54 protein-coding genes and 1 tRNA gene (1 of these 55 running past the window's edge) are annotated in these 57,671 nt (G+C 44.8%); 30 read left to right on the top strand and 25 right to left on the bottom strand.

The genetic code is table 11. The features are described 5' to 3' along the window. Positions 1–1,317 carry the 5' portion of a PHP domain-containing protein gene (locus tag ABIO93_RS03760; RefSeq protein ID WP_348064583.1) on the bottom strand. It extends 396 nt beyond the left edge of the window, so only the first 1,317 of its 1,713 coding nucleotides appear in the window; the start codon lies at positions 1,315–1,317; its stop codon lies beyond the left edge, outside the window. Positions 1,318–1,449: 132 nt separating this feature from the next. On the opposite strand from ABIO93_RS03760, the gene ABIO93_RS03755 reads away from it, so the two are divergent. The 6 genes from ABIO93_RS03755 to ABIO93_RS03730 all read left to right on the top strand — a co-directional run bounded on the left by ABIO93_RS03755 (position 1,450) and on the right by ABIO93_RS03730 (position 7,844). Further along, positions 1,450–2,550 (top strand): Gfo/Idh/MocA family oxidoreductase, encoded by a 1,101-nt coding sequence (locus tag ABIO93_RS03755; protein ID WP_348064581.1) that lies wholly within the window; start codon positions 1,450–1,452, stop codon positions 2,548–2,550. A gap of 41 nt (positions 2,551–2,591) precedes the next feature. Next, complete coding sequence (locus ABIO93_RS03750; RefSeq protein WP_348064579.1) at positions 2,592–3,863, top strand: AGE family epimerase/isomerase; 1,272 nt, start codon at positions 2,592–2,594, stop codon at positions 3,861–3,863. Positions 3,864–4,026: 163 nt separating this feature from the next. Then, entirely contained in the window at positions 4,027–4,224 is a 198-nt protein-coding gene (locus ABIO93_RS03745; RefSeq protein WP_233845775.1) for a CsbD family protein, read from the top strand. A gap of 124 nt (positions 4,225–4,348) precedes the next feature. Continuing rightward, positions 4,349–5,338: a 3-hydroxyacyl-CoA dehydrogenase family protein gene (locus tag ABIO93_RS03740; RefSeq protein ID WP_348064577.1), complete on the top strand. Its 990-nt coding sequence runs from the start codon at positions 4,349–4,351 to the stop codon at positions 5,336–5,338. Positions 5,339–5,473: 135 nt separating this feature from the next. After that, complete coding sequence (locus ABIO93_RS03735) at positions 5,474–6,784, top strand: cytochrome ubiquinol oxidase subunit I (RefSeq protein ID WP_348064575.1); 1,311 nt, start codon at positions 5,474–5,476, stop codon at positions 6,782–6,784. A gap of 34 nt (positions 6,785–6,818) precedes the next feature. Continuing rightward, positions 6,819–7,844, top strand: coding sequence for a cytochrome d ubiquinol oxidase subunit II (locus ABIO93_RS03730; protein WP_348064573.1), 1,026 nt, complete (start codon positions 6,819–6,821; stop codon positions 7,842–7,844). A 32-nt stretch (positions 7,845–7,876) separates the two neighbouring features. On the opposite strand, the gene ABIO93_RS03725 is transcribed toward ABIO93_RS03730, so the two are convergent. Together ABIO93_RS03725 and ABIO93_RS03720 are read right to left on the bottom strand one after the other, a co-directional pair. Next, positions 7,877–8,173 (bottom strand): hypothetical protein, encoded by a 297-nt coding sequence (locus ABIO93_RS03725; protein WP_348064571.1) that lies wholly within the window; start codon positions 8,171–8,173, stop codon positions 7,877–7,879. 47 nt (positions 8,174–8,220) lie between these two features. After that, positions 8,221–8,505 carry a hypothetical protein gene (locus ABIO93_RS03720; RefSeq protein WP_348064569.1) on the bottom strand — a complete coding sequence of 95 codons (285 nt, stop codon included), beginning with the start codon at positions 8,503–8,505 and terminating at the stop codon, positions 8,221–8,223. A 298-nt stretch (positions 8,506–8,803) separates the two neighbouring features. Between ABIO93_RS03720 and ABIO93_RS03715 the strand changes: the two genes are divergently transcribed. Further along, positions 8,804–9,553, top strand: a complete 750-nt coding sequence (locus ABIO93_RS03715; RefSeq protein WP_348064567.1) for a LytTR family DNA-binding domain-containing protein — start codon at positions 8,804–8,806, stop codon at positions 9,551–9,553. 6 nt (positions 9,554–9,559) lie between these two features. Here the strand turns inward: ABIO93_RS03715 and ABIO93_RS03710 are convergent, their stop codons facing one another. Then, on the bottom strand, positions 9,560–10,423 hold the full coding sequence (locus ABIO93_RS03710; protein ID WP_348064565.1) for an AraC family transcriptional regulator: 864 nt from the start codon (positions 10,421–10,423) through the stop codon (positions 9,560–9,562). Positions 10,424–10,586: 163 nt separating this feature from the next. Between ABIO93_RS03710 and fucP the strand changes: the two genes are divergently transcribed. The 3 genes from fucP to ABIO93_RS03695 are packed head-to-tail and all read left to right on the top strand — an operon-like array spanning position 10,587 to position 13,698. Beyond that, entirely contained in the window at positions 10,587–11,840 is a 1,254-nt protein-coding gene (fucP, locus tag ABIO93_RS03705) for an L-fucose:H+ symporter permease (protein ID WP_348064563.1), read from the top strand. 43 nt (positions 11,841–11,883) lie between these two features. Next, positions 11,884–12,672, top strand: coding sequence for an SDR family oxidoreductase (locus ABIO93_RS03700; protein WP_348064561.1), 789 nt, complete (start codon positions 11,884–11,886; stop codon positions 12,670–12,672). Between the two features lie 9 nt (positions 12,673–12,681). Beyond that, the gene (locus ABIO93_RS03695) at positions 12,682–13,698 is read left to right on the top strand and encodes a zinc-binding alcohol dehydrogenase family protein (protein ID WP_348064559.1); all 1,017 of its coding nucleotides are present in this window, start codon (positions 12,682–12,684) and stop codon (positions 13,696–13,698) included. Positions 13,699–13,701: 3 nt separating this feature from the next. Here ABIO93_RS03695 and ABIO93_RS03690 read toward each other — a convergent pair whose 3' ends face one another. Genes ABIO93_RS03690 through ABIO93_RS03660 form a run of 7 tightly spaced genes read right to left on the bottom strand, consistent with a single transcriptional unit; the run spans position 13,702 to position 20,541 of the window. Next, a complete protein-coding gene (locus tag ABIO93_RS03690; protein ID WP_348064557.1) occupies positions 13,702–14,820 on the bottom strand; it encodes an ABC transporter permease in 1,119 nt (372 codons plus the stop codon). Then, positions 14,817–15,923 carry an ABC transporter permease gene (locus ABIO93_RS03685; protein ID WP_348064555.1) on the bottom strand — a complete coding sequence of 369 codons (1,107 nt, stop codon included), beginning with the start codon at positions 15,921–15,923 and terminating at the stop codon, positions 14,817–14,819. The genes ABIO93_RS03690 and ABIO93_RS03685 overlap by 4 nt, the downstream gene beginning before the upstream one ends. Before the next feature lie 4 nt (positions 15,924–15,927). Then, positions 15,928–16,686: an ABC transporter ATP-binding protein gene (locus tag ABIO93_RS03680; RefSeq protein ID WP_348064553.1), complete on the bottom strand. Its 759-nt coding sequence runs from the start codon at positions 16,684–16,686 to the stop codon at positions 15,928–15,930. 6 nt (positions 16,687–16,692) lie between these two features. Continuing rightward, positions 16,693–17,601, bottom strand: coding sequence for an ABC transporter ATP-binding protein (locus ABIO93_RS03675; protein WP_348064551.1), 909 nt, complete (start codon positions 17,599–17,601; stop codon positions 16,693–16,695). A 2-nt stretch (positions 17,602–17,603) separates the two neighbouring features. Continuing rightward, positions 17,604–18,536 carry an HlyD family efflux transporter periplasmic adaptor subunit gene (locus ABIO93_RS03670; RefSeq protein ID WP_348064549.1) on the bottom strand — a complete coding sequence of 311 codons (933 nt, stop codon included), beginning with the start codon at positions 18,534–18,536 and terminating at the stop codon, positions 17,604–17,606. A 58-nt stretch (positions 18,537–18,594) separates the two neighbouring features. Then, entirely contained in the window at positions 18,595–19,878 is a 1,284-nt protein-coding gene (locus ABIO93_RS03665; RefSeq protein ID WP_348064547.1) for a TolC family protein, read from the bottom strand. Between the two features lie 51 nt (positions 19,879–19,929). Further along, positions 19,930–20,541 carry a TetR/AcrR family transcriptional regulator gene (locus tag ABIO93_RS03660; RefSeq protein ID WP_348064545.1) on the bottom strand — a complete coding sequence of 204 codons (612 nt, stop codon included), beginning with the start codon at positions 20,539–20,541 and terminating at the stop codon, positions 19,930–19,932. Positions 20,542–20,847: 306 nt separating this feature from the next. Between ABIO93_RS03660 and ABIO93_RS03655 the strand changes: the two genes are divergently transcribed. From ABIO93_RS03655 to hslV, 12 genes are all read left to right on the top strand, one after another. Continuing rightward, positions 20,848–21,243, top strand: a complete 396-nt coding sequence (locus tag ABIO93_RS03655; protein ID WP_348064543.1) for a hypothetical protein — start codon at positions 20,848–20,850, stop codon at positions 21,241–21,243. After that, entirely contained in the window at positions 21,209–22,270 is a 1,062-nt protein-coding gene (locus ABIO93_RS03650; RefSeq protein ID WP_348064541.1) for a hypothetical protein, read from the top strand. Before ABIO93_RS03655 ends, ABIO93_RS03650 begins: the two co-directional genes overlap by 35 nt. A 125-nt stretch (positions 22,271–22,395) precedes the next feature. Continuing rightward, positions 22,396–24,183, top strand: a complete 1,788-nt coding sequence (gene lepA / locus ABIO93_RS03645; RefSeq protein WP_348064539.1) for a translation elongation factor 4 — start codon at positions 22,396–22,398, stop codon at positions 24,181–24,183. Between the two features lie 12 nt (positions 24,184–24,195). Next, positions 24,196–25,890: a DUF6044 family protein gene (locus tag ABIO93_RS03640; protein WP_348064537.1), complete on the top strand. Its 1,695-nt coding sequence runs from the start codon at positions 24,196–24,198 to the stop codon at positions 25,888–25,890. A 120-nt stretch (positions 25,891–26,010) separates the two neighbouring features. Then, positions 26,011–26,742, top strand: a complete 732-nt coding sequence (locus ABIO93_RS03635; protein WP_348064535.1) for a class I SAM-dependent methyltransferase — start codon at positions 26,011–26,013, stop codon at positions 26,740–26,742. Next, positions 26,742–27,533, top strand: coding sequence for a class I SAM-dependent methyltransferase (locus tag ABIO93_RS03630; protein ID WP_348064533.1), 792 nt, complete (start codon positions 26,742–26,744; stop codon positions 27,531–27,533). The genes ABIO93_RS03635 and ABIO93_RS03630 overlap by 1 nt, the downstream gene beginning before the upstream one ends. Beyond that, complete coding sequence (locus tag ABIO93_RS03625) at positions 27,530–28,354, top strand: aldolase/citrate lyase family protein (RefSeq protein WP_348064531.1); 825 nt, start codon at positions 27,530–27,532, stop codon at positions 28,352–28,354. The genes ABIO93_RS03630 and ABIO93_RS03625 overlap by 4 nt, the downstream gene beginning before the upstream one ends. Beyond that, positions 28,351–29,295 carry a D-2-hydroxyacid dehydrogenase gene (locus ABIO93_RS03620; RefSeq protein ID WP_348064529.1) on the top strand — a complete coding sequence of 315 codons (945 nt, stop codon included), beginning with the start codon at positions 28,351–28,353 and terminating at the stop codon, positions 29,293–29,295. Before ABIO93_RS03625 ends, ABIO93_RS03620 begins: the two co-directional genes overlap by 4 nt. Then, positions 29,295–30,020: a glycosyltransferase gene (locus ABIO93_RS03615; RefSeq protein ID WP_348064527.1), complete on the top strand. Its 726-nt coding sequence runs from the start codon at positions 29,295–29,297 to the stop codon at positions 30,018–30,020. The genes ABIO93_RS03620 and ABIO93_RS03615 overlap by 1 nt, the downstream gene beginning before the upstream one ends. Before the next feature lie 251 nt (positions 30,021–30,271). Beyond that, positions 30,272–31,975 carry a pyruvate dehydrogenase complex dihydrolipoamide acetyltransferase gene (locus ABIO93_RS03610; RefSeq protein WP_348064525.1) on the top strand — a complete coding sequence of 568 codons (1,704 nt, stop codon included), beginning with the start codon at positions 30,272–30,274 and terminating at the stop codon, positions 31,973–31,975. Between the two features lie 114 nt (positions 31,976–32,089). Further along, on the top strand, positions 32,090–32,581 hold the full coding sequence (locus ABIO93_RS03605) for a GNAT family N-acetyltransferase (protein WP_348064523.1): 492 nt from the start codon (positions 32,090–32,092) through the stop codon (positions 32,579–32,581). A gap of 38 nt (positions 32,582–32,619) precedes the next feature. Then, positions 32,620–33,162 carry an ATP-dependent protease subunit HslV gene (gene hslV, locus ABIO93_RS03600; RefSeq protein ID WP_348064521.1) on the top strand — a complete coding sequence of 181 codons (543 nt, stop codon included), beginning with the start codon at positions 32,620–32,622 and terminating at the stop codon, positions 33,160–33,162. A 3-nt stretch (positions 33,163–33,165) separates the two neighbouring features. On the opposite strand, the gene dacB is transcribed toward hslV, so the two are convergent. Beyond that, positions 33,166–34,638, bottom strand: coding sequence for a D-alanyl-D-alanine carboxypeptidase/D-alanyl-D-alanine-endopeptidase (dacB, locus tag ABIO93_RS03595; protein WP_348064519.1), 1,473 nt, complete (start codon positions 34,636–34,638; stop codon positions 33,166–33,168). 211 nt (positions 34,639–34,849) lie between these two features. Between dacB and ABIO93_RS03590 the strand changes: the two genes are divergently transcribed. From ABIO93_RS03590 to ABIO93_RS03565, 6 genes are read left to right on the top strand one after another with little or no spacing between them, the layout of a single operon-like run. Continuing rightward, complete coding sequence (locus tag ABIO93_RS03590) at positions 34,850–36,274, top strand: MBL fold metallo-hydrolase (protein ID WP_348064517.1); 1,425 nt, start codon at positions 34,850–34,852, stop codon at positions 36,272–36,274. A gap of 32 nt (positions 36,275–36,306) precedes the next feature. Further along, positions 36,307–37,263: an acetyl-CoA carboxylase carboxyltransferase subunit alpha gene (locus ABIO93_RS03585; RefSeq protein ID WP_348064515.1), complete on the top strand. Its 957-nt coding sequence runs from the start codon at positions 36,307–36,309 to the stop codon at positions 37,261–37,263. A 52-nt stretch (positions 37,264–37,315) separates the two neighbouring features. Beyond that, the gene (locus tag ABIO93_RS03580; RefSeq protein ID WP_348064513.1) at positions 37,316–37,951 is read left to right on the top strand and encodes an HAD family phosphatase; all 636 of its coding nucleotides are present in this window, start codon (positions 37,316–37,318) and stop codon (positions 37,949–37,951) included. Beyond that, the gene (locus ABIO93_RS03575; protein ID WP_348064511.1) at positions 37,941–39,143 is read left to right on the top strand and encodes a site-2 protease family protein; all 1,203 of its coding nucleotides are present in this window, start codon (positions 37,941–37,943) and stop codon (positions 39,141–39,143) included. Before ABIO93_RS03580 ends, ABIO93_RS03575 begins: the two co-directional genes overlap by 11 nt. Positions 39,144–39,177: 34 nt before the next feature. Beyond that, positions 39,178–39,360, top strand: coding sequence for a hypothetical protein (locus tag ABIO93_RS03570; RefSeq protein ID WP_348064509.1), 183 nt, complete (start codon positions 39,178–39,180; stop codon positions 39,358–39,360). A gap of 45 nt (positions 39,361–39,405) precedes the next feature. Beyond that, a complete protein-coding gene (locus ABIO93_RS03565) occupies positions 39,406–40,389 on the top strand; it encodes a phosphotriesterase (RefSeq protein WP_348064507.1) in 984 nt (327 codons plus the stop codon). On the opposite strand, the gene ABIO93_RS03560 is transcribed toward ABIO93_RS03565, so the two are convergent. The 8 genes from ABIO93_RS03560 to ABIO93_RS03525 form a co-directional block, all read right to left on the bottom strand. After that, positions 40,390–41,685: an ATP-binding protein gene (locus tag ABIO93_RS03560; protein WP_348064505.1), complete on the bottom strand. Its 1,296-nt coding sequence runs from the start codon at positions 41,683–41,685 to the stop codon at positions 40,390–40,392. Continuing rightward, complete coding sequence (locus ABIO93_RS03555) at positions 41,682–43,055, bottom strand: sigma-54 dependent transcriptional regulator (RefSeq protein ID WP_348064503.1); 1,374 nt, start codon at positions 43,053–43,055, stop codon at positions 41,682–41,684. Before ABIO93_RS03555 ends, ABIO93_RS03560 begins: the two co-directional genes overlap by 4 nt. Positions 43,056–43,132: 77 nt before the next feature. Continuing rightward, positions 43,133–44,299 carry an FtsX-like permease family protein gene (locus ABIO93_RS03550; protein WP_348064501.1) on the bottom strand — a complete coding sequence of 389 codons (1,167 nt, stop codon included), beginning with the start codon at positions 44,297–44,299 and terminating at the stop codon, positions 43,133–43,135. Positions 44,300–44,364: 65 nt separating this feature from the next. Next, complete coding sequence (locus tag ABIO93_RS03545) at positions 44,365–45,609, bottom strand: ABC transporter permease (protein ID WP_348064499.1); 1,245 nt, start codon at positions 45,607–45,609, stop codon at positions 44,365–44,367. Positions 45,610–45,771: 162 nt separating this feature from the next. Next, positions 45,772–46,434 (bottom strand): ABC transporter ATP-binding protein, encoded by a 663-nt coding sequence (locus tag ABIO93_RS03540; RefSeq protein ID WP_348064497.1) that lies wholly within the window; start codon positions 46,432–46,434, stop codon positions 45,772–45,774. A gap of 87 nt (positions 46,435–46,521) precedes the next feature. Next, positions 46,522–47,976, bottom strand: coding sequence for a TolC family protein (locus ABIO93_RS03535; RefSeq protein WP_348064495.1), 1,455 nt, complete (start codon positions 47,974–47,976; stop codon positions 46,522–46,524). Then, a complete protein-coding gene (locus ABIO93_RS03530) occupies positions 47,977–49,221 on the bottom strand; it encodes an efflux RND transporter periplasmic adaptor subunit (RefSeq protein WP_348064493.1) in 1,245 nt (414 codons plus the stop codon). It lies immediately after the preceding gene. Positions 49,222–49,399: 178 nt separating this feature from the next. Beyond that, positions 49,400–50,662 (bottom strand): asparagine synthetase B, encoded by a 1,263-nt coding sequence (locus ABIO93_RS03525; protein ID WP_348064624.1) that lies wholly within the window; start codon positions 50,660–50,662, stop codon positions 49,400–49,402. 126 nt (positions 50,663–50,788) lie between these two features. On the opposite strand from ABIO93_RS03525, the gene ABIO93_RS03520 reads away from it, so the two are divergent. Beyond that, positions 50,789–52,033, top strand: coding sequence for an ABC transporter permease (locus tag ABIO93_RS03520; protein WP_348064491.1), 1,245 nt, complete (start codon positions 50,789–50,791; stop codon positions 52,031–52,033). Positions 52,034–52,149: 116 nt separating this feature from the next. After that, positions 52,150–52,233, top strand: a tRNA-Leu gene (locus tag ABIO93_RS03515). Positions 52,234–52,304: 71 nt separating this feature from the next. Here the strand turns inward: ABIO93_RS03515 and qatD are convergent. From qatD to ABIO93_RS03490, 5 genes are all read right to left on the bottom strand, one after another. Next, complete coding sequence (gene qatD, locus ABIO93_RS03510; RefSeq protein WP_348064489.1) at positions 52,305–53,036, bottom strand: Qat anti-phage system TatD family nuclease QatD; 732 nt, start codon at positions 53,034–53,036, stop codon at positions 52,305–52,307. Further along, complete coding sequence (gene qatC / locus ABIO93_RS03505; protein WP_348064487.1) at positions 53,037–54,371, bottom strand: Qat anti-phage system QueC-like protein QatC; 1,335 nt, start codon at positions 54,369–54,371, stop codon at positions 53,037–53,039. Further along, a complete protein-coding gene (locus ABIO93_RS03500) occupies positions 54,358–55,179 on the bottom strand; it encodes a hypothetical protein (protein ID WP_348064485.1) in 822 nt (273 codons plus the stop codon). The genes qatC and ABIO93_RS03500 overlap by 14 nt, the downstream gene beginning before the upstream one ends. Beyond that, positions 55,179–57,059 (bottom strand): P-loop NTPase fold protein, encoded by a 1,881-nt coding sequence (locus ABIO93_RS03495; protein ID WP_348064483.1) that lies wholly within the window; start codon positions 57,057–57,059, stop codon positions 55,179–55,181. Before ABIO93_RS03495 ends, ABIO93_RS03500 begins: the two co-directional genes overlap by 1 nt. A 50-nt stretch (positions 57,060–57,109) precedes the next feature. Further along, positions 57,110–57,671, bottom strand: a 562-nt coding sequence (locus ABIO93_RS03490) for a DUF3387 domain-containing protein (protein WP_348064481.1), incomplete at its 5' end; no start/stop codon positions are given.

The following is a 57,671-nucleotide window of genomic DNA, read 5'->3' as shown; positions in this document are numbered from 1 at the left end:
CGTCAGATTACTGTGAACGGAAGCGACGATGTAATCGAACGATGCCAGAATTTCTGTCGGGTAATCGAGCGAGCCGTCTCCGAGAATGTCTGATTCAATGCCTTTGAGGATTTTGAATGGTTTTTCAGGATTTTCAGTCGCGAAACGTGCATTCAGCTTTGCGATTTCTTCATGCTGCCGCATTACTTCATCAATGCTCAGCCCTTGCGCGTAAACAGCCGTTTGTGAGTGATCGGCAATCCCCAGATATTCAAAACCCAGGTCCCGGCAGCGGACGGCCATTTGTTCCAATGTGTGTTGCCCATCGGAGTAGGTACTGTGATTATGTAAAATGCCTTTCAGATCTTCCCAGGTAATGAGCTGATCGGGGGTATGGGTTTCGGACCAGGTGAACTCCCCCGCTCCTTCCCGCATTTCAGGGACAATGTACGGCAGCCCTGCTTTTTCATAAATAGCCTCTTCACTTTCAGCCGTCTGGTAGTATGCCTGCTGCCATATTGTCGAGCCGGATTCCGTCGAATACCCCAAATGCTCCACATCTGCCGTTTCCAAAAACAGCTCATTCACCAATCTCTCGGGCTTCACAGCGACGATCTCGATCGCTACCGCCACCTCCTGCACATTTCCCCGCCAGACAAACGGCGACGACTGTTTTTCGTCTTGTATTAAAAATTCTATTTCACCGATGCTATTCTGCAAAAGTGCCGGAGAGTCCGTTCCAACCACAATTCTGATCGTATCCACGGTTTCTGATTTCCTTCTGACGTCACCAGCTGCCTCTACTTGTTCAAAACTCTTTTTAAGCTCCGTAATGATCAGATCCGCTACTACATCAGCTTTATCCATTCTCAATTTACCGGCCTGATCTTTCAGAAATGCTAGCGAATCAATGATCTTTTGCTGGATACTGCCTCCAAAACCTTTCAGCTTGGCGACGGCCCCATTTAGGCAGGCGAGTTCAAGTTCATGCAGGTTGTCAATGCCCAGCTCCTGCCACAATACCGCAATCTTTTTAGGCCCTATCCCTTTGATATTAAACATTTCCATCACACCCAGTGGGGTATTGCTGAGCAGTTCTTCGAGTTCCGGGAAAGTCCCTGTTTTCGCAATTTGAACGATCTTTCCGGCAGTACTTTTACCGATCCCTTGCAGCTTGGTAAGTTCCTGCTCGGTCATATATTGAAGTTCACCATCCTTGTACTTGTCCAGATAGAACGCCGCAATGGAATAACCTTTGATTTTGAAAGGATCAGCGTTATGTAGTTCCAATAATTTGGCGGTTAATTCCAGGATCTCGACAATTTCAGGATTGCTCATATTGACTCGTGTTAAAAGATATCTGCGAATTACGAAGTATGTCTTAGCATTTGCAAATGTTCACCGTCCCATCTGCTCTCAAAGGTCAAGTAGTTATGATATTTGATTGACTTACCTAAAAAAACCAACATCATGGATACTAAAATCATCACTCCTTTCTCACGCCGTGACTTTCTGCTGGGCGGTGCCGGACTACTTACCGCTTCGATCTTTTCGCCCCATATTTTTGCATTTCGAAAACCAAAGGACAGGCTGGGTGTAGCCCTGGTCGGATTGGGATATTATAGTACTGACCTGTTGGCTCCTGCACTTCAAAAAACCAAAAATTGTTATCTCGCAGGCATTGTAACCGGTTCGCCGGAAAAGGCGGAAGCGTGGAAGACAAAGTATAATATTCCTGATAAAAATATTTATAATTATAAAAACTTCGATCAGATAGCCAATAATCCGGATATAGACGTAGTATATGTGGTGCTGCCGCCATCGATGCACAAAGAGTTTACATTGCGGGCGGCGAAGGCTGGCAAACATGTATTTTGTGAAAAACCAATGGCATTGAATGTTCAGGAATGTGAGGAAATGATCAAGGCTTGTAGTGCAAACAAACGCAGCTTGTCCATAGGCTACCGTTGCCAGCACGATCCTAATACACAGGAATTTATGCGCATTGCAAAACAGCAGACTTTGGGTAAAGTACAGTTGATTTCCTGTGCCGCAGGTTACAAGGAAAGTCGCGCCGGAAACTGGAAAGTTCAGCGCGCCATGGGAGGTGGTGCCATGTACGACATGGGCGTGTATGCATTACAGGGCGCGCGCCTGGCCGCAGGAGAAGAACCTGTTTCACTCACGGCACAACATGTGGTGAACCGACCGGAGATATTTAAAGACGCTGACGAGATCACTCATTTCCAGCTGCATTTCGCCAGCGGCGCGGTAGCAAATTGCACCGGGAGCCATGGTATCAATACCAATTTCCTGAAAGTGAATTACGACAAAGGTTCGCTACACATGGATAATTTTTCGGCATATACCAATAACAAAGGCCAAAGTACATTGGGAGAAATCAATTTTCCGGTGGATAATCAACAGGCGAAACAGATGGACGAAGATGCATTGGCCATTATGCAAAACAAACCGCAGCTCGTTCCGGGAGAAGAAGGAATGCGTGATATCAGAATTGTAGAAGCGATTTATCAGGCCGCAAAGACGGGCAAAACCGTGAAATTGGCATGATCAAACATTGATTTAAACCTAAATCCATTTTAATACAAACCATGAATATTGAACAATTAAAAAATTACCGCAGCGAAATCCACAATCACCTTACAACCGAACTGTTGCCATTCTGGGAAACGCGTTGTGTCGATAAAGAAAACGGCGGCTTTATTACCCATTGGGACAATGCAGGAAATGATTCGGGTGAAGACGAAAAGTCGTTAATCGCCCAAACCAGGACAGTATACACGTTTTCATCCGCGCATCGTGCGGGCTACGGTGACGGACGCTATGCTGAGGTTGCCAAACATGGCGTTGATTTTCTGATCAATAAAATGTGGGACCATGAAAATGGTGGCTTTTACTGGCTCATGGACCGTAAAGGCAATGTTACGATAGACGAAAAGATCGTTTACGGCCACAGTTTCGCGATTTACAGTCTGGCAGAATATACTTTGGCAACCGGTGATCCGATAGGCCTTGAATATGCTGAGAAGGTTTTTGACCTGCTCCAAAAACATGGCGCAGATACCTATTATGGAGGTTATTTCGAAATGTTTCACAAAAACTGGGAGTTGAAAGGCCCGGGATCGGCAGGTGGTGACCGCAAAACTTTGGATGCGCACATGCATTTGATGGAAGCCTTCACGACATTATATGAAGCAAGCCAGAAACAGGCCCATAAGCGGAAGTTGTTAGAGATCATTCAGTTGCTGATCAACAAAATCATGCACCCGGTGTACAAAACCGGCATTCCGCAGTTCTGGGCTGACTGGTCGGTGGCCCCGCAGATCAAATTCGATATTATATGGGGCTGGGACCGGTTTTCTGAGGATGGCATGAAAAGCTCGGCCGAGGATAATACCAGTTACGGACATAATGTAGAGTTTGCCTGGCTGCTCATGCACGCACTGGACATTGCCGGTGTGGCTTATGATGATTATGAGGGACAACTCCTGGCGTCTTATGACCACGCGGTGGAATACGGAATTGACTGGGAATATGGTGGCGTATATGTAGAAGGCTCGCATGCAGGTGAGGTATATGATCGTGAAAAGGAATTCTGGCAGCAGGCGGAAGTGATTATCGGGATGCTGGATGCATACCGGGTTTACGGCGACGAAAAATATTTGAAAGCCTATCACGCAACGCACCGTTTTGTATTTGATCACATGATCCATTCAGCAGTGGGGGAATGGTTGCCGCTGCTGACGCGCCAGGGAGAACCGATATGGAAGCACATGAGCCATTCCTGGAAGGTCAATTACCACTCCGTGCGATCGATGGTACAGGGAATTGTGCGTTTGGACAAGCTGATTGCACTCGCTTGATGTTATAAGAGGATGGAATTGGACAGTTTCGGGAAAAATTTTACTCAAAGATGTCGTCTCACAGTTACTGCCGCGTCGTGAGACAAATGGTATGATTGTTGATCAATGGTACTTAATGGTATGCTTTTAAAAGCATGTTTTTTTAAATTAAATAGCAAATATCATGAGTGCTTTCACGCAACAAGTAAAAGGAAACTGGAACGAATTGAAAGGAAAATTTAAGCAACAATACGCAGATTTGACTGACGATGACCTGTTATATGAAGATGGAAAAGAAGACGAGCTTCTTGGAAAACTTCAAAAGAAACTAGGTAAGACCCGTGAAGAAGTGGAGAGTGAAGTAGATAGCTGGTCGAGGTAGTTTTTTAATTAGCAGGCAATATGAGGCCTCGGAATCAATCGATTTCGGGGCTTTTTTTGTAGTAAGAAAGTTCGAGTACCTCCTTTTTAAAGTTATATTCCTTCAATCCAAATCCTTTCATAAAATGAATACAAACGAAATACCGGTCGGAATCGTAGGCCTCGGGCTGATGGGTTGCAGCATTGTAACCTGCTTATTGATCGCCGGACATCCGGTGGTGGCAGTGGCTCCGATCAGCGTCGATATGCTGCATGCAGAAAAACGCATCCGGGAGCATCTTGAAAATTCATTTGAAAAAGGGCTTATCGTTCACAAACCCGAATTTTATTTAAAGCATCTGATCATTACCGAAGACTACGGCCAGCTGAAACCGTGCAGGCTCGTGAATGAATGCACCATTGAGAATATCGAAATCAAGGAATCGGTTTACCAAAAAGTAGAAGCGGTGATCGACGCGGACGCACTGTTGTCAAGTAATACTTCCGCGATACCGATCAGTACTTTGCAAAAACTGACATTGCACCCTGAAAGGTTTCTGGGCTTACATTGGACCGAACCGGCGCATACTACCCGGTTTCTGGAAGTGATCTGCGGGGATGATACAGACATTCAAAACGGCGAGTACCTCTATGAACTTTCGCATAAATGGGGCAAGGAACCCATTCTGGTAAGGAAAGACATTGCCGGATTTATCACCAACAGGCTCATGTACGCGATGTACCGCGAGGCGATCAGCCTGGTGGAGAATGGTTACGCGACCATTGAAGATGTGGATCGCTCGTGCCGTAACAATGCAGGATATTTCATGACATTGGTCGGTGTATTTCGCTGGATGGACCTCACTGGTGTACCGGCCTATCATACGGTAATGAAAAATTTGCTACCAACATTGAACAACAGCACCGAAGTGCCCGAACTGATAGACAAAGTCGTGCGCGAGGGTGGCAAAGGCGTGCTCAATTCACACGGATTTTACGCCTACGAACCCGGAGAAGCCGCAGTTTGGGAAGAAACATTCAAAGAATTCACTTACGAAATAAGAGAGCTGGCATTGAAGTATCCTGCTGACATTGTCAAAAAAAGATTGGCAGAAAAGAATGAAGATATTGGCTAAATCAGGGTCGGTTTGCTGGCACAAATATCCCTGAAAAATGGTTCTTATGACAAGACTTCATTAGCTTTGAACCACCTGCTTTCCGGTTCCTGAATGTCTTGGGAAGCATCCTATTTTTCAGTAAAATAATTCCAAATGAATGACTTCATAGCCGCAAGATCGCAAATGGCCCTTTCGCTGGGATTCCATATTGTATTTTCTTGTATAGGCATGGTTATGCCTTTTTTTATGGCCGTTGCGCACTACTATTGGCTCAAAACGGATCAGATTGTTTATAAAAATGTGACCAAGGCATGGAGCAAAGGTGTGGCTATTTTTTTCGCCACCGGCGCGGTTTCGGGAACCGTACTCTCATTCGAATTGGGCTTGCTTTGGCCAGGATTTATGAAGCACGCGGGGCCGATTTTCGGGATGCCTTTTTCGCTCGAAGGAACTGCCTTTTTTATCGAAGCGATTGCACTTGGATTTTTCCTGTACGGTTGGGACAGGTTCAACAAATGGTTTCACTGGTTTACCGGCGTGATCGTAGGAGTAAGCGGGCTGGCGTCGGGGATACTGGTCGTAGCAGCCAATGCGTGGATGAACAGCCCCGCCGGATTTGATCATGTCAATGGCCAGTACCTCAACATTGACCCGATCAAGGCTATGTTCAACGATGCTTGGTTTTCACAGGCGTTGCACATGACCATTGCTGCATTCGTAGCGACCGGTTTTGCTGTGACCGGTGTGCACGCGCTGATGATCCTGAAAGGCAAAAATGTCCTTTTTCATACCAAATCATTCACCATTGCCGCAGGGTTCGGCTGTGTGGCCGCCCTTCTCCAACCATTGAGCGGCGACATTTCAGCCAAGGATGTGGCGATTCGCCAACCTGCGAAACTAGCTGCGATGGAAGCACATTTTCACACCGAAAAATCTGCATCACTGCTCGTAGGCGGTATTCCTGATGAAGAAAAAAAGGAAGTAAACTACGCCATCAAATTACCAGGCTTTTTAAGCTTTCTGGCGCACGGCGACTTCGAATCGGAAGTTACCGGACTGGATAAAATCGCACCGGAAAACCATCCTCCGGTCGCTATCACACATTATGCTTTCCAAATTATGGTTGGAATGGGCATGGCGATGATGCTGTTATCTGTGCTATATTTTCTGGCATTATGGAAGCAGAAGCACTGGCTCACCAGTCCGTGGCTTTTAAAATTGTTCGTAGCCGCTACGCCCCTGGGCTTCATTGCCGTAGAAGCTGGCTGGACGGTGACAGAAGTGGGCCGGCAGCCCTGGGTTATTTACGGCATCATGCGTACAGCCGACGCCGTTACACCTATGCCTGGCATTGCTTATTCATTCTACCTTTTTACGGCTGTGTATGCATCCCTGGCAGTGATCGTGATTTTTATGCTTTATCGTCAGATCAAAATGGTAGGACAACTTTACGACAAAGCCTAGCCGGATTTTCGCACTATTTTACTCGTCACTGATTATGTTATACGTTGTCATTATATTTCTCTGGACTTCTATTTTGCTGTACCTGTTACTGGGAGGAGCCGATTATGGCGCTGGGATCATTGAGCTTTTTACATCCAGAGGAAACAAAGAGATTACTCGCAAAACCCTCTATTCCGCGATCGGGCCGATATGGGAGGCTAATCATATGTGGCTGATCATTGCCATTGTGATCCTGTTTGTCGGGTTTCCCGTGATCTATTCCACAATGTCTGTCAATCTCCACATTCCATTGACAGTGATGCTATTGGGCATCATTGCGAGAGGAACTGCATTCACATTCCGGCATTACGACGCCGTGGTCGATGATATGCAGCACGTTTACAATTCGATTTTCGCGATTTCGAGCTTCATCACCCCACTATTCTTGGGGATTATCGCTGGGAGTGCAGTATCAGGTCACATTGATCCTCAGGCTGACACCTTTCTTTCCGCCTATATTTTCAGCTGGCTGCATTGGTTTTCGGTGAGCGTTGGCCTTTTTACAGTGGCCATCTGCGGCTTTCTGGCGTCGGTATACCTGATTGGTGAAACAAAAAATGAGCACGACCGGCTTCGTTTTGCTCATAAGGCGCAGTTTTTCAACATTGCAGCGGTCATTTGCGGGATTCTGGTGTTCACAGCGGCTTACATTGAACACATCCCACTGATAGAATGGGTTTTCGGAAACTGGGTGGGAAGGATCGCCATTGTGTCGGCGACCTTGTCATTGATTTGGATGTGGTCACTCTTGTATCAGGGTAAAATAGCACTGCTCCGGCCCCTTGCAGGTTTTCAGGTTACGATGATCCTGCTGACTACTACTTATCGTCATTTCCCCAATATTGTCGTGCTGAAAGGCGGAGGCTATTTGTCGCTTCTGGAACACAGCGGGCAAGAAAAAACAATGCAGGCATTGGGGCTTGCATTGCTTCTGGGCAGTGTTTTTATATTACCTGCCTTGGTTTACCTGATTTACAGCTTCCAGAAAAACCCATTGGAAACAGATTCGGTCAGCCACTGACCGGGAATTGTTACTTTCAGCAGCATTACTCACTATTTCCAATCCGGCTTGGTCACGATAATAACGACCATATAGATCAGGAAAAAGGCAAACATCAGGAACAACGGAGCGCCGGGTATCCATAGCAACACATTGGCTGTGGATATTTTACCGCTGTTTTTCAGACTAAAAGCGATAAATACAACTACTCCCAGCACAAGGCCGATGAGGTTAACGGATGCATTGTGACCCGTGCCGTGCTTCAAAGTAAATGCGTCGTAAACCGCATTACCGATCACACCCAAAATGGCGATACTATTGATACATACGCCAGCAATAAACCAGAACATAGCTATAATTTTTAAGTTGAATATGAAAATATATCACTGACAAGCCATCAGGAGTTTGTACGGAAAATAATGATGGCTACTATAAAGAAGACAACTCCAAGACAGATAGGAGTTGCGGGGATCCACAGAAGCCTTGTCGCCAGGTTGATGTTTCCGGAAGACTTTAAACTCTGGGCTGCGAAAATGGCAATAACCACCAGCAAACCGGAAACATTCAGCCAGATATTATGCCCGGTCGGATACTTGGTCATGAAAGACTGATAAAAGAAATTGCCAATCACAAACAACACGGCCATGATATCAATATATAAAGCAACGGTAAACCAAAGCATAGCCACGATTTTAAGTTTAAAACAAATCGAATCAAAGGATGACGTCGTAAAATTACAAGTTGCTGGACGAATGGCTTAGATAATTTATTATTAGGTAGTTAGCATTTACTTTTAGGCAAATCGCCCTGACAGCTTGACGTTCATTTCCTTCCAACGGCATATATATACCGTTAAATAATCAGTGAGCACCACTGGTTCACTCATAACAAATCCTCTCCCGCCGCCTTGTACTTTTAGCCCAATCCTTAGCCGGTATCAGCCCAATGCAACCCTCCACATAACTAATCTTCAACACTTTATGATCAAAGTTTTAATCGTTGATGATGAACCGAAGGCCAGAACAGTCCTGGCTCATTTTATCCGGGATTACGTGCCGGAAATTTCACAGGTTAGGCATGTTTCTTCGGTGATGGAGGCGGAAAGTCTGCTGCGGTATTACAGACCAGGCATCGTATTTCTGGATGTTGAAATGCCTCATCAGTCAGGTTTTGAACTGCTAATCAAAAATGGAAATCCGCCTTACGACATCATTTTTACAACCGCCTACAACCAATACGCCATTCAGGCTATCCGCTTTTCAGCACTGGATTACCTCCTCAAACCCGTTGACCCCGAGGAGCTACGTGCGGCAGTACTAAGGCACATGGAAAGGCAGGAATTTGCCAGACATAAAAAGCAGCTGTACCATAATCTGGTCAGCAACATTGAAAAGAAAGACATCAAGGATTTCAGATTGGCGGTGCCGTCCAGTGAAGGCATTTATTTTTTTACGATTTATGAAATTCTAAGGCTGGAAGCGGACAGGAACTACACCGTGATACATCTGGAAGGTAAAAGGCCCTTTGTCGCCAGCAAGACGTTGAAGCATTTCGAGGAAATGCTGGAACCGTTTAAATTCATCAGAACACACAAGTCGCACCTCGTCAATGCTGACCACATTGTGCGGATCAGCAATAACAACGAATTCATTGTCCTTTCCGACGGCTCGAAGGTAGAAGTTTCCCGCAGGAAGAAAGACGAAGTGCAACAACATCTTAACATACGCTGACATACACTATTTACCGGCATGTATAAAAGCATGCCGGTAACTTTGCGGACTTTGGCCCGTCACCGACTTGAAGCGCTTATGAAAGCAACTGAAATTCATAAAACCACTTTCGAAACACAACTGCTTGATGCTCATATCGCTTTCCATCAGCATCCTGCATGAATGTCCCACCCTGATCTCTGTTAAAAACTGAGAATAGGTCTTGCCCGTCCGCGATTTGAAATAACGGCAAAATGCATTAGGAACCATTCCCGACACACCTGCTATCTCACTTAATGTGATCTTTTGGTTAAAATGACTTAACGTGTAGTTGTATATCGCATTGATCCGGTCGCTGTCAGATTCCGAAAGGTCTTTCTGATAACCCAGTGATGATAGCTCCGCGTAATCTTCCGATCGGGAGACAGATAATAGTATTTCCAGCAGCACAATGATGCGGTCGGTTCCCTCCACCCGCAGGATTTTGTCCATTAGCAACGCTACCTTCTGATGCAAATCTCCCGAGAGCAACAAACCTCTTTGTGCCTTTTCCAACATTTGCTTGATCGGCTTATTTTCAGCCAGTTCCAGGAACCGCTCACCCCAAAAATCAGGTGAAAAATGGATGACCGTGGAATACGGTGACTTGTTCAGATCTTGCTCATCGTCGCGCCAGTAATGAGGCAGGTTGCTACCCACCAAAACGATGTCCCCTTTCGTGAAACGCTTAATGCTGTCCCCGATAAACTGGGTACCTGCTCCCCAATGGAAGTGGATCAGTTCGATTTCCGGGTGATAATGCCAGCGATTGTTATGGTTGGCAACCTTGTCCTGGCGTACACTGAAAGAGTAAGCCGGGGCCGTGGTAACCTTTAACAATTGTGGCTTCATGGAGAAATTTATACCGTAAAAACTAAATAGAGAGAATAAACATGTTAATATATCTTATTACTTGGATAAATACTTCGCCTATCTTCATAAAAAAATATAATTCCTTTGCATTGTATAATTCGTAATGTATTTATTCCGAAAAACTCTTAATTCCTGAACCTCTATGACCGATCGTAAAACGCGGCTGGCTATCATTCTGATCACTTCTTTGTTCTTTCTCTGGGGCTTCGCCCTGAACCTTAACCCGATCCTCATTCCACACCTGAAAAAAGCTTGTCAGCTCAGTGACTTTCAGTCGGCATTGATCGATTCTGCCTCTTACATTGCCTATTTCCTCGTCGCATTACCGGCGGGACTTTTCATGAAAAAATATGGCTACAAGGCTGGAATCACACTTGGCCTAATCCTTTTCGCATCTGGCACCTTCCTGTTTTTCCCAGCCGCCGAAATGCGGCACTTTGGCTTTTTTCTTGTTGCATTGTTCATTATCGCCAGCGGACTTACCATGCTGGAAACAGCTGCCAACCCGTACATTACGGTTCTCGGCGATGCCGATTCGGCCACTCAGCGGCTCAATTTCGCGCAGTCTTTCAATGGTCTAGCTGCATTTCTGGCACCATTAATGGGCGGGACATTTATTCTTTCGGGAAAAACACTCACGGAGCAGCAGCAGCAGGCCATGTCCGGCGAGCAGCTCAATAGCTACCTCAATGCGGAAGCAGCTTCTGTCCAAAAGCCATTTATTGTCATCGGGGTGGTGGTGCTATTTGTTGCCATCATGATCTGGCGGACGGCGCTTCCGGAAATCAAGGACGAAAATGAAACGGGTAAAAAAGTGAGCGGCTCCATTTGGGATGAGAAAAACCTGATCCTTGGCATCGCAGCGCAGTTTTTTTATGTCGGCGCCCAGGTATGTATCAGCAGTTTTTTCATTCGTTTTTCGGACAAAGTGGCCGGTATTGACGAAAAAACGGCAGCATACTTGTTGTCCGGAGCATTTCTGAGCTTTATGATAGGCCGCTTTATCGGCACCTATCTGATGCGCTTTGTCGCCCCACCCCGCTTACTTGCGCTTTATAGCATCGTTTGTGTTGGTTTGCTCATCATTGCAGTGCTTACCAAAGGTATGGTGTCGGTATATGCGTTGGTGGGCGTACAATTTTTCATGTCCATCATGTTCCCTACCATTTTTGCATTGAGCATCAGAGGATTGGGCGAAAAAACCAAAATTGGCTCGTCATTGGTCATTATGGCGATAGTCGGCGGGGCCATTTTTCCAGTAATCATGGGACAGGTTTCAGACATTTCGTCGATACAAACAGCTTACATTGTTCCTGCTGTGTGTTTCTTGGTCGTTTTGTATTTTGCAGTAAAAAACAATTCTATCAAGAATGTGACGCTGGGTACTGCCCATTAATGTGGCATCAATCATTTAAGAAGCTCTTTCAATTTCAAACAACATGGATTTACAACTTCAGAATAAAATAATCATCGTTACCGGCGGCGCCAAAGGCATAGGAGAAGGAATCGTGCAGGTACTGGCCGCAGAAGGCGCGATACCTGTGATCGTGGGACGTAATGCAGCCGATAATCAAAAAGTAGTGGACGACTTGGCCGGAAAAGGTTTCGAATCTTTTCAGATAGCCGCCGAATTGACCCAACCGGAAGAGTCTGAAAAAGCCGTGGCAGCGGTCCTGGAAAAGTTCGGGCGTATCGACGGGCTGGTCAATAATGCAGGTGTGAATGACGGTGTAGGACTCGAAAGTGGCGATTATGAGCGCTTTATGGCCTCGCTTCACAAGAATGTCGTGCATTATTACCTCATGGTACATTATGCATTGCCTGCATTGAAAGCCTCCAAAGGTGCTATCGTCAATATCAGTTCCAAAACCGCCGATACAGGCCAGGGAGGCACTTCTGCCTATGCTGCTTCAAACGGAGGCCGCAATGCGCTAACCCGCGAATGGGCCGTTGAACTGCTGAAATATGGTATCCGGGTCAATTCGGTGATCGTTGCCGAGTGCTGGACCCCGCTCTACGAACGCTGGATCGAAACTTTGCCAAATCCTCAGGAAAAACTGGCTTCTATTACCGCCCACATTCCTTTTGAAAACCGCATGACCACTGCGGAAGAGATCGCGAACATGACTGTTTTTCTTTTATCTCAACGTTCAAGCCACACGACCGGCCAGCTGATTTATGTCGACGGCGGTTATGTCCATTTGGACAGGGCACTTGCTAATTCTTAATTTTACGCAATGGAAATCCTAGTTTGCACCACGCCAGGGACGCTTTCTTATGAAACAGCAGCAAAACCTGTGCTGGAAAAAGACCATACGATCATTAAAATAAAGCGCATCGGCATTTGCGGCACCGATCTGCATGCTTTTGAAGGTACCCAGCCGTTTTTCAATTATCCGAGGATTCTCGGTCACGAACTTTCCGGAGAAATCGTGGAAACGGACGGTGCTCCTGGTTTTTCAGTGGGCGAGGCGGTCACATTTATTCCTTATTTCAACTGCGGAACTTGCATTGCCTGCCGGAGCGAAAAACCCAACTGCTGTACAACTCTCAAAGTTTCAGGCGTACATATAGATGGAGGCATGGTTGAGTATCTGTCCGTGCCCTCCTACTCGCTCGTACATGGTGACGGGCTCACGTATGATGAGCTTGCGCTTGTGGAACCGCTCGCGATAGGCGCACACGGGATCCGCCGCGCAGACATCCGTAAGAATGAAATGGTGCTGGTCGTGGGTGCCGGACCTATCGGGTTGGGCACGATGGAATTTGCAAGAATTGCAGGAGGCCGCGTTATTGCGCTGGATATCAATGATTCAAGACTGGCGTTTGCCCGTGAAAAGATCGGCGTAGAATTCGCTGTCAATGCATTAACAGACAATGTTGCCGAAAAACTTGCCGAGATCACCGATGGCGATATGCCCACGGTGATTGTGGATGCTACTGGTAACCTGCGGGCGATCAATACGGCATTCAGCTACCTGGCGCATGGCGGGCGATATGTGCTTGTTGGGCTGCAAAAGGGAGAAATCAGTGTTAGCCACCCCGATTTTCACAAGCGGGAAGCTACATTAATGAGTAGCAGAAATGCGACCCGCGCTGATTTTGAACATGTCATTCAAAGTATGAAAAACAGCTTGATTGATCCAAAAACATATATCACCCACCGCGTCACATTTCCTGAGGTGAAAGACCAGTTTCAAAGCTGGCTTGATCCTGCAAATGGCGTGATCAAAGCCATGGTAACGGTTGAATAAGGGTCAGTTTGTTTTTTTATAATTCAAAATCGCCCAACCATTTAAGATAACGGCCATGGCTGAAACCGCTGCCAAATTAGGCAGTACGTCCATAAAGCCGCTGCCTTTGAGGATCACCATCCGCATGACCTCGATCATGTATCGCACTGGATTGAACCTGGTAATGAGCTTGGCCCAGTCCGGCATACTGTCGATGGACGTAAAAAGTCCACCCAGCAGAATGAAAAGCATCATGAAAAAGAACATAATGAACATGGCCTGCTGCTGAGTATCACAATAGGTCGATACTAGCAACCCGAAACCAAGCACGGTCAGCAGGTAAATAGCAATAAAAACATACAACACGAGCAGACTGCCGATGGGGACAATCCCATAAATAAAGCGGGCCAGAATCAACCCGACGGTAAAAACGATATTGGCCAGTACCCAGAACGGGATCAGCTTGCCAAGGATAAAAATATGCTTCTTGATCGGCGTCACATTGATCTGCTCAATGGTACCAATCTCTTTTTCCTTCACAATGTTAAGAGCTGCCAAAAACCCTCCCACCATTGTCACCAAAATGGCCAAAATGCCCGGTACAATGAATATTTTATAGTTCAAAACCGGATTAAACCAGTTGGAAGCCACCACTTCGATTACCGGAAACTGGCTAAATCTCGGCTGCTGCACCAATTGCATACGAATATCCGCATTGAAACTGCCAATGATGCTGCTCAGATACGAACCGCCCAGATTGGCCTTCGTACCATTGATCGCATTCACCGCCACAAACAATTTCTGCTTGTTATCACGGATCAGGTTTCTTTCAAATCCATGTGGAATTTCCAGGATCAGGTCTGCTTTATCTGACTCAATGAGGGTGAATGCTTCATTGAAAGAATCGTTATAACCCTGCAAACGAAAGTAACCGGAGGCGATCACTTTGGAAATCAGTTTCTGGGAATAGGACGATTTATCATTGTCGACCACCGCTAAGTTAATGTTACGAACCTCATAATCAGCAGCCAGCGGCATGACGATCAGTTGAATGACCGGCATAAGGAAGATTAATGCCACGATGGATTTGTCACGAAAAATCTGCCGGAATTCTTTGCGCAATAGAAATTTCAATGTCCTCATTGCAAACGGATTTTAAAACTTTTTAAACTGATCGTCAATAAAAACAATGTCATACCCAGCAGAATGGCCGTTTCTTTCCAAAGCGACTGAATGCCTAAACCTTTGATCATAATGGACTTGACGATCATGTAAAACCATTTGGAAGGAACAATATTGGAAATGATCTGCAACGGATAAGGCATATTTTCGATCGGAAAAAGAAAGCCGCTGAACATCATGGTCGGCAGCAGCATTCCCATCAGAGAGATCAGCATGGCGATTTGCTGCGAGTCGGTTTTGATGGAAATAAAGATCCCCAGCGCCAGGCAGGTAATGATAAACAATGTACTTTCCGCGAATAGCAGCAGCAGGCTACCTTTTACCGGAAGTTCCAACGCGAAAACACTTAGAAACAAAATCGCCGACACATTGATCAGTGACAAAAACAGGTAAGGTAATGCTTTGGCAAAAATCACCAGAACCGGCTTGAATGGCGAAACAAGTAAGATTTCCATGGTGCCCGTCTCTTTTTCACGGACAATCGAAATCGCAGTCATCATCACGGAAACCAACATTAAAACCAGCGCCATAACCCCGGGCACAAACCCGTGCGCTCCTTTGAGTTGAGGGTTATAAAGCATCCGCGTTTCGGCCGTGATCTGGTAGGGTAGCTCCAAATTGACATTGATCTGATTCTGATAATCCTGTACGATCGCGGAGAGGTAATTGGTGATCATATTGGCGGTATTAATGTCGCTCGCGTCGGTAATGACCTGTATCTGAGCCTTGTTGTTATGCAGGAGCTCGTCATTGAAATTAACCGGAAACACCACTACCGCTTTGATTTTGCCCTTTTGAAATGTTGAAAGAATCTCGTTATGGGTCAATGCAGCTTTGCGGATCTTAAAGTACCGGCTCGCACCGATTTTTGTGGTAATCTCCTGCGAAGCATTGTCCTTTGCATAATCCACAATCAATATCTCCGAATCTTTGACCTCATTGGTCAATGCAAAACCGAAGACCAGTATTTGGGCAATGGGCATTCCAAAAAGGATCAGTAACGTCCTTTTGTCGCGTAAAACGTGATAAAATTCCTTCGTGACAAATGCGATGAACTGTTTCATAATGTTAATCTCCCCTCTTGGCACTTCTGGCCAGCTGATAAAAAACTTCATCCATGGATTGCACGCCAAATCTACTTTTGAGATTAAACGGAGAATCCAAAACCTCGATTCTGCCATCCACCATGATGGATATACGATTGCAATATTCCGCCTCGTCCATGTAATGTGTCGTTACAAAAACCGTAATGCCGCGGTCGGCTGCTTCGTAGATCAAATTCCAGAACTGGCGCCTTGTCACCGGGTCTACCCCACCCGTCGGTTCGTCGAGAAAGACTATTTTCGGTTCATGCAACACCGCTACTGAAAAGGACAACTTCTGTTTCCAGCCCAGTGGCAGGGATGCTACCAGCTTTTTGCTTTCGCTTTTCATCCCAAGCCGGTCCAGCAGCTCATTGGTTTTGGTCTCAATCTGCTGGTCTGACAATCCGTAGATACCTCCAAAAAATTCGATATTTTCGAGTACCGTCAGGTTTTCATACAATGAGAATTTCTGGCTCATGTAGCCGATGTTCCGCTTAATGTCCTCTGTTTGCGTGTACACGTCGTAGCCTGCAATGCTCGCCTTACCCGAGGTAGGCGCTGACAATCCGCAAAGCATCCGCATCGCCGTGGTCTTTCCCGCACCATTAGCGCCCAAAAAGCCAAATATCTCTCCTTTATATACCTCAAATGAAATCTCGTCGGTAGCCGTAAAGTCGCCAAAACGCTTGGTCAGTTTTTCGCTAATGATCACTTTTTCGGTCTGTGAATGCGGTTCGGCCATCTGATTTCAGTTTAATAATTTGATAAAAGAATCTTCGATCGTTGCCTCAATGGACTTGATTTCGATTCCTGAAAGTTTTTGTGATGCCAGATATTTTTCCAATTCCGGTACAGCCTCCACGCTACCTAAACTAATGTGTGCGTATTCGCCAAATGCGTAGCTGTTGATACGAGCAGGAAAACTTTCCAGCGTTTTCAGCAGCGGATACATTTCATTCGCTTTCACCGCAAATAGTTGATCAGGAAATGCCCTAACAATGTTTTGAGGCGTATCGATCGACAGAATTTTGCCACCCTGGATCAATGCAATGCGGTCGCAGAGCGAAGCTTCGTCCATATACGGTGTGGAGACGACAATCGTGATATCCTGCTCTTTGAGCCTGCGCAGCATTTCCCAAAATTCCTTTCTGGAAACCGGATCCACGCCGGTAGTCGGTTCGTCGAGAAACAATGTGGTCGGTTTATGGATCAAAGCGCAGCATAATGCCAGTTTCTGCTTCATTCCACCGGAAAGCTTCCCTGCCCGGCGTTTTTTAAATGGTTCGATCTGTACATAAATGTCTTTGATCAAATGGTAATTCTCTTCGATGGTAGTCCCGAAAACCGTGGCAAAAAATTGCAGATTTTCTTCAATGGTCAAATCCTGGTACAATGAGAACTTGCCGGGCATATAACCAACTGTATTCCTGATTTTTTTGAAATCTTGAACAATGTCGAAACCATCGACAGACGCCGCGCCGGAATCAGGCAACAGCAATGTCGTCAGTATCCTGAAAATGCTCGATTTCCCTGCGCCGTCCGGCCCTATCAATCCGAAAAGCTCCCCTTTTTGCACCGAAAACGAAACGTTATCGACCGCAAGTGTCTTTTCCTTACCGTAGGTTTTGGTGAGATTTTTAACAATAACAGCTTCCATACTTACAGAATTACCTCACCATACATCCCAATTTTCAAAAACCCGTCATTCTTCAACCTGATCTTGACAGCATATACCAGATTAGCCCGCTCGTCTTTGGTCTGAATGGTCTTGGGGGTAAATTCAGCTTTACTGCTGAGCCATTCTATCTTCCCTTGCAACTCACGGTATTTTCCGTCCGCCGAATCCACCAAAACCTTCACATGCTGGTTCAGTTTAACATTAGGTAACTGGTCGCCAGTAATGTAAGCTCGCAAAACAATGGTCGACAAGTCGGCGACTTTGTAAAGTGGCTTTCCGGCAACGGCCATTTCGTTGATCCCGGCATATTTGGTCAGCACGCTGCCATTGACCTCATTGATAATCCTGGATTTCGTCAGCTGATCATTAATCTGCTCAATCTGTACGTAAAGCGGTAGTACGTCCGCCCGAATACCTGAGGTTTGCGTTTTTAGTACCGAGACCTGCGCGGCATCCTGTTTACGGATTACTTCCATTTGCTTTTGCAGCTCTGCGATCAGTGCGTTAATGTCATCCCGCTGTTTTGGCGTAGCTGCGTCTGCTTTTAGCAGGTTTTGGATACGTTTTTGCTCGTGGAGTAAATTATCGAGCCGTACCTGCGACACCGCCAGCTGCTGTCTGTATACATTTGTTTGCGCAGTAATATCTGGCAATTTGCTGCCTGTGGCTTTGATCTGCGCTTCCAGTTGCTTTTTTTTCAGATACAATTGCAGGCTGTCAATGTGCCCTACTATTTGCCCGGCTTTTAACTCCTGGCCTTCTTCCAGATCCAGTTGCGTGATCCGGCCGGTAACCTCTGCGGATACGATTGTTTCAACCGCTTCAAATGTACCGGAGGCATCGTATGGGTTTTCTTTCCCTTTGCAACCGACTAGTAATGTGACGATTATCAAGCTTAATACGGATGTTTTCATGCTTTCTGATTGTTGTTCCTGATCATTGATTCTTTTAAATTGTGGAGGGAGGGTTCAGTTATTCCAGTTCCCTGCCCAATGTGGTTTGCAGATTGTAACGCGACATTAACAGCTGAATCTCGTGCAAGATCTTGTTCAGCCTCGCCTGATCTTCTGCGTTCACTTCCCGGAGGTAATCATTGGTATTAATGACGCCATTTTCAAGCTGGGCCGCGGATGTAGTTTTAATGCTTTCTCGCAATGCAATGATCTCATCGTCAGAGCCTAGCAATTGTTCCAGTTTGGCCAAATCCGCGTTTTGTTGCTTCAATGTCAGATTGGTGTTGTATAAGAATTTCTCCTTTTGAAGTTGTATCGCCTGGCGATTGTTTCCGATCAGCAGGCGGTCATTCTTTCGGGTGTACAGTCCCGACAATGACCAGTTCAAACGCACACCCGTAATGTAGTACGGGTCAAAGCTATTATTCAAGATATTGAGGGCGGGACGACCGACACCTCCCTGGAAAAAGAAATTGAACTTCGGTCGGTTCTTCACATTCAGTAACTGATCCTGAATGTCCAGACTGCGACTCTGCGAATCATACATTCGCAGCTCCGGACGGTTGATCTGGGTTGACAATGTGAATGGCTGAGGTTTAACGAGTTGCACATCATCCATAGTTTGATTCACCAGCATTCCCAGCATATCCACGTAAGCTTTTCGGTTCGCATGGAGCTCGGTACTACGCTGATCGGCTTTCAGCTGCTCGGCCCGCAAAGTGTAACCATTACTTTTGAATGCGGTACCATTGGCAATCAATGCCTTTACCTTGTTGATTCCCAGCTGAATGTCTTTTTTTAAGAGTTCATTCTGCCTGATCTGCTCGTCCAGCATCAGTATGCCGAAGAAAATCTGGTTTACTCTTTCATTCAGCTTGTAAAGCTCTACTTCCAGCTTTTGCTCTTCCACCAATGCATTGGCTTCGTACGATTTGACCTGCGTACGAACGGCCCCACCGTCATAAATCGTCTGCGTCACTTCGCCATACACTTTGTACTGGTCCTTGCTGATACTCGGGAATTCAACTCCCGGCACAGCCACCGGCAGCGTAAATTCCGTTACCGCCGACTGGTACGTAGCCTGCCCCAAAATATTCAGTTGTGGCAAATAACCCTTTGCCGCATTCCCGACCGAAAAATCCTTCGTCCTGATAATCAATTCACGCTGACGGATCATCGGATAATTTTTCCGCGCCAGTCCGTAGCATTCATCGATCGTCAATAGTTTGCTTTGCGCATGAACCTGCGAAATCAGCATCCAAAAGCAGAGGACTAAAATCAGGTTATGAAATAACTTAATCATTTTTTTTATTCGTTTTATTTAATCATTTGATTAATTAGTAGTCAAAAAAATTTACGCCGTTTCCAGCATCATTTTAATCCAGCCGGGGATCAGTTTTTTACGCTGCTCCATGATCATCCGATAATTATCTTCGCCTCCAATGATAGGCTCCAAAACCGGTTTCGCAATAAAGGGGAATAAGGTCATTCCCAGCAAATTCATCAAAAAATGAAACGGATGAATATCGCTTCGTTTGGCTTTGAGCTGTTTGATAAAAACCGATTCCGCCAATTGCTGCCTGGCCTGTAAGCGGCTAGCCAGCTGCTCCGGATTTGATCTGATCTCGCTCAACACAAAAATCGGCAGATCGGGATGTTCCAGGAGCATTGTAATGTAGTTCCCGGTAATTTGTTCCAGCTTTTCCTCCAATGTCGTCGATTCGTCATTCAATACCGGTACCAGTACACCGAAAAGTTTGTCAATCCGCTCAGCCATCACAATGTTGAACAGCTTCTCCTTACTTCTGAAATAGTAATTCAGTAAAGCGAGATTAATCCCTGCCTCCTCCGCTATATCTCTCGTGCGCGCATTCCCGTATCCTTTTTTAGTAAATACAATTCCCGCCGCTTCCTTTATTTTCTCCTCGGTCGTGAGATCCAACTCCGCTTTCGCAATCTTAGCCATTCCAGTCATATTCTTTGAACGAGACAAATGTAAAATCCATTTTTGATTTATACAAATTATTTAATCAAATGATTAATTTATTTGTAAACTCATACAAAAGCTGTCCTATTGGTTCAATTGCAGGAATTTCCGGGGAATAACGGCGGTATAGTATTTAAAATCTTTGATGAAATGGCCTGTCAGGCGTTCATCGATTTCTTTCCTGTAACCGGTTTCCATTTTCAGTAAATCATTAAAATTTTCTGCTTCTTTGATAAAGTTAAGGTAATCAGAAATTTAGAAAGGACATTATTTCCTACCAGCCTCATGACAAGTTCAGCGATAAGGAAGTGGATACCAGGACTGATTTTTCTCTTTGCCCAAATTGCCAATAATATTTACGAGCTAGGCAGGGACACCCGCACGCTTTCGTGGTCGCCGCACACTACACAGGTACATTACCATATTTCCGCGTACAAGAACGGACTTGCATTACCCAAAGAAGCAGTCGAAGCCCGCTACGGCATTCATGCTACGGAGTGGGAGGTGCATGCCGCAGGAAATCTTAAAAGACTGGTGGACACAGCGGAAGCCAGGCATCATAACCACCCTGATAGTGTGCTTATCCGCTATTCCATTAATAATCACCCTACTCAAACATACCTCTGGCTACAAAATATCAACAAGAATGAAGGATCTCAATCCTTTTTACCTACTCTATAAGCGTATCATTCCCGAACTTGTATTAATGGTGAGACTGCTCGCCATTTATCTCATCATTTCCAATGAATCTCCGTTTTTGGGAAATCAGGGAGGAGGCAGGTTCCTCCCCATTATTGGCTTCCTGGAAGATTTAGGCACCGACTGGCAGTACAATATGGCAGTCCACATTATGTATTATGTCGGAATTCTGATCCTGCTCTTCTCTTCTTTTGTACGTACTGGCTGCCTGCTGGCAGGGTTATCCTTCATTATTGGGACGATCTCCTGCCAAACCTGTATTTCCGTCGCGCACCTTTTTGTCGCCTGTGTGTTTGTCTGTACAGCGCTGAGCAATCGCGAAACGGGAAGCGCACTGATCCGTTACCAGCTCATTGTATTATATCTCGGCGCTGATCTGAACAAAGCTTTTGACATGGATTGGTGGAATGGTGCCAGTATGGAAACGCTACTGGCTGTGAAACATCAAATACCTGCATATCTGACACTTGCAGGTATTTTTCCGCCCATGTTACTTTCCCAAATGGTGGGTATCAGTGTCATAGTTTTGCAGTTCGGTATTGCTATTGCTTTACTAAAAAGAAATTGGCTTGTTTACGCCATGATCATGGGCGCAATGCTTCATTTACCTATGGTATTGCTGATGCACATGACTTTTGGGCCTTTCGTGATGGCTTTGGTGCTCGCATATAGCTCCCTGCTTCATTGGCCGAAACAGCTGCGATATCAGGCTGACATCCATAGCAGCTTCCTGGTCAAGCTCCTTAAAATTTTGGATTTCAATGATCAGGTGATGATTTTAAATTCGGAAACTTCACCCGGATCTTTTAAAAGGTGGTTCAGGACATTTATTGATTTCTTAACGCATCCGGCTATTTTACTGTCCATCGTAGTATTATCAGCGGGGCTGATCAGATATGGGTTTTATGTTTTGCTGGTGATAGTTGTCCTTTTTATTTTCTATATCAAAGTGTGGAAAAACCGTTCGCGAATCGAACAATCGGGACCGGGACCTCTTCTTTTTCAATGAGGTATTCCCTATTATGTTCCAACTTCCAAAAGAAAACCTGTTGAAATATTAATTACCCTTGTAATTTTGTGGATGCTTTGGTCTGAACTTATAAAATTCAAAGCATTCGAATAGTAATTACATTCATGAAGAAAATCCGTAATTTTTGCATTATTGCCCATATTGACCACGGGAAGAGCACATTAGCAGACCGACTGCTGGAATTTACCAAAACGGTGTCTCACCGGGACATGCAGGCACAGCTCCTGGACAATATGGATCTGGAACGCGAACGAGGTATCACTATTAAGAGCCACGCGATCCAGATGAACTATGTGTACGAGGGAGAAGAATATATATTGAACCTGATCGATACACCGGGACACGTGGATTTTTCCTACGAAGTTTCAAGGTCTATCGCAGCTTGCGAAGGAGCTCTTTTATTAGTAGATGCATCGCAAGGTACTGAGGCACAAACGATTTCAAATCTATACCTGGCGATCAACCACGACTTGGTGATCATTCCGGTACTTAATAAAATTGACTTACCAGGCGCAAGGCCTGAGGAGATCAAAGACGAAATGGTGGAACTGCTGGACTGCAAGCGGGAAGACATTATCCCTGCCAGCGGAAAAGAAGGAATTGGTATCGAAGCCATTCTGAGTGCCATTATCGAACGTATCCCTGCACCCGTCGGCGAACCTGACGGTCCGTTGCAGGCATTGATATTTGATTCTGTTTTCAATTCTTATCGCGGTATTGAAGTAATATTCCGGGTAAAAAACGGAAGTATCAAAAAAGGTGACCGTGTGAAGTTCATGGCTACCGGCAAGGAATATATCGCTGACGAGATCGGAACATTGGGCCTGGTCCAAATTCCGAAACAAATCGTGGAATGCGGTGATGTAGGTTACCTGATTTCCGGTATCAAAGTCGCCAAGGAAGTTAAAGTAGGTGATACTTTCACACACATCGACAGACCGGCTACCACGGCCATCCAAGGCTTTTCAGAAGTAAAACCAATGGTTTTCGCGGGTATTTATCCAGTTGATACCACCGAATTTGAGGAGCTTCGCGAGGCAATGGAAAAATTGCAATTGAATGATGCTGCATTGGTTTGGGAACCTGAAACTTCCGCTGCATTGGGCTTTGGTTTCCGTTGCGGCTTCCTGGGCATGCTGCACATGGAGATCGTGCAGGAAAGGCTCGAACGCGAATTTGACATGACCGTGATCACGACGGTACCATCGGTACAGTTCAGGGTTTTGAATACGAAAGATAAGTTGATGAATATCAGTGCGCCGTCAGAAATGCCGGACCCTACTGTTATCAAAACCATTGAAGAACCTTACATTAATGCACAGATCATTACCAAGGCCGATTACATCGGACCGATCCTGAACTTGTGTATGGATAAACGTGGAATCCTTAAAAACCAGATCTACCTGACCTCAGAGCGCGTAGAGCTGCAATTCCTGATCCCGCTTGCCGAAGTTGTTTTTGACTTTTTTGATAAGCTCAAAACCATCTCACGAGGTTACGCATCATTGGATTACGAACTGGCAGGATACCAGGAGTCGGATATGGTGAAACTGGACGTCATGCTCAATGGGGAGCCTGTAGATGCGCTTTCGGCAATCGTTCACCGTTCCAAATCTTACGAATGGGGTAAAAAGCTTTGCGAAAAATTGCGCGAGCTGATCCCGCGGCAAATGTTCGAAATTGCGATCCAGGCAGCTATTGGTCAGAAGATTATCGCGAGAGAAACTGTGAAGGCAATGCGGAAAGATGTATTAGCGAAATGTTATGGGGGTGATATTTCCCGTAAACGCAAGCTTCTTGAAAAGCAGAAAAAAGGTAAAAAGAGAATGCGTCAGGTAGGAAATGTAGAAATTCCGCAGGAAGCATTTATGGCTGTTTTAAAGATCAATTAAAGCATATACTTTATGAAGGCAAGATATCAGCAATTCCACAGCATCGGGGTTGTTTTGATATTTTGCCTTTATCATTTACCAGGCCTGCTGCTCGGCACCAAAGCATATTTCAATGCTTTCGATTCACTGGATTCTTATGTAGTCTGGTACCGGACGGTAGTTCAGCAAGGTTATGCCTGGTCGCCTGCCTACACCATTGTCGAGCCATTCATGAGTGGCGTTCCCAAGTTCACGCTCGTCAGCACTTACAATTTTTATTATTGGCTAAATCTCCTCTTTCCTACATTTGAAGCGTACCAGATCCTGATCGTTTTTATTAGTGCGATTGGCGTATTGGGAATGTGGCTTTTGTCGCGTTACCATCTGGGAATGGACACATTATCTGCCGCATTTCTGTCGCTATCCTTTGGTCTGATGCCTTTTCTGCCTACCTGGGGGCTTAGTATCGCTGGCCAGCCATTGCTACTATATGCCATTCTGAATATCCGGAAAAAGCAAAATGGCTTTTGGAACTGGCTGATTTTGGGCACATTCCCTTTCTTTTCCAATTTTCAGTCGGCAGGTGTTTTCATGCTTTTGGGGTTGGCATTGTTGATCATTTATGACTTCTCGAAAAAGCGGTCCGTACTTACATTGATCAGTGCTTTTGCATTACTACTGTTGCTGTACTCAGTGACAAAGTTGGATTTGCTGGCCAATATGCTGGGTGGAAAGGGCTTTGTTTCGCACAGAATGGACATGCTGCGGTTTTCTACCTCGCCGCTTATTTGTGCCAAAGTAATGGTGCGCTACTTCCTGCTGGGCAACATTGACGTCGCATTGTCGCTGCATACCTTCGTAATGCTGCCATTTGTGCTTGCTACTTTTGGCTACCACGCGCTCAAAACCAGGTCCATTCCAACCGGCCTTACGGTTACGCTGGCCATCATTGCATTGATCTGCATATACATAGGAGCGTTACAATGGGATCCCGTGGTGAATCTGCGAAATGAGTCAGATTTGTTGAGAATGTACAGTATGGAGCGATTTCACATCTTTCTGCAACTATTGTGGCATGTGGCAATGGCACAAGCCATTCTGTTACTGCCGGTTATCCGTAAAAAACTGATCGTTTCTATACTCCTCGTTGCACAGCTTGTTATTTGCTTTGCTTACCAACCTACCTACTACGCGCGATTTTTCAGTAAATGGGTCAAAATACAAGCATACCACTACATTTTCACCTACGACGACTATTACTCAGTTGATATGTTTGAAAAAATCAAAACGACGATCGGGAAGCCTGTGGGGACTTATCGCGTGGCCAGCATTGGGATTCCGCCGGGGATCGCGCAATACAATGGTTTATGGACCATTGACGGTTATTCGAGTAATTACCCATTGGCTTATAAAAAGGCTTTCCGCCCCATTATTGAAAAGGAACTGGCTAAAAATGAGATCAATGCAGGCTTTTTTGACTACTGGGGAAGTCAGTGCCTCATTGTGTATGACCAGGGTACCGGTTATTTCAACACACACATCACCAAAGGATTAGCCCCAAAAGAAAGGGATATCGAACTATCCGGCCCGGCATTGCGACAAATGCAATGCGACTACATGATTTCAACCGAAACCATAGCCCATCCCGAAAAATCCGGTCTGAAAAAAATTGCCTTCTTTGACTCTCCTATCTGGCATATTAACCTATATTCGCTGGAAGTAAAATAGCACTACATTATCTTTTTTTATTTCAATTTAGGATTGCGCTTGATAATTGAAGCCGCTTAATGTTGCTTGGAGTAACAATTTCTCATATCTTAATAGCACCTTACACTCAATCCATTGTTTATGAGCATTGTAGTTTCTAACATCAAGTTCCATAACAATCAGCAGCTTGATTACTTTGGACACAAGATCAAGAAAACCATGATTCCGGTTTACTCGCCCTATGTGCTAAGGCATGTGCGCGAGGTGATCGGGTTCGCTGATATCAAAAGGACCGACCGGATCATCGACGTTGCGTGCGGAATGGGGAAGTATACGCTCAATTTCCTTGCGCAGGGTTACAAGGTGGAAGGCCTGGATCTTTCTCCGTTTTTATTACAACAGCTTTTGGTACACAATGACAACAAATTTCCTGTAAAACTCCACGCTGCTGATATTCTTGACGCGCCGGAAGAATTGGATGAGCAATTTGATGTAGTCATGGGTTTTATGGCTTTGCACCATTTCCATAACCTGCACGCGTGCTTCCAGGCGATGTATCGCATTGCCAAGCCAGGTGCAAAGCTGGTTTTCCTGGAACCCAATGCCTATAATCCGCTCTATTATGTACAGATAGCACTCACGCCAGGCATGTCATGGGAAGGCGACAAAGGTGTCGCTGATATGACCAAAAGCAAGCTTTTTGGAGCAATGGAATATGCGGGCTGGAAAAATCTGAAAATCAAACGGTTTGGATTCTATCCTCCATTTCTTGCCAATACATCATTGGGCCAAAAAAGTGAGCCGGTACTTGAAAAAATTCCGGGCCTGAACACATTTCTACCTTTTCAAATAATCATGGGAGAAAAAATATAATGGAGCAAAACAGGGAAAATTGGCTTGTTTCTTATCCCGACGACGGAAATTCCGTTTGTTTCGAAATGGAAGATATGTCGTTCTGGTACCAGCACCGGAACGAATGTCTCGTGCAGGCGATGAAAGCCAATGATTTCCCGAAGGAGTTTCATGACATAGGCGGCGGCAACGGCATTACTGCTTTGGCGATGCAACAGGCTGGCTACGACGTTACTTTGGTAGAGCCATATTTAGCAGGAATTCAGAATGCACAAAAAAGAGGCATCAAAAAAACCATTCAAAGTACGCTGGAAGAATATGCGCCGGAAGTGAAAGGTACAGTTCCAGCAGCCGGTTTTTTTGATGTGATGGAGCACATTGAAGATGATCTGGCGTTTCTGGAAAAGATCAATAGCCTGCTCGTAAGCAACGGAAAGATCATGCTGACCGTGCCTGCTTTTACAAGCCTGTGGTCCGACAATGATGTGCAGCTGGGACATTTCCGGCGATATACACTGGATGATCTGAAAAAGCTGCTCTCCCGCGCCGGGTTTGAAGTCACTTATCAATCCTATTTCTTTTCGCTGGTGTGGTTTCCGATGTGGCTCTTCCGGGTGGTACCCGAAAAATTTGGGCTAAAAAAGAAAAATACGCCTGAAAAGAAGAAGAATGAACACATGGCTGGCCGACCCGCAACTGCACGCTTTTTGAGGAATTTACTGCATTGGGAAATCAATGCGATCAAAAACAAATCACGAATACCATTTGGAACGAGTTGTCTCATAGTCGCGACGAAAATCAAAAACATGTGAATTTAACTTCTACTAACTCAACGGACTTTCATCTTTTCCTCTTCTCGACTAACCCTTCAACGGTCAGGACAGCTCTTGCCGCCGGTGTCGACGGAATTATTGTGGACTGGGAAAATCAGGGAAAAAAGTCGCGTCAGGAAAGCTTTGACACACAGATCAATTACGACACTTACGAGGATCTTTGTCGAGTCAGAGAAGTGACGCCAGAAGGACAGCTGATTTGCCGGATCAATGGTTTTTCGCAGGAACATACCCACGAAGAAATAGAACTCGCATTGAAAGCCGGGGCCGATGAAATATTCCTGCCCATGGTGCAGCATTGCGAAGATGCGAGCCAGACTTATGATATGATCGGCGGACGAGCTGAATTCAGCATACTCATCGAGACCGTACCAGCACTCAGCTGCCTTGAAGAATTGTCCAAACTTCCTTTGAAAAGGGCCTACATCGGTCTCAATGACCTGCATATTCAGCAAAACAGCCGCAATATTTTCGTACCGCTGATGAATGATACCGTCAAAAATATCCGTGGGCAATTTACCATTCCGCTCGGAGCGGGAGGGGTGACTTACCCGCCCAATGGCAAACCCATAGCCAGCAAATACCTGATCAATGAATATGCGCGGCTGGGAATCAATTTCAGTTTTTTAAGACGTACATTCCTGAAAGACCACGAAAACCACAGCATGGATTATATGGTGCACAAAATCAAAAAAGCCTACTCAGATGCACGCATGCGACCTCACGACGAAGTGGAAAATGATGCCCGATCATTCCGCCAGCAAGTGGAAAGCTGGACCACCAATCCGCATCACATATGATTTTGCTCATGTACGAGCCCGTTCCGGATCATTTGCAAAAACTGAAAAGCATTGCTCCCGATCACGAAATCGTCACCGCCTTTTCCGAAGAAGAGGCGCAACGCCTGATTGAAAATGCGGAGATCGTTTTAGGAAACCGTTATTTTTTACAAAGCCTGCCATTTGCAAAGAAATTGAGCTGGATGCAATCCAATTCCGTGGGCGTTGACCTGATTTTGAAGGAAAAACAATCACTTGTTGACAAAAGCATTATCCTTACCTGCGCCAGAGGCGTGTACGATGCAGAACTGGCTGAACATACCATAGCGCTTCTTTTAAGCCTTTTTCGTTCCATACCAGTTTTGCGGGATGAACAAAACAAAGGCATCTGGCAGCGTCACCGGCTTTCAACATTACATGGTAGCCAATGCCTGATCGTAGGCTGGGGCAGCCTGGGTCAAAAAATTGCATCACTTATTACAGCTTTGGGAGGAAAAGTTGCAGGGGTAAGAAATCAACCTGATGATTCAAAGGAAGGGGAAATGATGCTTTACGGCAGCAAAAACTGGCGGCAACAATTGCCACTGACCGACGCATTGATCATTTGTTTACCCAAAACACCTGAAACCTATCATTTCATTGGCAAAGAAGAACTCCGAGCATTACCCACCTCCGCTTTCGTGGTGAACATCGGGCGCGGCGGAACGCTTGACGATATGGCACTTTTGGAAGCCATTCAAGGCGGAAATCTGGCGGGAGCTGCGTTGGATGTATTCGAGGAAGAACCGTTACCTGCTACTCACCCGATCTGGAAAGAATCTAAAATTTTCGTCAGCCCGCACGTGGGAAGAAGTTTGGAAGGGCCAGATTTTCGCTGGCAACCGCTTTTTGAGCAAAACCTGGAACGGTACCTGCGTGGGGAAGCGTTGCTGAATGTTGTCAACTACCAAAAAGGATATTAATGATCAGCATTGTCATACCGGTTTACAAAAGTGCGTCTACCCTCCTGGAACTACACCGGAGGCTGAGTGAGCTTGCTGTAGCGGCAAACTGGAAATGCGAGGTCATATATGTAAATGATGCATCGCCTGATCAGTCATTGAATGTCTTGAAAGCACTGCCCCATTCTATTGATTTCCGGATTATCAATCTTAAAAACAATGTTGGGCAAAGCAGTGCATTGCTGGTGGGAATGTTATTCGCGAAACATGACCTTATTGCTACCATGGACGCCGACTTGCAGGACGAGCCGGAAAAGCTGCCGGAGCTTGTACATGCATTGAAGTCGGAGAATGATGTCATTTTTGCCAAACGAAAAGGCTCGTATGAGTCAGGAGGGCGGCTTTTTACTTCTTTTATTTTCAAAGGATTGGTACATATCTACTCAGGCAGAAGGATTCCGATGAATGCAGGTTTGTTTATGACGATCAGAAAACATGCTGCATTACAACTACTGCCATTTTTACCTCAATCACCTTATCTGATCGGCGTTATCGCCCATGTTAAACTCAGATGTGACAGCGTGGCGATTGACCGCAAGGGAAATCAGCTTGGCGAATCTTCATACACATTCAAAAAACGATTGGCAGTGGCCAAACGCTTTTTCGGGACATTGAAACTGCGGCCAACAATGCGTATTGATGAAGTAACCGAATGGGTCAATTTGAAGCTTTTAGCGGACGATTAGACCATTCCATAACCTCAAAAATGTTACTTCGCGCCCGCGTTCAAATCAATGCTGCTTGTTAGCAATATGGTCACATTACTATATTCTATTGATTATCAGCAGTAATTAACTGTACAGAATTACTTAAATCTGATGTGGAAGCTGTTTTGGTCAATTTTATGATGTGAAAGGCGACACCTATTCACCTTTTGTTGTAATTTTGACTGAAATCTAATTTTAGACCAAGAAACTAAAATACCTTAACAAGCGATATGGCAGAAGTAATTCGTATGCCCAAAATGAGCGACACCATGGAAGAAGGTGTTATCGCAGAATGGCACAAAAAAGTAGGTGATAAAATCAAGTCCGGTGAAGTGATTGCAGAAGTGGAAACTGATAAAGCAACCATGGACCTGGAATCTTATTATGATGGTACTCTTCTTTACATTGGTGTTAATAAAGGCGATGCTGTTCCCATTGACGGGATTATGGCAGTAGTGGGAGCGGAAGGTGAAGATTATAAATCCCTTCTTGACGAAGGAAACGGTAATGGAAGCGCAGCTGCACCTGCGAAGGAAGAAGCAAAACCTGCGGAGGCTGCCCCTGCGGCCGCCGCATCGGTGGAAACTGCCACACCGGCACCTGCTAAAACACCGGCTGCCGCTGCTGAAAAAATCAATGCGGCTGTGGTTCGTATGCCCAAAATGAGCGATACGATGGAGGAGGGAACATTGGTTTCGTGGCAAAAGAAAGTTGGAGATAAAGTAAAATCAGGAGATATATTGGCAGAAGTCGAAACCGACAAAGCCACCATGGAACTGGAAGCATACGAAGACGGTACGCTTCTTTACGTGGGAATAAAAGAAGGCGAAGCAGTTCCTGTCGATGGAATTATCGCAGTAATAGGTGAAGAAGGATCGAATGTAGAAGCATTATTGGCCCGTGAAAACGGTGAAGGTGGTGCAGAAGAAGCCAGCGCACCTGCGGAAGAAGCGAAAGCTGCTGCTCCATCATCAAATGGCGCCGAAAAAGCGGTCACGGTAGCTGATTCAGACGCTCGCATCAAAGCTTCTCCTCTTGCAAAACGTCTGGCTGACGAAAAAGGCATTAACCTGAGCCAGGTTGAAGGCAGCGGTGACAATGGTCGCATCGTGAAGCGCGATGTGGATGATTTCAAACCGGCAGCCAAAACCGAAGCACCGGCAGCAGCTCCTACCCCTGCGAAAGCAGCGGAACCGGCAGCAACCAGTGCGCCAGCTACGGCAGCACCAGCCTCCGGCACGCCTGCCGCCGGCGACTTCACAGACCTGCCTATTTCACAAATGCGGAAAACCATTGCACGCAGACTGAGCGACAGCTTGTTTACGGCGCCACATTTCTATGTTACCATGGAAATCGTGATGGATAAGGCAATGGCACTACGTCCTCAGTTGAATGAAGTAAGCCCTGCAAAAATATCGTTTAATGATATGGTGATCAAGGCTTGTGCAGTGGCATTGAAACAACATCCAGCTGTGAACTCAGCCTGGTTGGGAGACAAAATCAGAAGATACAATTATGTCAATATCGGTGTAGCTGTGGCGGTAGACGAAGGTCTGCTGGTACCGGTGATCCGCGACGCTGACAAGAAAACACTTTCGACAATTTCCAGCGAAGTGAAAGATCTGGCAGGAAAAGCAAAAGATAAAAAATTGCAGCCAAAGGATTGGGAAGGAAATACATTCTCTATTTCGAACCTTGGCATGTTCGGCGTAGATGAGTTCACGGCGATCATTAACCCACCGGATTCTTGTATTCTTGCGATTGGCGGTATCAAAAAAGTAGCCGCTTTCAAAGAAGACGGAACGGTATATCCTACCAATATCATGAAAGTAACGATCTCCGCAGATCACCGCGTGGTTGACGGAGCACTGGCTGCCGCTTTCCTGAATACAGTGAAAAAACTATTGGAAGAACCCATGAGCATGCTGGTTTAACCGATCATAAATCGATATAAGTACAAAGTGTCAGGTTTTACGACCTGGCACTTTTGTTTTATTACCGGATTAATAAAAATAGCGTTTGCTACATTCTGACATTTTCACAGCCTTATGATCAGCATTATACCGTTTGAACAACAATTTCAGGATCAACTGGTTAGCCTTATTCTAAATATCCAACAACTGGAATTCAATGTGCCAATTACAGCGGAAGATCAACCGGACCTGTTTATTATCGACGACTTCTACCGCAAAGATGGCGGAGAATTCTGGGTGGCAGTTTCGGAAGGTAAGGTTGTTGGCAGTATCGCTGTGATCAAAATTGGCAACAATGCCGGGGTGATCAGGAAGATGTTCGTTCGAAAGGAATTTCGTGGAAAAGAATGGGGTATCGCGCAAAGGTTATTTGATTCACTGATACTTTATTGTCACGCAAATGCTATTGATGCGGTGTATCTCGGAACCATCGACCGCTTGCAGGCGGCGATTCGTTTCTATGAAAAGAACGGTTTTTCGACCATTGAAAAACGTGCATTGCCGACAGATTTTCCGATCATGAGTGTCGATAATGTATTTTGTAAATTAAGTATCCAACAAGGTTAGCCAACAAAGAAATTTCAGATTTAATTAAAAACCAATTCATGGAAAAAATACACGCAACAACCGTACTTGGTGTACTGCATAATGGTACTGTCTCCCTGGGCGCTGATGGCCAGGCGACAATGGGCAATACGGTAGCAAAAGGCAATGTTAAAAAGATCCGCGTTTTAATGGGTGGGAAAATATTGGCAGGATTTGCCGGTTCCACAGCCGACGCATTTACCCTCATTGAACGCTTCGAAGAAAAACTGAATGCCTATGGCGGCAATATGAAAAGAGCGGCCATTGAACTGGCAAAAGACTGGCGTACTGATCGTTACCTGCGCAAACTGGAAGCCATGATGATCACGGCAAGCAAAGACGAAATCCTGGTTATTTCCGGAACTGGCGACGTTTTGGAACCTGAAAATGGCATCGCAGCCATCGGATCGGGTGGAAACTTTGCATTATCTGCTGCACAGGCATTGAAAAAACATGCGCCGCACCTGACCGCCGAGGAAATGGTAAGGGAAGGCCTCACAGTCGCAGCTGACCTTTGTATTTACACCAATCACAACTTTGTGATTGAGAAAGTGAAAGAATAATTTTTATAACTCTGCCATTAATGTCATCAGTTTCACGAGCGAATCGGAAATGAGGCGGTTGCTTCCTGGTAAATACTTGTGAGCGATGATGGAGAAACTGAGCAGCGCACCTGATTTGGAAGTCACATAACCGGCATAGGCGCGGGTACCCTCGATCGAGCCACTCTTGACGTGCAGATTACCCGCCGCCTTTGTCCCTTTTCCCAGGTTACGCACCGTTCCGTTGAGGCCTAGTACCGCGATACTTTTATAGAAATCATTGAAACTCGCGTCCTTACTGGCAAAATTGAGAATGTCAGTCAAATTATTCGTACTAATGGAGCCGGAAGGAGAAAGGCCGCTGCCGTCTTTAATGTAAAAACCCCGCAAATCCGCTCCTCTACCCGACCAGTAGCCCGTGATGGCAGTCGCGGCATTGTCGTAGTCAGATTTGCCATTGAGTCTTTTTCCTGCCTGTTTGAAAAAAGTATCGGCATATAAATTAATGCTCCAAAAGTTAGTTTGCTGACAAAGTTCTCGCAATGGTGGCGACTTGTATTCATCTAAAATCACTTTCGGATTAGGAGTGGGAAATGCCAAGGCTGGAAAAGGAGCGTTTTCATCATAAACCATCACCCCTGCACTTTTCAGGCCTGTTTTTAACGCAAAAGCAGCATATTCGGCCGGATTAGGAATGGAGCCTTTGACGGAAAACACTGGTGAACCGGCAGGTATGGTCCCGGTCAGCAGCACATTGGTTCCTAGTGGATCGCTGTAAACAATGGTTTGATCGCCCGAGCCACGCTCATTGGTAGTTACCTGATTGACAAAAGACAAATACGGAATCACAGGCTCAATACCCAGAAAAGAAGTGGGATCGCCAAATTCGACACCGGGTTTGAACTTGATTTTATACAGATTTTCATTGAAATTAAGTCCCTGGACGCCTGCTCCGTAATAGTTTCCGATATCGCCCCAGATCCACGTACTGGCCAGGGTTGCATTGTCGAAAAACGAAGCGTCGGGTGAAATTTTGCCTTTGATATGCTTGATACCAGCCTTCTTGACGGCCGCAGTCCAGCGTAATATCAGGTCGTTTGCAGTTGGATATCCTTTAAAACGATCGCTGCCCAGCGAAGGATCGCCGGTACCGTGAATGTACAAGTTACCGAATAATGTGTCACCTTTGATCGCGCCGTCGTGTTCGAGGAATGTCTGAAATTTAAAATCTCCGCCAAACAACGCCAGAACCGTTGCGGTGGACACGAGTTTTAAGGTAGATGCGGATGGTAATGACCGTTCGTGGTTCAATGCGAAAACATTACTTCTTTCTTTCACCGATTTAATGCTAATTGCCAGCGAGCCGCTGCGCATCAGTTCGCTGTTCTGTAATTCCAGCACTGCATCCCGGAAATTGTTCAGGGCTACACTATCAATGGTTTGTGCACGGACGAATTGGGATAAAAAAAGACAAAAAACGAACGGAGTGAATTTCATAGTAGTTTAGAAGAGTGACTTTCCGCGAGAAAGTGTTGATACCAAATCTAAACTAGTAAGTAAAGTCCAAATCTCAGTCTGTTTTTTGGTACTTTTGTCAGATATTAGACAGTTCTTTGATTGACTAGAAAAAAGAAGATACAATAATGGATATTGATTTTTCCAAATGATAGAAAAATCCCAATATAGCTACTCACCCCATATTTAACGTATGAAATTGACATTTTGGGGAGCTGCTCAACAAGTTACCGGTAGTATGTTCCTTTTGGAATCAGATGATTATCGGATTTTGATTGATTGCGGCTCTGATTTTGACTTAGATGAGATTGGTAGAAAAACCAGGTATGAGGAACAAAAAAGTGTCTTTCCGTTTGATGCGAGTTTAATAAACACAGTACTTTTAACACACGCTCACATTGACCACTCCGGCAATATCCCTAATTTATACAAAGAGGGATTTGAAGGACGGGTCGTATGTACCGAACCGACACTGGCGCTCACTTCCCTACTTTTGAAGGATGCTGCCAATCTACACCAAAAACGGCTGAATGCCCGTAACGGATCGTCTCCCAAGAAACGCAGTAAAAAAAAGAAGGATGTGCCGATGGATTATTATGTTGAAAAACATGTGATCGAGGCGCTGGATAACTTTGTGCCCGTTGCTTTCGGACAACGGTACCGGATCGCCGACAATGTGACGATCACGTTTTACACGGCAGGCCATTTGTTGGGTGCCGCACACATTGTGGTGGAAGTATACGAGGACGGGCAGAAGAAAAAAATCTGTTTTTCAGGTGACATTGGCCGCAGCAACTACCCATTACTCACTGACCCTCAGGAAATTCCACAAGTTGATTACCTGATATGCGAGTCCACATACGGTAACCGGGTGCATGAAAACCAGGGAACACCCGCGGACGCGCTGGCTGATGTGATCAAACGTACCTGTATTGACATTCCGGGCAGGCTGATCATTCCTTCGTTCAGCGTTGGCCGTACCCAGGCATTGCTTTACACATTGAATAAAATTTACCTCGACCGCGCGTTCCCTTCTCTTAAAGTGTTCTCGGACAGTCCCTTAGCGCATAGCAGTACCAAAGTTTACCAGCGACACGTGCGGCTCCTCAACAAGGAAGCACGGAACTTCCAGGAAAACAATGATATGCTGTTTGATTTTGACAACCTGATTTACCTGGAAAGCTCGGATGCGAGCCGTGCCGTATCGAATTACAACGAACCCTGCATTATCATTTCCTCGTCGGGAATGGTCCAGGGTGGTCGCGTAGAGCAGCACGTGGAAGCAAACATTGGCAATCCTTACGCGACGATCCTGATGATCGGCTATGCGTCGGAAGGAACATTAGGATGGAGGCTTTTAAATGGACAGGATACGATTTCAATCCGTGGAAAGCAGCTGCCCGTCTTGGCTAATATTGAAAAAATTGACGTATTTAGCGGCCACGGAGATCAGAATGATTTAATAAAATTTGTAAAAACGCAGGACCCTGAAAAACTAAAACGAGTTTTTCTGGTACATGGAGAGCGACAAAGCATGGGCGATTTTCAGCAAAAAATTGAAGAACATGGCTTTAATTCCGTAGAAATACCTCTTAGAGGGCAAACTTACGAACTTTGATTGCCTCTTAGCCCACAAAAAAGAACCTGAATATGAGAACATACCTGGATTTCGAAAAACCTATGTCCGAGCTCGAACGCAAGCTCGAAGAAATGAAAACATTAGCAAAGGAAAATAATGTAGATGTTTCCGATGCCATTTCCTTACTGGAAAATAATATTACAGATCTTCGAAAAGAAATATTTGAAAATCTTACCCGCTGGCAGCGCGTCCAACTGTCCCGGCACCCCGACCGTCCCTACACCCTCGACTACATTGAATTGATCTGTGATGAGTTTATAGAACTGCATGGCGATCGTCAGGTAAGGGACGATCCGGCTATTATTGGAGGTTTAGCCAATGTGGGCGGACAGTCATTTATGTTGATCGGACAACAAAAAGGCCGTAATACCAAGCAAAGGCAGCATCGGAATTTTGGTATGCCCAATCCCGAAGGTTACCGCAAGGCCCTTCGTCTGATGAAGCTGGCCGAAAAATTCAACAAACCTATCGTGACATTGATCGACACGCCGGGGGCATTTCCGGGTATGGAGGCAGAAGAGCGCGGGCAGGGTGAAGCGATCGCACGTAACCTGAAAGAAATGTTTATGCTCAAAGTACCCGTGATCTGTATCGTGATCGGCGAAGGCGCTTCCGGTGGTGCATTGGGTATTGCGATCGGTGACAGGGTATTGATGCTGGAAAACACCTGGTACTCGGTTATTTCTCCTGAAAACTGCTCGGCGATCCTTTGGAGAAGCTGGGATTTCAAAGAGCAGGCGGCCGAAGCCATGAAGATCACGGCCAAGGATATGAAAAAGAACAAGCTCATCGACGGTATCATTGCCGAACCGCTGGGAGGCGCGCATCTGGATCATCAATGGATGGCGGAGGAATTGAAAAAAACCATTCTAGAGAACATCACCGAGCTCTCTGCGATCAGCGAGCAGGACAGGATCGATGAGCGCATTGAAAAGTTCTGCGCAATGGGTGTAGTGATCGAATCGTAAAAAATACATATCCAAAAGCTAATAGCTAACCGCCAGCAGCTCATTGCCATTCATGAAAAACGACAAAATAAAGAATATCATTTTTGATCTTGGCGACGTAATTCTCAACATTGATGTCCCCATTGCATCGAAATCCTTTGCAACATTAAGTGGCAAAGAACAAATTGAAATCCTTTCTATTTTCAAGGAAAACAACCTTTTCAGGCAGTTTGAGACCGGTAAGCTCGACGAGGCCGGTTTTAGGAATTACATAAGGGAGCTGCTCGGATTCTCCGACCTTTCGGATGAAGCCATCGATACGGCCTGGAACAGCCTCCTGCTGGACCTTCCTCCGGAAAGAGTTACGCTTCTTCAAAAACTGGCTGAAAACTACCGGTTATTTCTTCTGAGTAACACCAGTTCCATTCACATTACGCAGGTTAATAAGATCCTGGAAGCTTCCACAGGGATCGAAAAACTGGACGATCTCTTTGAAACCGTGTTTTTATCCTACGAAATGGGCCTTATGAAACCAGATGCACAGATCTATCTGAATGTACTGGAACAGGCCGGACTGAAAGCCGGGGAAACATTGTTCCTGGACGACAATCTGGACAACATCAACGCAGCTTCAAAATTGGGTATTGAAACGATTCACGTTCAAAAGCCACTAACCATTCTGGAATATCTTCAAGACTATGCAGTCTAGTACACGCACTTACATCATTCAGGCCATCCTTTTTATCGTTACTGTGATCACCACGACAATGGCTGGTGCGGAATGGATGTTTGGTAACATTTTCTCATTTGTTTACGATTTTGCTTATTTCCTGATGGGCTCGAACGCTGCAAAAGCCGAGGTCCCGGAAGCCGCCAAAGCCTTAGGCTGGTCGCAGTTCATGCAGGGTTTTCAATTTTCTATACCTTTTCTGGCGATTTTGACGATACATGAATTTGGACATTATTTCGTTGCCAAAATGCATCAGGTAAAAGTTACGCTCCCCTACTATATCCCATTCTGGTTTGGAATTTCCAACAGTATCGGGACGATGGGTGCTTTTATCAGGATCAAATCCGTCGTTCGCTCTCGTCTGGTATTCTTTGACATTGGCATCGCAGGGCCGCTTGCTGGTTTTATTGCAGCATTGGTCGTTCTTTGGTACGGTTTCACACATTTGCCGCCACCGGAATACATCTTTACGATACACCCCGAATATGCCAGGTACGGGCTGAGTTACCCGCAGTTCGTTTATGAAAATTCTGCCGGTAACATTGCGCTTGGTGACAACATTCTGTTCTGGCTGTTCAAAACCTACATTGCCGATCCTGCCAGGTTGCCGCATGCTTACGAAATGATCCATTACCCTTATATTTTTGCCGGGTACCTGGCCCTTTTCTTCACTTCCCTGAACCTCATTCCTATCGGTCAGCTGGATGGTGGCCATATTCTTTATGGACTGATCGGAAAGAAAAAATTCAATGTAATAGCTCCGGTACTGTTCGGCATTTTCGCTTTTTATGCGGGTTTGGGCCTTTTTCGCACCGACTCATTCGCGATCGGCAGCGACCAGATTTTCTACGAGCGGCTGTTTTACCTCGCGATGTACATTTATTTCCTGTACATCTGTTTCCGCAGGGTAAGCGACAATCCGTCTACTGGTCTCATGATCAGTCTGATCATCGTAGTGGGGCAATTTGCGGTTAGTTATATCAGGCCCGACTGGGACGGATCATCCGGTTTTCTGCCATTCGTCTTCATTTTAGGGAGATTTCTCGGTATCAAACATCCCGAAACCGATGAAAACGCACCATTGGATGCGCCCAGGGTCATTCTCGGAATCTGCGCGTTGATCATTTTCGTTATCTCATTCAGTCCTACTCCTTTTATAATTATTGAATAGGGAAGCTCCCAACACGAGGCCCTGTTCTTCAAACATGACGGATACCCCTGACCATATCAAAGAAATTCAACTTCAACTCTGGCTTTCCAAACCTCCGATGGAAAGACTCAGGCAAATGATGGTTGATAATGAATCTCTATTTTTATTTTGGCAACAAATGGGTAAAAAAGATGCCAATCAGGATCAGAACATGATCATCTCCTCAAAAGCTGAATAGGGAAACATGGAGAAAGTGCGACATTCAATCTCCCGAAGACAATTCGTGAAAACTTGTGCTACCGCACCGTTGTTTTTTCAGAATCTCAATCCCAAAGAAAGCTTTACCTACTCCGTTAACGGAAAAGTAAATGTCTCTAAACTAGGTACAGCTCTTATTCATGAGCACGTTCTGGTCGATTTTATTGGTGCGGACAAAATAAGTCCTGACCGCTGGAATCATGACGACGTGATTAAGAAAGTACTTCCATATTTAATGGAAGTAAAATCAAAAGGCATTCAAACTATTGTGGAATGTACGCCTGCATTCATCGGTAGGGACGTGTTGTTGCTCCAAAAATTATCCAGAGAATCCGGGCTGAATATTCTGACCAACACCGGCTACTACGGCGCTTCGGATAACAAATATCTCCCCAAATGGGCGTTTACAGAAAGCGCAGAGCAACTGGCTGCTCGTTGGATCAAAGAATTTGAAAATGGAATTGATGGTACCGAAATTAAACCGGGCTTTATCAAAACTGGTGTGAATGGTGGTTCATTGTCAGAAATTCATCAAAAACTCGTTAAAGCGGCGTCCCTCACACATTTGAAAACCGGCCTGACAATCTGCTCCCACACCGGCCCCGCGCTACCCGCACGTGAGGAAATTGAGATACTAAAAAAAACAGGGGTAAGCCCTTCCGCATTCGTTTGGGTACACGCCAACGGAAGCAATGAAGAGTTTACAGAATTGGCCAAAACCGGCTGCTGGATCAGTCTGGATGGTATTAGTGAAGGCAGTTTGGAAAAAAATGCAGAACTGATCGTTTTCTTGAAAAGCAAGGGGGTGCTCAATCAAGTACTGGTATCTCACGATGCGGGCTGGTACCGACCGGGTGAACCTGATGGTGGTGAGTTCAGAGGTTATACGGCGATTCCGGACAAATTACTCCCTCTTTTGACACAAAAAGGCATTACCGACGCTGATATCCGGCAATTGATGGTCGTTAACCCTGCCAATGTGTTCGCAATCCGCGTTCGCAGGCATTAGTCAGAAATTCATATCGATCGTAAAGGCAGTCCATCCGTCCGTACCCGTTTCCAGTGAAAATGCGAAGCTGTGATTGATCAGGATTTCCCTGGTGAGCGTCAACCCAATGCCCTGACCATCGCGTTTGGTACTGAAAAAAGGATTAAAAAGCTGTACACCGGTTTCATTATCAATAGGTTTCCCATTATTACGGATGATCACTTTACCATTGCCAACAGCCGCCTGGATCTCCCGACCAGTCTCGCAGGCCTCGATCGCATTTTTAAATACATTGACAAAAACATGTTCCATTTGCCCGGCATCCAGATTTTTGAAAACGGAATGCTCAGCAGCAATAATTTGAATGGACACGCCATTTTGTCGGGCTGCGGGTTCCATAAATATGGCTACGTCTCGAACCAGTTTTACCACGTCAGTTTGTTCCAATGCAGGTAATGGTAGCCGCACCACATCCGCAAAATTTCGCATAAACTTCGTCAGCCGCTGGTTTCGGTCCGACGCGATCTGCAATGCTTCACGCACATCCAGAAACGAATCGTCGGTCAGGACGCTGCTCGTAGTCTGCAAGATAGAATCTGTCGCTCCCAAAGTGTTGTTAACCTCGTGCGCCATCATCCGGATCACTTTTCCATAAGCATTCTTCTCCGATTCCAGTATTTCATTCGTCAATTCCTCTATCATCAAAAACGACCTGCGAAAGCCCTGATCCATAAAATGGGAACGCTGCACTTTGAATGTCACGATCCCGTTCGTTTTCACTACCCGAGACTCTCCGTCCTGCACATCAGCCAGTTCCGCCAGCAAAGGCAGGCCGGATTCATCCAGTTTCTTACCAATCAGCTGAATACTATCGTTATGAAATTGCTGCTTGGCTTTCAGGTTCAACGACTCGATTTTATCATCAAAATCAAGGATAATGATCGAAATCGGCGAGGCTTCGATGAGCTTTTCCAGAAAAAAATGCTGCTCATGCAATTTGGTACGCTCTTCCCGCAGCTGGTCTATCATGAGGTTATAGACCTCTATCAAAGTGTCCACCTCTCCTTTGCCGGTAGGCACAAATTTGATCGAGAAATCCTTGTCCTTGATCGCTTCAATCCCGGATCTCACAAATTGGATAGGTTGCATAAAATTTTGATATAACTGAATGGAGGCAATGGCGGAAAGCAGCAGAAAAACTTCTGAACCAATGAAAATCAATTTGTCATGATAAAGGACTTTATACACCAAAAACACCAGGACAGCGTGCAATGCCAGGATATAGAGAATGTATTGGACTTTCGTGGATAATCTCATAGGTCTTCGGAATCATAAGAAATTCCGTACTTTTCGAGCCGGCGGTAGAGGGCGAAACGTGTTATACCCAATGATCTCGCCACCTTGCTCACCTTATTCTGATGAAAAGTCATCGCTTTCGCGATCATCTGATACTCCATCTCTTCCAAAGTAATGGTACCCACCTCTGGCAGGTTTTTACGGGCCGACACTTCGTTGCCAACTGTCATATTCTTCTGAAAATCAACGATATCAAGGGTATCCTTGCTCGATAATAATACCGTTCTCTCGACCAGGTTTTTCAACTGACGAATGTTTCCCTGCAATGACAACGTCCGAAGCCATTTCATCGCAGCAGCACTGAGTAGGAGATTGGGACGCTGGTAAATGGTTTTCAGGTTATTGACAAAAAATTCAGACAGAAGCGGAATGTCGTCCGGGCGTTCCCTCAGTGCCGGGAGCTTCACGGTGATCAGGTTGATCCTATAATACAGGTCTTCCCGAAAAGTACCCTGGGCCACCATTTCTTCCAGGTTGCGGTTTGTGGCGCATATCACCCGCACGTCTACCGTTCTGCTTTTACTACTTCCCAATGGTTCAAATGTGCGTTCCTGCAACACACGCAACAGTTTTACCTGACTGGAAAGGTCCAGTTCTCCGATTTCATCCAGAAAAATGGATCCCCGGTGCGCCATTTCGAACCGGCCCGCGCGGTCTGTTTTGGCATCCGTGAAGGCGCCCCGCACATGCCCGAACAATTCACTTTCGAACAATGTGGAAGAAATACCGCCGAGATTCACCTTCACAAACGGCCTCAACTTACGCTTGCTGTTCAAATGAATTGCCTCCGCGATCAGTTCTTTTCCGGTACCACTCTCGCCCGTAATGAGCACGGGCGCGTCCGTGGAAGCCACTCTACCGATCGTTTCGAGGATATCGAGCAGCTTGGGATCCTGGCCTACAATGTTTTCAAAATGGTATTGCTGATCCAGTTTTCGCCTGCTGCCCGACAGCGGTACCTGCTGCGAAAGGTTCAGAATGGTTTTGACAGATTGCAGCAAATAGCTGTTCTGCCAGGGTTTGGTAATAAAGTCAATGGCCCCGTCCTTCATTCCCTGCACGGCCAGATCGATCGTGCCCCAGCCAGTAATGAGTATCACGGGCACAGCAGGGTAGCTTTTCTTGATCCGTTGCAACAAATGCATCCCCTCCTTTCCCGAAGTCTCAATAGAAAAATTGAGGTCCAGCAGAATCAGTTCCGGTGTTTCCGCCCTCAATGCATCAAATGTCTCCTCCGGCGACCCAACTCCTTTTACAGAATAACCTTCCTTTTTCAAAAGCAGGGTTAATGAGGTCCGTATCGCTAAATCGTCGTCAATTATTAATAGCATCGGGGGATAACGTTGGCAGTGGGTATTAGATGTTAGTTGTTAGCTGTTAGCCAAAAAACATTCATTCATTCATTCACTCATTCTTCATGCAACGCCAACGCCGGATGAATCCTGGACGCCTGGTGGCTTGGAAACCATGCGCAAAGTGTGACAATTATATAAATAACCACAATGGATGCAAAAATTGCGGTCATGTAAATTTCGCTATCCAGATCAAAAACGTGCATTAACGGAAATTGAATGGCGAACAAAAGACCAATGATAAGGCTGAAAGTGGCAATTACCCATATTTCACCCAGAAACTGGATCGTGACTTTTCCCTCGGTAGCGCCCATTGCCCGTCGTAAACCTATCTCATTTTTTCTTCTTCCAATGTTGAGGTTCAAAATTCCGAAAAGCCCCAAAGCGACATTGGTAAGCAGAAACCCGCTGACGATCAGAAATATAATGACCGGTACCAGCGTCAGATTGTGGCGATTCACACGCGAGTCTTTCAGGTAACTCACCTCAATCCCCCAGCCGGGTACCATTAAAGCAATGTCTTTCACCAGCTTAGCTTCAAAATTGGCATCGGTACCGGGAGCAGTTTTCACCAGAATGTTTGAATTCCAGCGGTCATCTTTGCCAAGCATCTGAAACAGAGCCGGATTATCATTCATAAATTCTCCCTTCGCCTTGAATTTATCAACCACGCCCATGACCTTATAGGAGCTTTTATCATCCAGTTTGATGACTTTGTTTAATGCAGTTTCATTTAAAAATAACTTGTTCTCCATTTTTTTATTGATGACGATCGGAATGAATTTGGCGACCAGATCGCCTTCCCGGTACCAACGCCCTTTGAGGAGCGGCAGGTCCAGTGTCTTGGCAAACTCAGTACCAGTGTAATAGAAATCAGCACCCACTTCAACCTTATTATAAGTTACTGAATTACCGATCTGGTTTGCCGAAAATGGTGTATTACTACTCGCCCGAGAGGCCGATTGTACCTCTTTATATGATTTTACACGTTGCAGTATCCGTTGCAGCTTTCCTCCCACATCGGTAGTGTCCTGGTTGCTCGCCAGGTCCAGGTTCCAGACCTGCTCGTATTCAAAGCCAATCGGCTGCAGGTAATTTCTCACATTGTAAACAATCAGCGAGAGCACGCCGAAAAGTACCAGAAAAGACGCCCAAATCTCAATAATCAGCAGAGAATGAGTGCCTTTTTTATTCCATATTAATTTGAAGAGATGACGTAACATGGCTTAATTAGTGAATTATGAATGAGTGAATGGCCGGTTCGATGGTCGGCGTCAATGAACAAATCCTACGCCTTCAACGCGTCTACGATCTTCAACCTCGACATTCTGAATGCTGGTAAAACGCCGGATAGCAAACCGAAAACCAGACATACGGCCAAGCTGATCACAAATACAGGCACATTGATCGTCAGATCGGCGTAGGCGATCCATCCGCTGGAATTGATGAAGTAGATAATCAGATAGGACAACGCCAGTGCAAATGTGCCCCCAATGAATGTTATGAAGACATTCTCGATGATAAACTGCCACAACAATGCGCTGGAAGGTGCGCCAAATGCTTTTCTTACACCTATTTCAGACGCTCTTTCCAGAATCCGGCTCACATTGACATTCACCAGATTAATCGCAGGCAGGCCCATAAACATCAGGATCACGAATCCGACCACGGTATAGAACAAAAACTTCTGGGTGGCATCTCTAGCGAATGTGTTCAGAAAATGATCGAAATACTTTTCTGCCTTCACGATCAGTACCGTGTAATGATCTCCGTCCTTAATTTCGGCAAAGGGTATTTTGGAAATGTTGCTGTCAAACTCCGACTGGATCGCAGGAATGTCGGAAGTACTTCTGGCCAGGGCTATGGCCAGAAACCGGCCCCGCATTCCTTTATTTTCATAGTTACTTTTCGGTGCGGTATAGGGAAAATACACATCTGAATAAGAATACAGCCTGGTAGGTGGGCTGCCTTTTACAACGCCAATCACCTTGTAATGAATGTTTTCTATTTCAATGCTCTTTCCTATGACGGAGCCGTTGCCGCTCTCAAAATACTGGTCGCGCAATGCATCCGTAATGACTGCCACCAGATCCGAATTCTGGATATTGGTCTCATTGTAAGGTTTTCCTTCCAGAAATTCGAAACCCGTTACTTCCCAAAAAATGGCGTCGGTATACTTCGTGTTCAGCTTGATCTTCTTGCCATTGATATAGGTATTGGAAAAACTAAAATTCGACATAATCGACACTTTCTCAGCCGATTTAAGCGATTTGGCATGTTTGGTCAGGAAAGGAAAACTTGCAGGCCCCGTGGACATTGAAGTCCTGGACGAATCCGTTTGCATCACCGTCGCAATATACAATGACCGGTCACGATTGACTTCCGGATAATGCGCACCAAACAAATGGTCCAGAAAGGAAGTCAATACCATCAAAACGGTCAGCGTCAAACTGATCCCGAACAGGGTGATGAATGTATAGAAAGGATGCCGCAGCAGCACTTTCCAGGCGATTTTGATATAGTTTGAGAGCATAATTTTGAATGACTGAATGATTGAATGATTGAATGATCGAGTTAGTGAATGGTTAATTTTGAGTGAGTCAATGACCGTGTTGATGGTGCGATGAACGAAGTGAATGGCCGTTTTTATTCATTCATTCATTCATTCACTCATTCAATCATTCAAAATTAAAAACTACAACACCTGCGTTCCATCGAACAACCTGATCAACCTATGCGTACGCTTGGCCATGGCGTCGTCGTGTGTTACCATTACGATCGTGGCTCCGTCTTCATTCAGTTTTTGCAAAATGTTCAGGATCTCGTTGCCCATTGCACTGTCCAGGTTACCGGTAGGCTCATCGGCGAGAATTATCTCCGGTTTGCCGACGATAGCCCGTGCGATGGCGACGCGCTGTTTTTGGCCGCCGGATAATTGTTTTGGAAAATGCTTCATACGATTGCTCAACCCCACTTTTTCCAATGCTTCCTGTGCGAGCTCTCGACGCTCTTTCGACGAAGTACTGCGGTACAAAAGCGGGATTTCCACATTATCGATCACCGACAGGTCATTGATCAAATGAAAGCTCTGGAATATAAAGCCGAGTTTCAGGTTCCGTAAATGTGCCAGCTCCTTGTCGCCATATTTTTCAACCTTGTTGCCACCAATCTCGATATGACCTTTGGACGGTTCATCCAAAAGTCCCATGATGTTCAGCAAAGTGCTTTTGCCACAACCAGAAGGACCCATAATGGATACGAATTCCCCTTTTTTGACATCCAGGTTAATGTTGTTGAGCGCAAGTGTCTCAATGGAACTGGTCCGATACACTTTTTCTACATTTTGTAATTTAATCATGGCGGTGTTTTGATGAGTGAATGAGTGAATGAGTGAATGACGTTTTGTTAATCGCTGACAGTTAATCTCTTACGGCCCCAATAGCTACTAATAACTTATTTTCTCGTTTTTTTCAAAGTCGTATAATGTCAGTAACCTCAGGCTGTAATAGGATTGCCAGTAGTCTCGCAAAGCAAGTATATAATCCCTTCGGGCAATGTCTTTTTCTTGGGTGGCTATGCCGAGATCGGTCACGCTGAGGTCGCTTAGTATAAACCTTTCTTTGGCGATCTGGTATCGCTCGGCGGCGATATTATCCGCTAGTTGCGTGAGCTTGACCTGTTTTTGCAACATTTGTAAAAGTGTCACCTGCGTGAAGATCTCCTGCTCAAAAGTAAGCTTGTCCTGCTCCACCGATTGTTGTGCAAACTCCTGGTTAGCTCGCGCGACCTCGGTCCGGGCCTTATTACGCCCCCAGGTCATGATCGGCAAGGTTAGTTGCAACTCTACAAATTCACGATCCTGCGGACTAATGTAAACATCAGCGGGGCCCGGACCCTGGTTTGACAACCCAAACGTTGCATTCAATGATGCATTCAGACCATTTTCCTTTCTGGCAAATTGCACATCGCGCTCGGCTTCAAGTAGCTTTCTACGGAAACCCACGGCTGCGGAACGATTTGCAAAAGCTTCATCCAATGCGATTTGCGTGTTAACCGCAAACTCTCTCGTGTCCATTGGAATTTCCAATGCAAGGTCTCGTTCGTCCCTGGTACCCATGTATAATTTCAGTTTCAATGACGCTACTGCGGCCGATTGTTGGGCAGAAGCAAGGTCTTTTTGAGCAGTTAATAAGCCCATTTGCAATTGCAGCAGGTCATTTTGCGAGATTTTCCCCAGTTCCAGTTTATGTCCCGCTATCTTGTAAAGTGTATCATTATTGCTCCGGTTTTTCTCCGCGATCTGTAAGTTGACCTGGGCCACCAGCAGGTCAAAATAATAACCGGTAGCGTCGAGGGCCACTTGTTCCAGCGATTGCAAATATTGCTGGTTACCTTCCTGGTACTTCAACGGCTGTATCTTGCGGTCCCATTTCAAAGCATTAAACCTGAAAAGCGGTTGCCTAAGACCTATTTCAAAAGGGATACCATTGTACCGCGTATTGTTTCTGGCAAAATCGTCAAACCGCTGCATTTGCTGCTGTACGTAAATCGTACCTCCCGTGAGTGCAATGCTCTGGCTCAGCGACAAGTTTAGCGTCGAATTATTGTTGGAAACCCGCTGAAATGATACAGAACCATCGGGCTGTACTACCTCAATGTACGACTTTGTAAAACCAGGTATCGTACCATTCAGGCTCAATTGCGGCTTGTAATCCGCCAGAAATGACCGGTACTGCCAGAAGTTTGTCTTCTTTTGGGTAACCGCCTGTTTCGACGCGATCGATTGTTGTTTGGCGAGATCAACCACCTCCTGCAATGCGAGCGTACGCAACTGCGCCGAGGCCGTCAGATTCATCATGAATATAAAAAGCAGGGTGGAGAAGTATCTCATCATCATCATTTATTGAATTGAAATCTCTTCCAAATGCTCATAATTATTCATATCAGTCACGATAACCTTTTCGCCGGTTTTAAGACCACTTTTGATTTCAATAAAATCAAAATTCGAGAGACCCGTCTCCACTTCGCGACGGTAGGCAGTCTGATTTCGCAGAACATAAATAAACTGTTTACGCTTGCCGGTAAATGCAGGGCCGTTCGCTACACGTAGGGTGCGCGAACTTTTGTTAGTCACCACATACACTTCTACCTTCATATTAGGCCGTAATGACTCGTTTCGGGCATTATCCAATTGAATCACGAAGCTAATGATCCCGTCTTTCACAGCGGGTTTAACTTGGGTAATCACGCCACGAAGCAAGGCTTCATTCATTTTAATGATCACCGAAAGCCCCGTTTTGACCTGTTCCGCGTATACGTCAGAGCAATTACCTTCCACCCGGAAGCTTCCCAGGTCTGCTACTTTCGCCAGCATTTCGCCCTCATTCACCGAAGAACCAATGTTTTCATTAACCCAGGTCAGTACGCCTTTTCTGTCAGCGACGATATCTGCCATTTTGAGCTTATGTTTCAACTCTTTCAAATTCTTACCTTCGATCTGAGCGCCCAGTTCCGTTTCTTTCAGGCTGGCGCTCATTGATTCGCGGTTATATTTCAGGTCGTTTTCAAGCTGCTTTTTTTCCAATTCGGCGATCTTCAGTGCATTGTCAGCTCGGGTAATGTCCTCAGCCGTTCCGCCACCCACCTTTTGAAGTCGTTTCGCATCTTCCAGATCTGCTTTCAGTTTGTTGATATTGAGCGACTTGATCCTGTCATTGATCTCTGCATCGTACAGATCTTTGTTAAGTCTCATTCTGAGCTGTTCAATGCTGTTCAGTTTCAGATCCAGCTGGTCCTGATAACGTTCGGCTTCGATCTCGGTCAGCGATTTGTCGAGTTCTACTATGGGCTGGCCGGGCTGCACCCTCGTTCCGGGCGTCAGCAGGATCCTTTTGATGCTCGCACGAATCGGGCTGGCGAAGATCTGCTCGTACGCAGGGATAATCTCCCCGGAGGCCGTCAATGTATTTTCAACATCACCGATTTCCACCGTCGCGGTACGAATTCTCGAACTTTCCAGGGTGCTTCCAAGCGATCTCCGGAAAAAATACAGCGTTGCGACCACCGCGATGATGATCACTCCTATCATGACCCAGCGTCTGTTCCTGTTGTTTTTAATGTAATCCGGCGCGACTTCGCGGTCCATTGTATTTTTGATTTAGGAGGTAAATAATTTCATGGCTAATTCATAACATTTGAATACATTATCATGCCAATTTCTAACCAATTGAAATACAAATATTTAACTCGAAAATAAAAACAAAAAACCGTGCGATGTCGCACGGTTTGTGTGGTTTAGAACAATTAATGTATTTACCTAAATACTAGGTTTTGAGTTTCTTCTTTTTCGCTGCGGGAAACAAAATGTTGTTAAGTATCAAGCGATACCCGGCCGAATTGGGGTGCAGGTTCAAATCGGTCGGTTCCTCTCCTACCCGATGCTGGTAATCCTCTGGATCGTGGCCACCATAGTAAGTGAAAAAGCCTTTTCCATGCATGCTGTGAATGTACCGTGCCTCCTTGGCCGATTTGTTCTCTGCCAGAATAATCACTTCCGGCTTGATCAGACGGTTTTTAAACGCAGTTGTTTGCCCCAAAAAACCTTTGATCATCGTTTTGTGATTTTGGGTCAGCATACTGGGCACAGGGTCCCATTTAGCCGAAAACTGAAACAATGAGAAAAAATCATTCGCTTCTGTCATCCCACGTTCATCGGGCTGATTATCAATGTCCGAAAACTCTATTTCATAGGGATAAGGAAGGGTTTTAAAGCCCGTGAAAGCAAATGCGTTGTCGTAATTGAGCTTCCCATTCGCGGTAGGATCGGCCGGCGTTCCGTCATACATCGACTCCACAATATCCAGTCCTGCCGCAGCCAGTGCAATATCGAATGTGTCGGTAGCATTGCACATCGCAAACATATAGCCTCCACCGGTCACGAATTCCGAGATTTTTTGGGCAACAGCGAGCTTCATCTGCGGCACACTGCCAAACTGAAACTTATTAGCCGTTTCTTCCGCCTCACGCTTTTGCTCCCGGTACCAGGGGTAATCTTTATATTGGAAAAACTTACCAAACTGGCCTGTAAAATCTTCGTGGTGCAAATGCAGCCAATCGTACTCAGGCAGCTTCGTGTTCAGTACTTCTTCATCATAAATCACGTCGTATGGAATCTCCGCATACGTCAGTACCAAGGTCACAGCATCATCCCAGGGCAACTTTGATTTGGGTGAATACACCGCTATTTTAGGCGCTTTTTGCAACTTTACGGCATCCATGTTCACATCCGGCGCACTGATTTCACTCAATATCTGCCCGGCCTGTCCCTCGGATATTACCTCGAAACTAACCCCTCTAACCGTCATTTCAGAAGCAAACTGCTGGTTGTAAGCCACCATGAAACTTCCTCCCCGGTAATTGAGCAACCAATCCATTTCCATTTCATAGGTTTTCAATATCCAGAACGAGATGCCGTACGCTTTCAAGTGGTTTTTTTGGCTCTCATCCATGGGTATCAGCAGCCTGTTGGCCATGCTATTCAGGGATGTAGCCAAAAAAATGATAAGCGGGATAAACAGCCGTGTCACTGGTTTGATTCTTTCACGTTTCATGTGCAGCTTTACGTATTGTAATGATTAAATATATAAAGAAATTGTACCGTTTCGCAATTTTAACGACAGAAAGCCCATTATGGTGCATAAGCAATACCCGATATGAATATTCGTGAAAATGTAGATGAAGGGCTGCGATCCATTCAGAGTAATCTGCTCAGGACGGTACTTACAGCCATGATTATTGCCATCGGCATCACCTCGCTCGTTGGGATCCTGACGGCCATTGAAGGCATTCAAAACTCGGTAAACAGCAGCTTTGCCGACCTCGGGGCCAATACATTTACCGTCAAAAACCACGAATACGACGACTGGCGGAATGACGGCCGGAAAAACAAACAATACCCGCCTGTCAACTACCGGCAGGCACTGACATTCGCGAACAAATTCAAGGCAGACTACAACGCAACAGCCTCTTTGTCAGCCGCTATCGGAGGCGCAGTGCAGGTGAATTACTTTTCAAAAAAGACTAACCCAAACAGTAGTGTCATCGGTTCTGATGAACAATTTCTGGGCACTAAAGGATATAAAATTGACCAGGGGCGCAATCTGGACCGCAATGACATGGAAAACTCCCTGAATGTAGCGGTACTAGGGCAAGAAGTCGCGCGGAAGCTTTTCGAACGGGTTAATCCGATCAATAAGGAAGTCACCTTTATGGGAAGCAAGTACAAAGTGATTGGTGTTTTGCAAAAAAAAGGCTCACTCGGTGGCAATAACGACTCCGACCGGATCATCCTCATTCCGCTGGAAAATGGCCGCGGACTGGCTGCAAACCGTGCATTGACCTACAATATTACTGCATCGGCCCCCAACATTTCTGATGGCGATTTCATAGTAGAAGAAGCGCGGGGCATCATGCGCCGGATACGAAATGACGAATTGGGCAAAGAAGATTCCTTTACCATCGACCGCGCCGACGCGATTGCCAAAGACTTCGAAAATGTAACAGGCTACCTTCGCATTGGTGGTTTCGGGATTGGTATCATCACACTTTTAGGCGCCTCCATTGCATTGATGAACATTATGCTGGTTTCCGTGACCGAGCGCACCCGTGAGATCGGCATCCGCAAGTCGCTGGGCGCCACGCCGAAAGTGATCCGTTTCCAGTTCCTGATTGAAGCCATCGTGGTCTGCATTATCGGTGGTATCGGAGGGCTGTTCCTGGGCATCATTATCGGGAATGTCATTTCCAATTCGATCAGCTCAGGCAGTTCGTTTGTGATCCCGTGGCTGTGGATGGCGATGGGTATAGCGGTTTGCGTGTTCGTGGGCGTACTTTCAGGCATATACCCGGCGATCAAGGCATCAAGGCTGGATCCGATCGAGGCATTGCGCTATGAATAAACGAGTTAGGTATCGGGTACAATAAACATTAAAATTTTCATTAAGTTTTTCAGGCAGGAAACTTGCTTAATCTGTTTTTCTCCCTACTTTTGCACTCCCAACAAGACAAGATCAATGCCCGGATGGCGGAATTGGTAGACGCGTTGGTCTCAAACACCAATGAGGTTACACTCGTGCCGGTTCGACTCCGGCTCCGGGTACAAAGACGCCTGACAATCGATTGATTGTCAGGCGTCTTACTTTTTAGGGGTGGCTAAAAGGGTGGTCAAAACTATCTCAAATTTGAAATTAACCGTTGAAAATTTACCTGAATTAGACTTGACACATCTTTATCATGCAATTTCCAGTCACTAGAAAGGAAGCTGATGACAGTTTCAACTTTACCAGGTTTAAGTGGTACGTTGTTGTACTCGACGACAAATGGCCCGTCTGTTTCAGTTAAAATAAAATCTTTCGGAATTCTTGAAATAATCTTTTTACCTGACATTGATTTTACCATACCGGGATTTATTGAGAAGTAATACCCCTCGTGAATAATTTCATCGATTAACTCCAGCCCCCCAGAGTACCAATGAAATATTGCGTTCTTTATTTTATACTTTTTTAATAGAATTAAGACTTCCTTTTCGGCTCGTCTAGAATGAATACTCAAAAGCTTCTTTTTATCGGCCACCGCACTCAATATGCTCTCGAAAGTCTTACCTTGTATCTCTTTCGTGGCAGTACCCTCTTTCGAAAAATCTAACCCTACCTCTCCGATGTATGATGTTTTAGACAGATTTTTCAAAAACTTAGGAAATTCACTTTCATGAAATTCTGCGTACAAGGGATGCATTCCTAATGCCTGCCTTACCTTTGTCATGTTTTGAAAAAAAGGCAACCCTCTCTCAAAGTGACTTGGCAAATTCGTCATTGACAATATAGGAAAGCCCTGCCTTTCGCACTCATTAAGAATCATCTCTGGCTTTGGATATAAATCAATATGACAATGTGTATCTAACATCTAAACGCCCGCTTTTAACTTAATGGCTGAGTTGCCAACCTTCTTTACCCATTGTTCTAGCTCTTTTCTAGTCCTCCAAACCACTTCAACAAACTGATTTAACTTTACTAAATTTTTTACACCGCCTACAATTAGCTCCTGTTTAATCTCTTCTTTGGTAATTGGATTGTTTAAGAAATCCAACATGGCTCCCGAATCCTGAGACTTGTCGCGCTTCTCTTTTCCAGGAAATAAGTTATTTATTAAATCTCCATAATCTGTTTTATCTTTTAGTGTTAGCAGTGCAGCTTGTCTATATATACAAGGCATGCAAACCCCACAGTGAGTAGCACCTCGATTCGTCCAATCCTTCACGTGTCCTCTTTTACCACACGAATTTGAATTTTCAATTAAACCTAAATGGGTTGTGTTATTTTTAAAACATTCTACTACCATTTCCCCCTTCGTTTTGAACTCATAAGGGTTGGAAATACGAGTTGCGATAGAAAGCTTACTCCATAATGTAATTATACTTTCTAAAACATATGGATGTGTTGTTCTTGTGCTACAAGAACTTCTTCTTGAAACACTCAGAGGAAAGTTTAAAGAAACGGTTCCATTTTCCGGAACCATTATACTTTTAGTTTTTGTAGCCTCAGCTGCTATTAGTGCAAGTCCAACAAACAAAATTGATCTGCTTCTAAAAGTCTTTTCCCTTGCAACCCGTGAATCCTTCTCCAACATAATTCTGATAGACGGGATATATCCAAATTGGTTAGGATATTCTTTTTCCAAGCTAGGAATTACTTTTCCTTGATCTTTTAATACACCTCTCATTTGAGGGTCATAATGAGATACAAACAAAACTTTCTCGTTGGGTTTCTGTTTAAGGAAATCTAGTGCTCCGATCAAAGAATCCAAACCACCGGACAATAAATTAACCTGTGCAAACTGGATTGAATATTCATTGGTTAGTGCTACCTGAGGCATATCGAACACCTCCTTTCTAAATGATACATCCCAATAATCTCCGGTTAAGAAAGACAGCAAACTGTTTAACTCTTTTTTACAGTAATTCCATTTCGAGGGATCATGAACAGGAAAGCTGACTTTCAGTTCTCTTGACCAACCATCTACTGAATTTTGTTTTCTTTCTACAAACCTATCAATTCCATAAACAGAAGCGCTTATTGTAAAAAAATCAAAAACCTCCTTACTTACAAGATTGGCAAATGGTAGTAGCGTTTCTAAATCAATATTGAGTGTTGCATTTCTTCCTGAGGACTCTACCAAATTTATAGTTCCATCACCGGAAGGTTTATCATAGGTGAGTTTGCCAACATTAATTGTTTTCATCGCAAATGATTTTAATTACGGAATCAAAAATTTTTTCTATCTCTCTTTTCCCTGCATCTCCTTTCCAGTCAATTTTGGCAACAGGTCGTTGGGTGTTCAAAACCTTTACCTGACCAAGTATATCTGCCTTGATTATCTTAAAAGTCTCCTTCCCAATTTCTATGCCTTTTTGTTGCTTCACTTTTTCTTCAAATCTTTGGGATAAATGCTCGAAAATATATAGGCCCCAAAAATTACAGAGTAAGTCTGCCAATCCCTCTCCTTCAACATATTCTTTAACAAGTTCCTCGAACTTATTCAGGTCATTTTCAGCTAGTGCTGCAAGTTGCTTCATAATTTCACAAGAAGCATTATTAGCGGCTGTTTCATCCATTCCTTCATTAGAATCCGAACAAAACACCAGCAAGAAGTCAAGCACGTCTTGAAAGGACTTACCCTCCAAAGAGCCAAACCCGATATCAACTAAGGTTTGTTGCAAGCCATTACTTCCAACTCCTCCGAAAAAGCTTGCTATTCTTCCGGCAGATTTAATACCAGCTTTGCCAATTGAAGATGATTTACCGCCACTTATTTTTGATCTCCCGCCACCGGTTTTTACAAGGTTATTAAATGCAGATTTAAGGTGTGCTTTTCTCCTTGTTTCTATTTTTTCAAAATGCTTTATGGAATCCTCTGACGAAATAGTATCATCATTTTCCACTTGCTTCTCTTTTTCAATAGTTTTAGCAACGTGGGTAATTGATTTGTTTAAATCCCCCCAATTAGGCTCCCCTGAAACACCAGGCGTCATTCTTTGAGTTGTTCCCATTATTTTTTAGGATTTAGTGCTTTATAAATTTGAGACGTCTTTTCAAACTGACTATATAGAGATTTGACGTCTACATTTTTCACTTCCGCTAATGCAAATTCGCTACGCAAACTGAAAGGTATTTTACTATTGTCTGTTTTTGCTATGGCTCTACCATAAGATTCTATTACACCTTGTATATTTTTAGCCATCATTTCAATAAAAACTTTGTGAATACTATCATTTTCCGAAAACTTACTTAATTCTTTTTCAAGTAATGATAGCAATGTTTCAAATTCCGAAGTGTTTAATTTCCCAATCACTTCTTGCGTAATAATATTGGTCAAAATGCTTCCTGACCCATGATCTATTAGTTTTTTGGTTAAACTACGAATATGTGGCGGTATCAAAGATGCTCCACTTATTGTAGTAGAAAGCTGATCTCTCGATATCCAGTAATAGTCTCGTAAATCCACGTTTGCAAGTTTCGGTTCAGCATTTAGCCACTTCATTACTTTTTCAGAAGCCCAGTCAGACGAAAATTGCTTTTTTATTTCATCAGTTTTTTCTTCTACCGCTAACTTTTCAAGGTCTACAAGCTGTTGGGATTCTCCCTTTTGTAAAGACTGCCAGTTGTATATTTCCTTAAATAGATTTGTAGAAGAATATTCCAATACCATTAATTTAGCCAAGATCTCAATTTTAAAATCTGATAATTTAGCAACTTTTACAAGTCGATTTCTTAATGTAAAGGTGTTTAAAAATCTTTTTATTTGTCGGGGATTTCCTTTTAACCCTTCTGTAATAATCGGTGAAAGCGAAGCTATCAACGAAACACTTTCAGTCAACTGTTTTCTTTGTTCTTCCGTTGCTAAATCTTGAATATCACCCAATCCAAAAACATCATATCTACTATTCTCCCTATTTTTCTTGAAAGCGTTTATTACTTTTAAGAAATCATCTCCCATTACCATCTTACAGAAAAGTAAGGTTAGATAAGTTTCAACCTCATTATCTGTTAACTTAGGCAGATAATAAGGAATTTGGATAAGTTTTTCCAAATAGTCACTAACAATTCGTTTATTCCTGCTATTTGGGTCATCAGCGTTTTCAATACTATCAGTTTTATAACGATGCTCAATAGCATGTCTTACAATTCTTGGGTCAGCACCAATCACAAATGCTGTTTTCTCGACATTTAGAAACAGTTTAATTGCTTCAAGGTTTTCGATAAGTCTATCAGGGGTACACCTATCTAAATCGTCAATAATCACAACAAGTTTTTTTATTTCAGACTCATCTATCATTTCCTTAAAATCGTTACGAAACTCTCGCACAATTGTTACGTCTTCATCTTCATTCTTTTTAATAATGTCTTTTAAAAAGTCTTCGGCATCTTCACCGGTGAGTTTTTCAGCAACATCTTGCGGCTGAAACTTAGAGAATTCGTTTACTAAGAACGGCAATAAGGAAGCGCCACCAGTTAAATATGCTGCTGCGCCTGGAATGATTACCTTCTTGAAGCTTAATCCTAATAAACGCATCCACTTTACAGATTTGAAGAGCTTTGCTGTTTTATCTTTTACTTTATTTCCAATAGTCTTATGCTTAGCAAATTTTTCGATAATAGATTCCAATAATGCTGCCTTTGCATCATCATAACCTTCAAATACCCATCCGTTGAAATACAAGACAAGGGTTCCATCTTTAAATCCGTCTTCTCCACCTGCCGTTAATTCCTCTTCAACAATTTTCAGAATACTAGATTTACCACTCCCCCAATCCCCAAAAACTCCAATTGTGACAGGTAAGACCTTGTCATCTTTGATTACATCAACCAATAAATCGGCGTGTATTTTAAATCCTAAAAGATCTTCCGAAGTTTCATTATCTGCCCACATAGATATACCAAATTTTTTTGTATGATTATTATCAAATTTCTATTCCATTTCTAACCCATCAACTCCTTAGCAATCAACTCAGCCTGCTTCAAAACCGTCTCAGTAGCCAATAATTGCATATCTGGCGGATAGCCGTATCTCCGCAAAAGTCTCTTCACTGCCACTTTCAATTTAGACTTAACACTTTCCTTGATCGTCCAATCGATGGATGCGTTTTGCCTGATCGTTTCAGTGAGTACCACAGCTAATTCTCTTAACTTATCTTTTTCCATCAGCTCCTTAGCGCTGTCGTTATTTGCTACGGAAGTGTAGAAAGCATATTCGTATTCCGTCAGCCCCATTGCTTTGGCTTCGCTGTCCATCTCTACGATTTCCTTACTAAGCTTAATCAGCTCATCCATTACCTGGGCGGCAGTCAGGATTTTGTTTTGGTATTTCTGAATTGAACTTTCGAGCATTTCCATTAGGCTTTTACTCCTTACTAGGTTCTTTTTAGCTCTACCTTTAATCTCGTCGTTTAAAAGCTTTTTCAAGACTTCCAGTGCCACATTTTTATGTTCCATACCTTTCAATTCCGCCAGGAATTCTTCGGACAGGATGGAAATATCTGGT

This window comes from Dyadobacter sp. (assembly GCF_039919315.1).
GTDB lineage: Bacteria > Bacteroidota > Bacteroidia > Cytophagales > Spirosomataceae > Dyadobacter.
The sequence above is the reverse complement of the archived record's forward strand: the minus strand, read 5'-3'. Positions and strand labels throughout refer to the sequence as shown.

Bases quoted from the DNA above. Each gene is read 5' to 3' on its own strand.
- ABIO93_RS03755 (WP_348064581.1), top strand. From the start codon at position 1,450: ATGGATACTAAAATCATCACTCCTTTCTCACGCCGTGACTTTCTGCTG.
- ABIO93_RS03750 (WP_348064579.1), top strand. From the start codon at position 2,592: ATGAATATTGAACAATTAAAAAATTACCGCAGCGAAATCCACAATCAC.
- ABIO93_RS03745 (WP_233845775.1), top strand. From the start codon at position 4,027: ATGAGTGCTTTCACGCAACAAGTAAAAGGAAACTGGAACGAATTGAAA.
- ABIO93_RS03740 (WP_348064577.1), top strand. From the start codon at position 4,349: ATGAATACAAACGAAATACCGGTCGGAATCGTAGGCCTCGGGCTGATG.
- ABIO93_RS03735 (WP_348064575.1), top strand. From the start codon at position 5,474: ATGAATGACTTCATAGCCGCAAGATCGCAAATGGCCCTTTCGCTGGGA.
- ABIO93_RS03730 (WP_348064573.1), top strand. From the start codon at position 6,819: ATGTTATACGTTGTCATTATATTTCTCTGGACTTCTATTTTGCTGTAC.
- ABIO93_RS03725 (WP_348064571.1), bottom strand. From the start codon at position 8,173: ATGTTCTGGTTTATTGCTGGCGTATGTATCAATAGTATCGCCATTTTG.
- ABIO93_RS03720 (WP_348064569.1), bottom strand. From the start codon at position 8,505: ATGCTTTGGTTTACCGTTGCTTTATATATTGATATCATGGCCGTGTTG.
- ABIO93_RS03715 (WP_348064567.1), top strand. From the start codon at position 8,804: ATGATCAAAGTTTTAATCGTTGATGATGAACCGAAGGCCAGAACAGTC.
- ABIO93_RS03710 (WP_348064565.1), bottom strand. From the start codon at position 10,423: ATGAAGCCACAATTGTTAAAGGTTACCACGGCCCCGGCTTACTCTTTC.
- fucP (WP_348064563.1), top strand. From the start codon at position 10,587: ATGACCGATCGTAAAACGCGGCTGGCTATCATTCTGATCACTTCTTTG.
- ABIO93_RS03700 (WP_348064561.1), top strand. From the start codon at position 11,884: ATGGATTTACAACTTCAGAATAAAATAATCATCGTTACCGGCGGCGCC.
- ABIO93_RS03695 (WP_348064559.1), top strand. From the start codon at position 12,682: ATGGAAATCCTAGTTTGCACCACGCCAGGGACGCTTTCTTATGAAACA.
- ABIO93_RS03690 (WP_348064557.1), bottom strand. From the start codon at position 14,820: ATGAGGACATTGAAATTTCTATTGCGCAAAGAATTCCGGCAGATTTTT.
- ABIO93_RS03685 (WP_348064555.1), bottom strand. From the start codon at position 15,923: ATGAAACAGTTCATCGCATTTGTCACGAAGGAATTTTATCACGTTTTA.
- ABIO93_RS03680 (WP_348064553.1), bottom strand. From the start codon at position 16,686: ATGGCCGAACCGCATTCACAGACCGAAAAAGTGATCATTAGCGAAAAA.
- ABIO93_RS03675 (WP_348064551.1), bottom strand. From the start codon at position 17,601: ATGGAAGCTGTTATTGTTAAAAATCTCACCAAAACCTACGGTAAGGAA.
- ABIO93_RS03670 (WP_348064549.1), bottom strand. From the start codon at position 18,536: ATGAAAACATCCGTATTAAGCTTGATAATCGTCACATTACTAGTCGGT.
- ABIO93_RS03665 (WP_348064547.1), bottom strand. From the start codon at position 19,878: ATGATTAAGTTATTTCATAACCTGATTTTAGTCCTCTGCTTTTGGATG.
- ABIO93_RS03660 (WP_348064545.1), bottom strand. From the start codon at position 20,541: ATGGCTAAGATTGCGAAAGCGGAGTTGGATCTCACGACCGAGGAGAAA.
- ABIO93_RS03655 (WP_348064543.1), top strand. From the start codon at position 20,848: ATGACAAGTTCAGCGATAAGGAAGTGGATACCAGGACTGATTTTTCTC.
- ABIO93_RS03650 (WP_348064541.1), top strand. From the start codon at position 21,209: ATGAAGGATCTCAATCCTTTTTACCTACTCTATAAGCGTATCATTCCC.
- lepA (WP_348064539.1), top strand. From the start codon at position 22,396: ATGAAGAAAATCCGTAATTTTTGCATTATTGCCCATATTGACCACGGG.
- ABIO93_RS03640 (WP_348064537.1), top strand. From the start codon at position 24,196: ATGAAGGCAAGATATCAGCAATTCCACAGCATCGGGGTTGTTTTGATA.
- ABIO93_RS03635 (WP_348064535.1), top strand. From the start codon at position 26,011: ATGAGCATTGTAGTTTCTAACATCAAGTTCCATAACAATCAGCAGCTT.
- ABIO93_RS03630 (WP_348064533.1), top strand. From the start codon at position 26,742: ATGGAGCAAAACAGGGAAAATTGGCTTGTTTCTTATCCCGACGACGGA.
- ABIO93_RS03620 (WP_348064529.1), top strand. From the start codon at position 28,351: ATGATTTTGCTCATGTACGAGCCCGTTCCGGATCATTTGCAAAAACTG.
- ABIO93_RS03615 (WP_348064527.1), top strand. From the start codon at position 29,295: ATGATCAGCATTGTCATACCGGTTTACAAAAGTGCGTCTACCCTCCTG.
- ABIO93_RS03610 (WP_348064525.1), top strand. From the start codon at position 30,272: ATGGCAGAAGTAATTCGTATGCCCAAAATGAGCGACACCATGGAAGAA.
- ABIO93_RS03605 (WP_348064523.1), top strand. From the start codon at position 32,090: ATGATCAGCATTATACCGTTTGAACAACAATTTCAGGATCAACTGGTT.
- hslV (WP_348064521.1), top strand. From the start codon at position 32,620: ATGGAAAAAATACACGCAACAACCGTACTTGGTGTACTGCATAATGGT.
- dacB (WP_348064519.1), bottom strand. From the start codon at position 34,638: ATGAAATTCACTCCGTTCGTTTTTTGTCTTTTTTTATCCCAATTCGTC.
- ABIO93_RS03590 (WP_348064517.1), top strand. From the start codon at position 34,850: ATGAAATTGACATTTTGGGGAGCTGCTCAACAAGTTACCGGTAGTATG.
- ABIO93_RS03585 (WP_348064515.1), top strand. From the start codon at position 36,307: ATGAGAACATACCTGGATTTCGAAAAACCTATGTCCGAGCTCGAACGC.
- ABIO93_RS03580 (WP_348064513.1), top strand. From the start codon at position 37,316: ATGAAAAACGACAAAATAAAGAATATCATTTTTGATCTTGGCGACGTA.
- ABIO93_RS03575 (WP_348064511.1), top strand. From the start codon at position 37,941: ATGCAGTCTAGTACACGCACTTACATCATTCAGGCCATCCTTTTTATC.
- ABIO93_RS03570 (WP_348064509.1), top strand. From the start codon at position 39,178: ATGACGGATACCCCTGACCATATCAAAGAAATTCAACTTCAACTCTGG.
- ABIO93_RS03560 (WP_348064505.1), bottom strand. From the start codon at position 41,685: ATGAGATTATCCACGAAAGTCCAATACATTCTCTATATCCTGGCATTG.
- ABIO93_RS03555 (WP_348064503.1), bottom strand. From the start codon at position 43,055: ATGCTATTAATAATTGACGACGATTTAGCGATACGGACCTCATTAACC.
- ABIO93_RS03550 (WP_348064501.1), bottom strand. From the start codon at position 44,299: ATGTTACGTCATCTCTTCAAATTAATATGGAATAAAAAAGGCACTCAT.
- ABIO93_RS03545 (WP_348064499.1), bottom strand. From the start codon at position 45,609: ATGCTCTCAAACTATATCAAAATCGCCTGGAAAGTGCTGCTGCGGCAT.
- ABIO93_RS03540 (WP_348064497.1), bottom strand. From the start codon at position 46,434: ATGATTAAATTACAAAATGTAGAAAAAGTGTATCGGACCAGTTCCATT.
- ABIO93_RS03535 (WP_348064495.1), bottom strand. From the start codon at position 47,976: ATGATGATGATGAGATACTTCTCCACCCTGCTTTTTATATTCATGATG.
- ABIO93_RS03530 (WP_348064493.1), bottom strand. From the start codon at position 49,221: ATGGACCGCGAAGTCGCGCCGGATTACATTAAAAACAACAGGAACAGA.
- ABIO93_RS03520 (WP_348064491.1), top strand. From the start codon at position 50,789: ATGAATATTCGTGAAAATGTAGATGAAGGGCTGCGATCCATTCAGAGT.
- qatD (WP_348064489.1), bottom strand. From the start codon at position 53,036: ATGTTAGATACACATTGTCATATTGATTTATATCCAAAGCCAGAGATG.
- qatC (WP_348064487.1), bottom strand. From the start codon at position 54,371: ATGAAAACAATTAATGTTGGCAAACTCACCTATGATAAACCTTCCGGT.
- ABIO93_RS03500 (WP_348064485.1), bottom strand. From the start codon at position 55,179: ATGGGAACAACTCAAAGAATGACGCCTGGTGTTTCAGGGGAGCCTAAT.
- ABIO93_RS03495 (WP_348064483.1), bottom strand. From the start codon at position 57,059: ATGTGGGCAGATAATGAAACTTCGGAAGATCTTTTAGGATTTAAAATA.